This is a genomic window from Brevibacterium sp. 2SA (genome assembly GCF_005502845.1).
Lineage (GTDB): Bacteria > Actinomycetota > Actinomycetes > Actinomycetales > Brevibacteriaceae > Brevibacterium.
Genome location: NZ_SCMW01000016.1, coordinates 1 through 55,531 on the forward strand (window position 1 = coordinate 1; position 55,531 = coordinate 55,531).

Below are 55,531 nucleotides of genomic sequence, written 5' to 3' on the forward strand. Positions count from 1 at the left end.
GGGCTCGGAGATGGTTATAAGCGACAGCCGCTGCCGTCACCGGGCGAGCTCGCCGAGGCGGACTGGATCCTGCCGCCGGCGACCGATCTCTTCGGTCGGGCGATGCGGCTGGCCACCTCGGCGATGGGGATTCAGGCGAAGGAGAGCCACATCGTCACCGACACCGCCGTCGCCCTCGCGCTCGCCGGCACCGGACTCGGCCTCACGCTCGCGACCCCGATCATGATGTCCCTCGGCGGACCGGGCGTCGATCTCCACCCCGTCACCGGGGCCGGCGGTCGGGACATCATCGTCCTCACCGTCCCCGCCCCGAGTGCGCCGGTGGCCGCCGTCGCCGAGGTGGTCGCCGAGGTCTTCGCATGAGCGGGCGGGAGTGATCGCGCCGCGCAACGGGCGGGCCGCTGCCGGGTGACCGCTACAGTGAGGAGCCATGGACAGTTCTCCCCGCGACCCGCACGGCAGAATCGATGTGCACGGCGCCGGCGGCTCGTCTCACGGCACCGACGGTGACGCGCTCGACCCCTTGCTCGAAGCGATCGGCCCGCGGCTGCGGGAGACCCGGACCGCGCGGGGACTGACCCTCGCCGAGGTGGCCGAGCAGATGGGTGCGTCCGTGAGCACGCTCTCCCGCCTCGAATCGGGACGGCGGCGGCCCACCCTCGACCTGCTCATCGCGCTCGCCCGCATCTATCGGGTCGCCCTCGACGACCTCGTCGGAGCGCCGTCGACGGGCGACCCGCGGATCCGCCCGACGCCGATCCGCGCCCACGGGATGGTGTTCCTGCCATTGACCAATCGGAACGCGCCGGTCGAGGCTGTCAAGATCGTCCTGCCCGGGCACCGGCCGGGGGAGCCGATCACGCAGCGAGCGCACGGCGGGTACGAATGGCTCTACGTGCTCAGCGGAACCGTCGACCTCAGACTCGGGGCCACGGTGACCACTCTGGCCACGGGGGAGGCCGCCGAATTCGACACCCGGGAACCGCATGGGATCGCCAGCGCGACCACCTCGGCGGCGGAGGTGCTCGCCCTCTTCTCTGCCGAAGGAGAGCGCATCCACGTGGGCCTACACTGAGCCCATGAGCTTCGACCACCAGTGGAACCGCATCCGCGCGAACAACCCCGACCATTCGGCGAACTACGCCCAGCGCTGGCGCAATCTCGTCGACGCCGGCCATGACATCGGGGGAGAGGCGCGCTTCGTCGATGCGATGGCACCCCGCGGCGGGCGCATCCTCGATGCCGGGTGCGGCACCGGTCGTGTCGGCGGTCTGCTCCTCGGCGCCGGGCACACGGTCTACGGCGTCGACCTCGACGAGTTCCTCATCGCTGTCGCCGAGGAGGACTTCCCGAGCGGCGAGTGGCACACCGGCGACCTCGCCGACTTCGACTTCGCGGCCGCCGGGATCACGGACATCGACGTCACTGTGTGCGCCGGCAACGTGCTCGCCTTCCTCGACCCGGCATCGCGGCGCCAGACTCTCGCCAACATCAAGTCGACGCTCAAGCACGGCGGGCGCTTCGTCGCCGGGTTCGGGGCCGGACGCGGCTACGACTTCGCCGACTTCGTCGCCGACATCGAGTCGACGGGCATGATCGTCAGCCTCAAGCTCTCGACGTGGGAGATCCACCCCTTCGAGCCCGACAGCGGCTTCCTCGTGCTCATCGCCGAGCGCCCATAGGTTTCGGTGCTGGATTCTGCACCATTGCCGGACCGCGTGTCGGCCTGCTGCTCCGCGATCGCTCGACGCGCTCTGCGCGACTGAGCGCCCCAGCGAGGTGGATTCCGCTCGATTCTTCGGCGCTTCTCGAATCGGATCCACCTCGCGGGGAAGCACACCGCTGTGCGCTAGCGCCAGTCTCGGCCACTGCGCTTCGCTGATGCTGTGTCGTCAACCGTCGAGCCGCCTCCGTACCCCGGCGTGTTGACCACAGGCGACGTTGCTCGATAGCGTCGACGAGGAGAGGAGAATCCATGACCCGAGTGCTGATGGTGATCTTGCCGGTGCTGGCCGGTCTGTGCTTCGTCCCCGCGATAGTGCCGGCCGGTTCCGGGTTTGCGCTCTGGCTGTGGGCTCTGGGCTTCCTTCTGCTCATCGCCGCCCTCGTCATCGCCGTTCGGCGCGCCCGGCGCGACTGAGCGCGGCTGGCCCAAATCCGGGTCTGACAGGGCCTCATTCTCTGTGCTGCCGCCTCAGAGCCGCGCGACCGGGAACGGCGAACGCGACGATGAGACCGAGGACGATGATCGCTGCGATCCCTGTCATCGCGACCGTGAGCGTCGGCCCTGCTGCTGCGGTCGTGAGGTTGATGAGCACGGCGAGTCCGATGGCCCCGCCGATCTGCTGACCGGCCGTCGCGACGCCTCCGGCGTATCCCTGCCCTGACTCGTCGATGCCCGTCGTCGCGGTCGCGAACATCGTCGTGAACACGACACCCTGGCCGAGGCTGAACAGCAGGGCGAGGCCGAACACCAGCGGCCACGGCGAACCGTCGTCGACGAGCGCGGCGAAGCCGGCGACCCCGAACAGCCCGATCACCTGCCCCGTGACCATCGTGGTCCGCAGGCCGGTCCGGGTCGCGAGGCGACCGCCGAGAGTCGTTCCGACGAGCACGCCCACGCAGGGCACGACGAAGGCGAGTCCCGTGGCGAGGGGGGGGTGAGGCCGCGCGTGTCCTGGAAGTAGAGCGTGAGGAAGTATGCGGTCGCTCCGAAGCCGGCCATGAAGAGGAACGTCGACGCAGTGCCGGCGGCCAGGGGCCGGTGGCGGAATTTCGCCGGATCGAGCAGGGGCTGCGCGGTTCGGCGCTCAACGATGAGCAGGGTGATGAGTCCGAGGAAGCCGGCACCGAGGCAGCTGAGCGTCGGTGCCGTCGCCCATCCGTCCTCGGCGGCGAAGGTGAGTCCCATGACGATGAGGATCGCCGAGGCGGTCGTGAGGATCGCCCCGGGAACGTCGAGTCGCCGCAGGCTCGGGTGGCCGGTATCGGACGGCACCGCGCGCACAGCGAGGACGACGATGACGAGGATGAGCGGAATGTTGATCGCGAACACCGACCGCCACCCCCAGGCGTCGGTGAGCACCCCGCCGAGGATGGATCCGAGGACCATTCCGGTCGACCCGGCGGCTCCCCAGATGCCCAGGGCGCGGTTGCGGTCCGACCCCTCACGGAAGCCGACGGTGAGCAGTGCGAGGGTCGAGGGAGCCAGTGCCGCACCCCCGAGTCCCTGGATGCCGCGTCCTGCGATGAGCATCCATTCGGCGACGGCGAATGTCCCCAGCAGGGAGCCGAGCGCGAAGAGTGTCAGCCCCGTGAAGAACATCCGCCTGCGGCCGAGGGCATCGGTGAGCCTGCCGCAGAGCAGGAGGAACCCGCCGAAGGCGATGGCATAGGCGCTGACGACCCATTGGAGCGTCGGCGCGGAGAATCCCAGAGACGCGATCTCGGGCAGGGCGACGAAGACGATGTTGTAATCGAGGCCGATGAGCAGCTGGGCGAGACCGAGAGCGGCGAGCAGGCTCGTCCTCGAGCGTGCGGGGGCGTGCGTCGTGGGCATTGGCAACCTCCATATAATCCGAGTTCGGATAATACGAAGTCTAAACACATAGTCCGAGTTTTGACTATATGAATTCGGATGAATTCTGCTATGATCGCCCCATGAGCGGAACCGAGAGCGATGTCGAACTCTGCGGCCTCGTGGCGCGCCTCAACCAGCGCCTCGATTCGCACATCCGCCGCGTCGCCGACACCCTGGGGATCACGGCCTCCCAGGCGATCGCGCTGCGCGAGCTGGGGGAGCCGATGCGCCTGACCGAGCTCGCCGAGCACATGAGCTGCGAGACCTCGAACGCGGGATACGTCGTCGATCGCATGGAGGACCAGGGGCTCGTCGAACGCCGGCCGCACCCCAGCGACCGACGGGCGAAGCTCCTCTCGCTCACCCCAGCAGGTCAGCGGTGCCGGGCCAATGTCCTCGACGCCCTGTCGGACCAGGCACCCGTCGACGCGCTCACCACCGAAGAGCGCGACAGCCTCGTCGCATTGCTGCGCCGCGCGACGGCCTGACCGCCGGCGCGGTGCCCCGCGCGACTGAGCCCACCCCGATGAGCGCTCGGACTCGTCAAACCTCTGTGATCGTGATTGGGTGGAGACATGGCCGACCGGCCCAGGCGACCGTGCCTGAGACCCGGTGCGGTCGGACCACCGTCACCACGCGCAGAGGAGAATCATGATCTTCATCGTCGTCAAGTTCGACGTCAAGCCCGAGAACGCGGAGTCCTTCCCCGAGGTGGTGCGCGACTTCACCGAGGCGACCCGCGCCGAACCCGGCAACCTCTGGTTCGAATGGTCGCGCAGCCTCGAGAAGCCCAACGAGTACGTTCTGCTCGAAGCGTTCACCGACGACGGTGCCGAGCCGCATGTCAACAGCGATCACTTCGCCGCCGGGCTCGAATCGATGCGCCCGCTGCTCGCCTCGACGCCGAAGATCGTCTCCCGCAAACTCGACGGCGACGGCTGGGACGAGATGGGCGAACTCGTCATCGACTGACGAGGTCAGCTCAGCGATCGAGTTCGCTCAGCGCCTCCTCGGCGCGGGCGAGCCGGTCGGCACGCGGCATCTCCCACCACTTCTCGCCCCGCTCGCCGAGGCCCCGCTTGGCGACGCCGACGCGCTCTCGAGCCGCCCGCAGGGCTGTGTCGTCGGCTGCCGTCTTCGCCGACCGCACCGCGTTGCGGGCCCGCCCGAGGTGGCTCTTCAGCTGCTCGACGAGAGCGTCGGGAAGTGCGGGATCGGTGCGCCGCCACCGTCGTCCGCGCACGACGAGCCACTTCTCGTCCTCGGTGTACCCATCCGCATCCGTCACGATCGCAGTCTAAGCCGCGCAGTCTGTGCCGCTCGGCCGAATCAGCGCGCCCTGGCTGGCTACACTGACACCATGGTGACGCGAGCACAGAACATCGAGTCCATCGAGAAGGCCCTCGGCGAGCCCTGGGCGCAGACCCGTCAGCGGCTTGAAAAGGCCGGGGGCAAGGACGCGAGCCACAAGGAACTCGCCGATGCGCTCTACCCGCAGTTCGACGGCGTCGTCGACAACCACGGCTGGTGGGTCCAGGGTGCCGTCGTCGCCTACGAGCAGGAGATCGGCCGACGGATTCCCGGTCAGCGCGCCGACGGCACCTTCGACGTCGCCGTCTCCCGCACCGTGACCGGACAGCGCGGAGACGTCATCGACCGCTTCGCCGCCCTCGTCGACGGCTCACTGGGCGGGGTCGCCCTTGACGGTGAACCCCGCCCGTCGACGACGGCGAAGCGCTCGTTCTGGCGCGCCGACCTCGCTGACGGGACGAAGATCGAAGCAGCCGCCGAACCGAAGGACGACGCGCGCACGCGCCTCACCCTCACCGCCTCGAAGCTGCCGAGCGCCGAGTCGCTCGAGGAGTGGCGGGCACACCTCAAGGACCTCATCGCCGAGGTCTGAGACCTCAGCCTGGAATGATCGGGTTCCACGTCCCGAGCACCAGCGCCGAGGCGACCGCGACGACTGCGACGACGACGGCGAGGACGAGGACGACCGCATCAGCGGTGCCGAACGTCGAGCGCCTGCGCCACGTCCTGCCCGGCCGCCCGAACGCCCGTCCCTCCATCGCCATCGCCAGGGTCGTGCCACGGCGGATCGATTGGACGAGGAGGACGAAGATGCCTGCGAAGAGACTGCGGGTGCGCCGCAGGATCGACCCGCCGGCGAGTCCTCTGGCCCGTCTGGCCATCGACAGGGTCTGCCATTCGAGGACGAGGAGGCCGAGGAGGCGACTGGCCGCGAGGATCGAGATGACGACGGTCTCGGGCAGGCGCAGGTGCTGGACGAGGGCATCCGAGAGGTCCCTGGGATCGATCGCCGAGGCGAGGACGACGAGCGGGATCGCCAGTGCCAGGGCGCGCACGAAGATCGCCGCAGCCGACTCCAACGACCCGGTCGTCATGAGGATCGGACCGACGTCGACGACGGTGGCTCCCGTCTTCTCGGCGAGGATCGCCGTGCCCCATGCGGCGAGGAGCGCCCCGACTGGCAGGAACCACAGCCGTGTGAGCGCCGCCTTGAGGTCGAGCCCGGTCAGCGGCAGGGCGAGGAGTGAGAACCCGAGGATGATCCCCGCGGAGACGACGTCGATGCTCAGCAGCGCTCCGACCATGAGGATGAGTGCGACGGCGATCTTCGTCAGCGGGTTGCAGCGCACGAGCGCCGTGCGGCGCACCACGGGGATGAGCTGACCCGGATCCTCGACGGTGACGCGCTCACGGGTCATTGCTGCACTCTCACTCAACGCGCTCACCCCGCAGAGTCTGGGCCGCCGTGCCGAGCGTGAAGCGGCGGGCCCCGATCGCGTCGAGGAAGTCGAGGTCGTGGCTGACGGCGACGACAGCGCTGCCGTGGTCGAGGACGTCGAGGAACAGGGCGACGAGTCCCGCCCACGTCAGCGCGTCCTGCCCGAACGTCGGCTCATCGACGATGAGGACCTGGGGGCGCGGAGCGATCATCGCCGCCACCGACAGGCGACGCTTCTCCCCGCCGGAGAGACCCTGCGGGTGGGCGTCGGCGATGTCGGCCAGTCCCAGGGTCTCGAGCAGCTCGGTTACCCGAGCGTCGACCTCGGCCGTCGACCAGCCGGCCAGTCGCGGACCGAGGGCGAGCTCATCGGCGACGCTGGACTTGAGGAACTGATGCTCGGGTTCCTGGAAGACCATGCCGATGCGCGGGGCGAGGAACTTCGAGGGCCACGTGAACGGCCGTGCCTCCTTCGCCCCGGCGGCAAGCGGCCCCGCCGCACGCACCACGCCGGAGAACTCGGGGATGAGGCCGGCCAGGGTCAGTGCCGTCGTCGACTTCCCGGCCCCGTTGGCGCCGACGATGCCGAGCGCCTCGCCCGCCCGCACCTCGAGGTCGAGATCGGTCGCCGCGGGCACGGTCGCCCGTGGTCGGGCGACGCTCAGGCGCTCACCGACGAGCACCGGGGACCCGAGCCGGTCCTGTGCTCCGGTTCGCGCGGGCACCGTCCAGCGGTCGGTCGCGGTGGGGGACCCGGATTCGGGCAGCCAGATCCCGGTGGCCTTGAGCACCTCGGTGAGTGCCGGATCACCGAAGACCTCATCAGGGGTGCCGTGGGCGACGATGCCGGCGCGGCCGAGGACGATGACGGTGTCGACGTCGTCGCTCCACAGGCCCACCCGGTGCTCGACGACGATCATCGTCGCCGCAGTGGACTCCTGGACCGTGAGCACGGCATCGCGGACGGCCCTCGCCGAGACGGGGTCGATGTTGGCCGTCGGCTCGTCGAGGACGATGACCTCGGGTGCCATCGCATGGATCCCGGCGAGCGCGAGCCGCTGCTTCTGGCCCCCGGACAGTGCCGCCGTGGGGTGGGACTGGGGAAGGTCGAGGCCCATGGCGGCCAGGGAGGCGTCGATCCGCGCGTCGACCACCTCGGCGGGCAGACCGAGGTTCTCCATTCCGAACGCGACATCGTCACCGATGCGGGAGAAGATCACCTGCGAATTCGGGTCCTGGAGGACGAGCCCGGTGACACCTCGGCGGGGGTCGGGCGCGGCCTCGCCGACGAGGAACTCACCGCCTGACTCCCCGGCCTCGGTGGGCAGGACCCCGGCGATCGCATGGAGGAGCGTCGACTTCCCCGCCCCCGACGGGCCCAGGAGGAGAACCTTCTCACCTGGGGCGATGTCGAGGTCGACGGGGCCGACGGCGAGGCTGTCCCGATCGGCGTGCCGCCACGAGTATCCGTGGGCGCGGATCGGCAGGCCCATCAGCGCACGCGGCCGGAGGCGAAGGAGCTCAGCGCCCCGGTCTTGGCGATCGCGCGGTAGGCGTACCAGGCGCCGATGCCGGAGATGACGACGCCGGAGATCATCGCGCACACCGCGTAGGCGAGCTGGAAGTCGAACTGCCACTCGGCGTTGTAGAGGATGTTCTCGCTCACGGCCATGAACGCCGCGGCGACGAGTCCGGACAGCGCGGTCACCCACAGGGTGAACTTCCGGTAGCCGAAGGCGGCGAAGACGAGTTCGGCACCGAGGCCCTGGAGGAAGCCCGAGAGCAGCACCGTCGCCCCGAAGTGGGAGCCGAGGACGCCTTCGACGGCGGCGGCGAGGAGTTCGCACAGCAGCGCGGCCCCGGGTTTGCGGATGATCGCCCCGGCGAGCGGTCCGGCGAGCACCCAGAGGCCGGCGATGAGGCCGATCGAGGGCGGGAACGCCTGGAAGGCGAGTTCGATGCCCTTCCAGCTGGCGGCGAGCACCCAGAAGATCAGGCCCACGGCGATGCCGAGGACCGCGGTGACGACGTAGTCGACGACCCGCCACTTCTTCGTCGGCGGGGCCTGGGTGAATGCCGGTGCCGTCGTCGAGCGGGAACCGGGCGTGGTGGTGTTCGGCATAGCGCCTCCTCGTGTCTCAAGGAGGGGTAGAAGAGTCTCGACTTCCTTCGGCGGTGCTAGCCGCATCAGGTTCGAGGGTCTGCAGCGTCATCTGCACTCTCAGCGCCCTTGGCGGCGCTCCCCTGTCGTGTGCGCTCCACTGTACAACACCTGACGATCCCCGGCACCGCGCGTCTGCGGGGCCGGGGATCGTCAGGTGCGGTGGGGGAGGGACTCAGGCCGGGACGACCATGACCGGGCCTTCGGCATGGTGGAGGACCCCGCGGGAGACCGATCCGAGCAGAGCGGACTTCACGGCTCCGCGACCCCGAGTGCCGAGGACGGTCAGCTGCGCGGTCTTCGTCGCCGCCGACAGCAGCACTGCGGCATCGCCGATGAGCGCCGAGGTGGACACCTGGAGTCCGGGGAACTGGCTGCGCAGCTCTTCGGCGTCCTTGTCGAGTTCGGCTTCGATCTGCCGCTGCCGGCGATCGGCGACGTCACCGCCGAGTTCGAGCTCCGGGTACCAGTAGAGCCATTCCTCCCCGGACGGCAGCACTGTGACGATCTCCAGATCGGCGTTGCGCGAAGCGGCCGCCTCGGCGGCGGTGAACATCGCGATCCGCGCGCCCTCGGACCCGTCGACGGCGACGACGACCGGGCCGCTCGTGTCCCCGCGGTGCGCCGAATGGCGGGGGACGACGATCGTCGGGCAGTGGGCGTGCGGTGGCAGGGCCGTCGAGACCGACCCGAGCATGCGGCCCATGAAGCCGCCGCGTCCGCGGGCGCCGACGATGATGACATCGGCGTTGGCGCTGAGGTTGACGAGGACACCGGCGGCGTCACCGGATTCGACGGCGTACGTCACCGGACCGGGATGGTCGGCAAGGAGTTCGGCCGCCTCGGCGAGCGTCTTCTCCGCTGCCCGCATCGCGGCTTCGTCCTCGGGCTCGGACGGGATCGAGGCCATGTTCGGGTAGATCATCAGGGGCATCGTGAAGGCCGTGACGACGGTGAGGGGAACACCGCGGTGCAGCGCCTCGGCGGCGCCGTAGCGCAGGGCAAGGGCTGCGAGCTCGGATCCGTCGAAGCCGACGAGGACGCCGAGGTTGTCGGTGAGTCCGGACTCGGAGGCGCGGGTGTCGGTCGGTCGGGCCTCGGCCGGGTTCGCGGCGGACGAGCGGGAGTCAGCAGTCATGGCAGTCCTTCCATCGGGGCCTGACCAACCCTGACGGGGACGACGGCCCCGAAAACCGTGTGCCGTCCTCGTCGCCCTCAGTGTACCCAAGTGTTTTCTACGCCGTGTAGAAGACCGCGAGGCGGACGGATTCCTCTCGCGTGCGGCGCGTGCCCGCGTCCGGGGTGACGCCGGGGGAGGGGTGCCTCAGACGGCGAAGCCGAGGTAGCTCAGGGCCGAGCGGATGATGTGCTCCTGGCCGTGGGAGAGCTCGGCGACGATGTCGGAGCGCAGCGCCTCGGCGGGGGTGAGCCAGTCGAGGCTGAGCGCATCGGCGCGCGGGGTGCACTCGCCGCGGACCTCCATGACGAAGCACATCGAGATCGCGTGCTGACGCGGGTCGTGGAGGAGCGAGGTGCCCTCGGTGGGGAAGTACTCGGCGATATGGAACGGGGCGATGGCCGGCGGGACGACGGGCAGCGCCATCGGGCCGAGGTCGTTCTCGGCATGACGGAGCAGGGCCTGGCGGATGCTCTCGTGGTAGCGGATGCGTCCGCCGACGACCTCGCGGCCCAGGGTGCCGTCGTCGAGGCGGCGCAGCAGGAGGCCGATCTGCTCGACGTCTCCGGCCTCGCCGACGCGGACCGGAATGGCATTGACATAGGGGATGGGGAGACGGCGGCGAAGCTGGGCGAACTCGTTGTCGTCGAACCAGTTCTCGTCGAAGTCGAGGGCAGTGCGGGTCATATCCCGATTGTGTCACAGTTCACCTCGCCCGGCGGCGGTCGCGGGCCTGCTCCGGCGGTGGTCGAAGGCCTGCTCGGGCAGCGTCGTCACCACTGGGTCGGACCTCCCGGCACAGCCCGCCCACCTCGGCGTTCGCCTGCCGGGTCACCCGGGGTGGTGTCGGGCGTCACCGCTCGGGTAAAGTATCTTGATGTCAAGATAAAACTCTGGCCGGGCCCGCGGACGCAGCAGTGACGTGGCCTACAGTTGAGACAACCACTCCCCAGGCCTGCAGCGGTCGCGACATGGCCAGCGGCGGTCAAGGACGATTGAAGGGATTGCTCATGATTGATCATGAAGTCCGTACCCACAAGAGCTCAGAGAACCTGGCTCGTGAAGACCAGCTCGCCTGGAAGATCGCAGAAGTCGCCTCCGACACCACCCCGGTCGATGCCGACGTCACCGAGATGGTCATCAACCGCGTCATCGACAACGCCGCCGTCGCCGCCGCCTCGGTGAACCGCTCGGCTCCCACCCACGCCCGCGAACAGGCGCAGGCGCACCCGCTGCGCCCCGGCGCCACGATCTTCGGTCTGCCGCTGGGCGACCGCTTCTCCCCGGAATGGGCGGCCTGGGCCAACGGCGTGGCCGTGCGCGAACTCGACTTCCACGACACCTTCCTCGCCGCCGAGTACTCCCACCCCGGCGACAACATCCCGCCGGTCCTCGCCGTCGCCCAGCACATGGGCATCGCCGGTCCCGACCTCATAGGCGGCATCGCCACCGGCTATGAGATCCAGGTCGACCTCGTCAAGGGCATGAGCCTGCACGAGCACAAGATCGACCACGTCGCCCACCTCGGGCCCTCGGCGGCCGCCGGCATCGGCGCGATGCTCCACCTGCCCACCGAGGTGACCTTCCAGGCGATCCAGCAGGCCCTGCACGTGACGACGGCGACCCGCCAGTCGCGCAAGGGCGAGATCTCCTCGTGGAAGGCCCACGCTCCGGCGTTCGCCGGCAAGATGGCCGTCGAAGCCATCGACCGCGCGATGCGCGGCGAGGGTGCGCCCAACCCCATCTACGAAGGCGAGGACGGCTTCATCGCCTGGATCCTCTCCGGCCCCGAGGCCCGCTACACGATCCCGCTGCCGGCCAAGGGCGAGGCCAAGCGCGCGATCCTCGACACGTACACGAAGGAGCACTCCGCCGAATACCAGGCGCAGGCGCTCATTGACCTCGCGCGCAAGCTCGGCGGGGAGATCGAGGATCTCACGAAGATCAAGCGGATCGTCATCCACACCTCCCACCACACCCACAACGTCATCGGCACCGGCGCCAACGATCCGCAGAAGATGGATCCGCAGGCCAGCCGTGAGACCCTCGACCACTCGATCATGTACATCTTCGCCGTCGCGCTCGAGGACCGCGGCTGGCACCACGAGGACTCCTACACGCCTGAGCGCGCCGCGCGCCCGGAGACGGTGAAGCTCTGGCACAAGATCGAGACGACCGAGGATCCCGAGTGGACCCGCCGCTACCACTCGACGGATCCGAACGAGAAGGCCTTCGGCGGTCGCGTGGAGATCGAGTTCGAGGACGGCTCGACGCTGACCGACGAGATCGCCGTCGCCGACGCGCACCCGCTCGGCGCCCGCCCGTTCGTCCGTGAGAACTACGTCGAGAAGTTCCGCACCCTCTCCGAGGGCATCCTCACCGACACCGAGCAGACCCGCTTCCTCGACCTCGCCGAGAACCTCGAGAACCTCGACGCCGCCGGCGTCGGACAGCTGAGCTTCACCGTCGAGGGCCTCACCCACAGCGGATCGAAGGGAATCTTCTGATGCTCGGCGCCACCGCCACTCCGGCCGAGCGCCGGAAGCAGTTCCGCGACCTCCTCGCCGGCAGCGAGATCGTCCAGTTCCCCGGCGCGATCAACCCGCTCAACGCCCAGATCATCGAGCAGACCGGGTTCGAGGGCGTCTACATCTCCGGGGGTGCGTTCTCCGCGGCGATGGGACTGCCCGACATCGGACTGACCACACTCACCGAGGTGGCCGACCACGGTCGGGCGATCGCGCGGGTGACGAACCTGCCGACGTTCATCGACGCCGACACCGGGTGGGGCGAGGCAATGAACGTCGCCCGCACCGTCCAGGAGTTCGAGGACGCCGGCCTCTCCGGCATGCATCTCGAGGATCAGGTCAACCCGAAGCGGTGCGGCCACCTCGACGGCAAGGAGGTCGTCACCACGGCCGAGATGAACCAGCGCATCGCCGCCGCGGTCCGGGGCCGCCGGGACGAGAACTTCGTCATCTGCGCCCGCACCGACTCCCGCGCCGGCGAGGGACTCGACCGGGCGATCGACCGGGCGAAGGCCTACGCCGATGCCGGCGCCGACATGATCTTCCCCGAGGCCATGCGGGACCTCAGCGAATTCGAGCGCTTCGCCGCGAGCGTCGACGTGCCGATCCTGGCGAACATGACGGAGTTCGGCAAGAGCGAGCTCTTCACGACCCAGCAGCTCGCCGACGTCGGGGTGAAGATGGTGATCTACCCGGTCACGACCCTGCGTCTGGCCATGGGTGCGATCAAGTCGGGGCTGCAGACGATTCGGGACGAGGGGACTCAGGTCAGCCTCGTCGAGCGGATGCAGACCCGCGCGGACCTCTACGACACCATCGACTACGCCGCGTACAACGAATTCGACTCGGCCGTATTCAACTTCTCACAGGAGGGTCACCAGTGACCGAAGAAATCAAGAAGGGACTCGCCGGCGTCGTCGTCGACACCACCGCGGTCTCGAAGGTAGTCCAGGAAACGAACTCGCTCACCTACCGGGGCTACCCGGTGCAGGAGCTGGCGGCCAAGCGCAACTTCGAGGATGTCGCCTACCTGATCTGGAACGGCGAACTGCCCACCGAGGAGCAGCTGGCGGAGTTCAAGGCCCGCGAGCACGCCCAGCGTGAGATCTCGCCCGAGCTCGTCGACATCATCCTCGGCCTGCCCAAGGACGCCCACCCCATGCACGTCGTCCAGACCGCGGTCGCCTACCTCGGCGCCGTCGACCCGGACGCGGACTCGGAGGGGGAAGAAGCCAATCTCGCGAAGGCCGAGCGCCTCTACGCGCAGCTGCCGACGATCGTCGCGATCGACCACCGGCGCCGGCACGGCCTCGACCCGGTCGCCCCGACCACTGACCTCGACTATGCCGCGAACTTCTTCAAGATGGTCTTCGACGAGATGCCCGCCGAGGAGGTCGTGCGCAGCTTCGACATCTCGATGATCCTCTACGCCGAGCACTCGTTCAACGCCTCGACGTTCACCGCCCGCGTCATCACCTCGACGACCTCCGACCTCTACTCCGCGGTCGCCGGAGCCGTCGGGGCGCTCAAGGGACCGCTGCACGGCGGGGCGAACGAAGCGGTCATGGCGATGCTCGAAGAGGTCGGCTCCGCCGACCGGGCGTCGGCGTGGATCGACGATGCGCTGGCGCGCAAGGCGAAGATCATGGGCTTCGGCCACCGCGTCTACAAGAACGGCGACTCGCGCGTGCCGACGATGCGCAAGGCGTTCGAGGAGATGGCGGCGGTCAAGGGCGCGAACGATCTGCTCGACCTCTACAACACGTTCGAAGAGGACTTCGTCTCCCGCAAGGGCATCTACCCCAACCTCGACTACCCCTCGGGGCCGGCGTACCACCTCATGGGCTTCGACACCGATCAGTTCACGCCGATCTTCGTCATGTCCCGCATCACCGGGTGGACGGCGCACATCCTCGAGCAGCAGGCGAACAACGCCCTCATCCGTCCGCTGAGCGCGTACGACGGCGAGCCGCAGCGCGAAGTCCCCGACGCCAGGGGCTGAGCATGAGCGCGGACGAGCCCTATCGTCCGACCGCACTCGAGGGTTTCGACTTCACCGTCACCGGTGGGGTCGGAACCCTCGTTCTGACTCGGACGGACAAGCGCAATGCGCTCTCGCGCGCGATGTGGCGGGCCCTGCCGGAGATCATCGCCGGGGTCGACGCCGATGACTCGATCGGCGCGCTCATCATCACCGGCGCCGGTGGTCACTTCTCCGCGGGCTCCGACATCGCCGACCTCGACGTGCCCATCGCCGATTTCTGGCAGCTCAACTCCGCCGCCGAAGCGGCGGTGGCGGGCTCCCGGACCGTGACGATCGCGGCGATCGAAGGCAACTGCGTGGGCGGGGGCACGGAGATCGCCGCGGCCTGCGACATCCGCATCGCCGCCCCCGGGTCGAAGTACGGGGTGACCGCGGCCAAGCTCGGCCTCGTCTACCCGCCCGGCCCCACCGAGAGTCTCGCCCGGGTCCTCGGGGACGCGTGGGCCAGGTATCTGCTGCTCACCGCCTCGATCGTCGACTTCGACCAGATGCACCGGCTCGGGTTCTTCCATGAGGTCGCCGAGGCGCCGCTGCGTGCCGCACAGGCGCTGGGGGAGCGGGTCGCCGGTCTCTCCCGGCTCAGTCAGCTCGGGGCGAAGTCCGTCCTCGGCGGCACGCTCTCCGACGACGTCGCGCCGCCTCGGTGGCTCGATGAGGCGTACCGGGCGGAGATCGCGCGCGGACAGGAGGCGTTCTTCGCCAAGCGGACACCCGAGTTCGGGTTCGGCGTCGGCGACTGGCAGGACTGAGGGCGCAGCCGCCGCGGGAGGTCAGTGCAGGCTGATCTGCGGGATACACTGAGCCAATGCGCCTCGCAGTCCTCGATATCGGTTCCAACAGCGTCCACCTCCTCGTCGTCGACGCTCATGTCGGGGCACCCCCGCTGCCGGCGACCTCGCACAAGGAGGTCCTGCGGCTCGCCGAATACCTCCGGCCCGACGGGTCGATCGACGAGGCCGGTCAGCAGCGGCTGCGGGACTTCGTCGCCGAGGCGGTCGAGATCGCCGAGGATCAGGGGGCCGAGCAGATCCTCGCGTTCGCCACCTCGGCGGTCCGCGACGCCCCCAACGGGGAGGCGCTCATCGCCTCGATCAGCGACCAGCTCGGGGTCACCCTCAACGTCATGTCCGGCAGGGACGAGGCACGCGTGACGTTCCTCGCCGCCCGCCGCTGGTTCGGGTGGTCGGCCGGCAAGATCCTCCTCCTCGACATCGGCGGCGGTTCGCTCGAGATCGCGGCCGGTCAGGACGAGTACCCGCAGGCGGCCGTGTCCGTGCCGCTCGGCGCCGGACGCACGTACGCCGACTTCATCCCCGACCCGATCCCGACGCCCGAGGACATCCACCGGCTGCGGAAGTACGCGCGCTCCCAGATCGGCCGGATCGCCGGAGACATCAACCGCGTCGGCACCCCCGACCACGTCGTCGGGTCCTCGAAGACGTTCCGCTCGCTCGCCCGGATCGCCGGCGCGGCCCCGAGCGGCGACGGCATCTACGTGCCCCGCAAGCTCTTCCGCCGCGACCTGCCCGGCATCATCGACACCCTCTCCAGCCGCACCCCCGAGCAGCGGGCGACGCTGCCCGGCGTCTCCGAGGCCCGTGCCGGCCAGGTGCTCGCCGGGGCCATCGTCGCCGAGGCGGCCTTCACGATCTTCGACGTCTCCGTCATGAGCATCTCCCCGTGGGCGCTGCGCGAGGGCATCATCATGCGCAAACTCGACTTGCTGGATTCGGCGGAGGCCACCTCGGCGATGCGCGCAGCCGCGGATTAGGTCACGGTTCGACTCCGGCTTTCGACAATGGCCGGAATCACCCTCTCTGCGGTTCCCATTTGTCTCCGCCGCCTGCTAGCTTGAGATTACCGGCCGGTCACCTCGGCCGTATCTCGAACGGGGCCTCGCGCCCCGAATCCTGGAGGCAAGACGGCAATGCGAAACGGCGAGCTATCCCCCTCGTTCCGTGAAGAGTCCCTGTCCGCGATGGCAGCCACGACGCCCGAGGATCCGCTCGACGTCTTCGTCGTCGGCGGCGGGGTCACCGGGGCCGGCGCCGCCTTCGACGCGGCCACCCGCGGACTCAAGGTCGGCGTCGTCGACGCCCACGACTGGGCCTCGGGCACGTCCTCCCGCTCGTCGAAGCTCATGCACGGCGGTCTGCGCTACCTCGAGATGCTCGACTTCAAACTCGTCGCCGAGGCGCTCAAGGAACGCGACCTGCTGCTCACGCACACCGCGCCCCACCTCGTCGAACCCGTCGCCTTCGTCTTCCCGTTCGAGCACCGCCTCATCGACCGGGCCTTCATCGGCTCCGGTGTCCTCCTCTACGACACGATGGCGACCCGGCCCGGCCGCAAACGCGCCGTGCCCATGCACCGCCACCTGGGCAAGAAGACGCTGAGCGCGCACTTCCCGGGCCTCGCCGACGACGCCGCGGTGGGAGCGCTCGAGTACTACGACGCGAAGGTCGACGACGCCCGCTTCGTCATGACCCTCGTGCGCTCGGCGGCGAGCTTCGGGGCCGCGGCGGCCAACCACGTCTCCGTCATCGACTACCTCCACGACGGCGACCGCGTCATCGGCGTGCGCGCCCGCGACGGCATCTCCGGCCGCGAATTCGACGTCTACGCCCGCCGCACCATCCTCGCCGGGGGAGTGTGGACCGAACAGCAGCAGGACCTCGCGAAGGCCGACGCCGGGCTCAAGGTGCTCGCCTCGAAGGGCGTCCACATCACCGTCGACCAGGACAAGATCAAGGCCGACCCGGACACCGGCATCATCTCGAAGACGGAGAAGTCCGTCCTCTTCGTCATCCCCTGGGACGGCTACTGGGTCATCGGCACCACCGACACCCCGTGGAAGGAGGACGTCGCAGCCCCCGTGGCGACGTCCGACGACATCGACTACCTCCTCGAACACGCCAACGCGATCCTCGAGAACAAGCTCACCCGTGACGACGTCATCGGCGTGTACTCGGGTCTGCGTCCGCTCCTGCAACCGGTGCAGAAGGACGGCGAGGCCTCGACGAAGGTCTCCCGCGAGCATACCGTCATGGAGGTCGAGCCCGGGCTCTCGGCGATCGCCGGCGGCAAATTCACGACTTACCGGGTGATGGCCGAGGACGTCGTCGACTTCGCCCTCGGCGAGGACGCGAAGGACCGGACGTCCCTGACCGAATCCGTGCCGCTCATCGGCGCCCAGGGCGTCGGTGCGGTGCGCCGCGGCCAGGCGAGCATCGCCGAGCGCTACGGCTGGGACGAGACCCGGGTCAAGCGGCTCATCCGCCGCTACGGCACCCTGGTCGAAGACCTCCTCGACCTCATCGACGACAACCCCGAACTCGGGCAGCCGCTGCCGGGAGCCGACCGCTACCTCGGCGCCGAAGCCCACTACGCCGCCACCTGCGAAGGCGTCGTCCACCTCGACGACGTCCTCGAACGTCGGATGCGGCTCAACTACGAGGTCCGCGACCGGGGGCGGGCCGCCGCCGCACCGGTGGCCGAGATCGTCGCCGCGGTCCTCGGCTGGGACGCCGACCGGGTCGCGGCCGAGATCGCCGCCTTCAACGCCCACGTCGACGCCCAGGTCGCCGCCGAATCGACGCACGACGACGCCGCGGCCGCAGCGCTGGTCGAAGCCAGCTGGGGGACCCGCTAGCCCGTTCCATCCCCATCTCAACAAAGGAGTTCACACACCATGGGACAGATAGGCACAATCCTCCTCCATGAGACGGCGGGCACGGCCATGCTGCTGCTGCTCGGCGTCGGTGTCGTCGCCAACGCCATCCTCGCGAAGACGAAGGGCAACGGCGGCGGCTGGCTGATGATCTCGTTCGGCTGGGGCCTCGCGGTCTTCGCCGGCGTCTACGTCGCCTACAAGTCCGGCGCGCACCTCAACCCGGCAGTGACGCTGGGCATCCTCGCCAGCGGCGCCGATCAGTACGCCCCGGGCATCGACATCACGGTCGGCACGACGTTCGCGTACCTCATCGCACAGCTCGTCGGCGCCACCATCGGTGCGATCCTCGCCTGGCTCGTCTACAAGAAGCACTACGACGCAGAAGGCGAACCGGGCAATATCCTCGGCACCTTCTCCACCGGCCCCGAGGTCCGCAGCTACGGCTGGAACGTCCTCGCCGAGGTGATCGGCACCTTCGTCCTCGTCTTCATCATCCTCCTCTTCGGCGGCACACCGAGCGGCCTGGGACCCCTCGCCGTGGCCCTCGTCGTCGTCGTCATCGGCGCCTCCCTCGGCGGTCCCACCGGCTACGCGATCAACCCCGCCCGCGACCTCGGACCGCGCATCGCGCACACGATCCTGCCGATCCCGAACAAGGGCAGCTCCGACTGGAGCTACGCGTGGGTGCCGATCGTCGGCCCCATCCTCGGCGGTGTCATCGCGGGCCTCGTCTCCCAGGCTTTCATCTGAAGCCGTGCCCAACCGCGCCAGGCCGTGACATGCTAGAGGGCAACTGGTGCACCCACCCACTCAAGAACGGTGCCCACCGGCACTGATCGGACACAGGAGTCTCCATGAGCCAGGACAAGTACATCCTCGCGATCGACCAGGGAACCACCTCGTCCCGGGCGATCGTCTTCAACCACGACGGGCAGATCGTCTCGAGCGGCCAGCTCGAGCACGAGCAGATCTTCCCCCGCGCGGGCTGGGTCGAGCACGACCCGAAAGAGATCATCCGCAACACCACCGAGGCGATCGGCCAGGCGCTCTCGCGGGCCAACATCAACCGCCACCAGCTCGAAGGCGTCGGCATCACCAACCAGCGTGAGACGACCCTGGTGTGGAACAAGAACACCGGCGAGCCCGTCTACAACGCGATCGTCTGGCAGGACACGCGCACCCAGAAGATCGCCGATGAACTCGGCGGTGAGGAGGGTGCCGACAAGTACAAGGACCGCGTGGGCCTGCCGCTCGCGACGTACTTCGCGGGACCGAAGGCGAAGTGGATCCTCGACAACGTCGACGGCGCCCGGGAGGCCGCCGAGGCCGGTGACCTCCTCTTCGGCACGATGGACACGTGGGTGCTGTGGAACCTCACCGGCGGAGTCAACGGCGGCGTCCACGTCACCGACGTCACGAACGCCTCGCGGACGATGCTGATGAACATCGACACCCTCGACTGGAATGCCGACATCGCCGCGGACATGGGCATCCCGCTGTCGATGCTGCCGGAGATCAAGTCGTGCTCGGAGATCTACGGCTACGGCGCGAAGAACACCCTGCTCATCGACACCCCGATCTGCGGCATCCTCGGAGACCAGCAGGCGGCGACGTTCGGGCAGGCCTGCTTCGAGAAGGGGCAGGCGAAGAACACGTACGGCACCGGCAACTTCATGCTCATCAACACCGGCACCGAGCCGGTGGCGAGCAAGAACGGCCTGCTCACGACCGTGGCCTACAAGATCGGCGAGGACGACGCCGTCTACGCCCTCGAGGGATCGGTGGCCGTGACTGGTTCGCTCGTCCAGTGGATCCGCGACAACCTCGGACTCATCAAGGACGCCCCCGAGGTCGAGGTGCTCGCGAAGCAGGTCGAGGACAACGGCGGCTGCTACATCGTGCCCGCGTTCTCCGGTCTCTTCGCCCCGCACTGGGAATCCGACGCCCGCGGCGTCATCGTCGGCCTCACCCGGTACGTCAACAAGAACCACATCGCCCGGGCCGCGCTCGAGTCGGTGGCGTTCCAGTCCCGTGAGGTCCTCGATGCGATGAACCTCGATTCCGGGGTCGAGCTCACCGAGCTCAAGGTCGACGGCGGCATGGTCGCGAACGAGACGCTCATGCAGTTCCAGGCCGACCTCCTCGGCGTGCCCGTCATCCGTCCCGAGGTCATCGAGACCACGGCGCTGGGAGCCGCCTACGCGGCGGGCATCGCCGTGAAGTTCTGGAACGGCGAGGAGGACGTGAAGAAGAACTGGCACGAGGACAAGCGCTGGGTGCCGGAGATGGACGACGAGACCGTCGCCCGCGTCTACCGCCTGTGGAACAAGGCCGTCGACAAGTCGAAGGGCTGGGTCGACGAGGACGTCGAAGAGCTCTACGGCTGACTCAGTCGCCTGTCGGGCGCTCAGCCACCCTGCGCCGGGTGGCTGAGCGCCCTTCGCGTTGCTGAGCCACGATGGTCGGGCTCAGAGGTCGGCGATGAAGACCCGTTCGGGGATCGGGGGAGCGTCGTAGGTGTGCGTGATGTCCGTGCGCTGCCAGCCCTGCTTGGCGTAGAAGCGCATGGCCCGGTCATTGCCCTCGGCGACCATGAGGTAGGCCCGGACGCAGCCGTCAGCCCGCAGCTCGTCCTCGAGTCGGCGGAAGAGCACCGCGGCGACCCCGGTGCCGAAGGCCGCCGGGTCGAGATTGATGTGGGCGAGCTGGCCGAGGCCTTCGGTGCTCGGGAGCCGATCGAGCACCTCGGCGGGGTCACGCGGCGCACTGACACCGCCGAACCCGAGGACCCGCCCCGCGACGTCGACGACGAAGTTCCGGACGCGGTTGTCGGGCGTGCTCAGCGCCCGCACCCAGTTCGCCGCGAAATCGTCCGGATCGAGCCCGGCGAGGAAGTCCGCTGACATGATCCCCGGATAGGCGGCGCGCCATGCGGCGACGTGGATCTCGCCGAGGCGGGGCGCATCGTCGAGATGCGCCGGGCGCACGATCGGTTCGCTCATGCGCTCACCCTAGTCGAACGGCGGGACGCGGACGAAGAAGGGCGCAACCGACTGTGAGGGAAACCGGAGCCGCAGCCGCGACAATGAGGACTAGACTGACGAGAGTGAGCAGGGCGAAGAAGACGAAATCGGGGCGCAAGGTCCTCACCGCGAAGAACTCTGCGCGGTCGAACTCTCGGCGGCACCGGGAGTACTTCGCGACGAACGCCGTCTACGACCACGACACCCACCACGTCTCCGACCACCCCATCCGGGTCGGCCTCTCGTCGTCCTCGGTCTCCCCGATGACGGTCGAGGAGACGTTCGCGCAGGCCGCTGCGATCGGCTACGACGGGGTCGAGATCATGGTCACCCACAACGCCGAGACCCGCGACGTCGATCTCATCAACGGCCTCGCCGCCGACACCGGGCTCGAGGTGATGTCGCTCCACGCCCCCACCCTGCTCTTCCTCCCGCGCGTGCTCCACAAGGACCACTGGGAGAAGCTGCGGATCACGGCGAACCTCGCCCGTGAGGTCGGCGCGACCACCGTCGTCCTCCACCCGCCGTTCCGCTGGCAGGGTGCCTATGCCCGCGGCTTCGTCGACGGCGTCCGCAAGGTCAGTGAGGAGACCGGAGTCGTCCTCGCCGTGGAGAACATGTACCCGTGGCGGGCCGGGGTTCGCGAGATCCTCGTCTACTACCCCGACTGGAACCCCCTCGACGAGGACTACGACGCTCTGACCTTCGACTTCTCCCATGCCTCGACGGCGGGCATGAACGCGCTCGACACCGTCGCCGAGATCTTCCCCCGCCTGCGCCACGTCCACCTCACCGACGGATCGGGATCGCTCAAGGACGAGCACCTCGTGCCCGGCGCCGGGACGATGCCCGTGGCCGAGACGCTCCAGTACCTCGCAAAGCACAACTGGTCCGGCGACGTCGTCCTCGAGGTCAACACCCGATTCGTCGCGAAGAAGTCGACGCGTGAGCAGATGCTCGCCGATTCGCTCGCTTTCGCCCGGCAGCACCTCGGCCTCAACGGGGCGAACGGGAAGAACCCGGCGGGCCCGACCGGCTCGGGGTCGGACTCAGCCCCCACCTCGGTGCCGGACTCTGCCGACGGCCACGTCCGCGAAGACGCCCGCTGACTCCTGCGGTTCTCCCTGCCGGGACCGTGCCCGGTACGATACTCAGCGGCACGAATGCCCGCACCAGCACCGCACGAAAGGCAGGTCCTCATGACCACGATCGCATCCATCGGCACGGGAAACATGGGCACGGCGCTCATCACCGGGATCCTCACCGCGGACCCGAGCATCGAGGTGCGGGCGACGACGCAGACGGCCGCCTCGGCGCAGACGCTCGCTGCGGCCCTGCCGGACGCTGTGGTCACCTCGGTCGAGGAGAACCCCGAGGCCAACCGGGATGCGGTCGCCGGCGCGGACTTCGTCTTCCTCGGCGTCAAGCCGTGGATGATGGCCGAGACCCTGCGTGAGCTCGCCCCCGCCCTCTCCTCGGACTCGGTGCTCGTGTCGATGGCCGCGGGCGTGGCCGCCGCCGACCTTGAGAAGCTCGCCCCGGGCAGCCCGATCGTGCGGATCATGCCGAACACTCCGAGCTCGATCGGGCACGGGGTCATCGCGCTCGCCCCTGCCCCCGGCGTCGACCCGACGGCCACGGCCACCCTGCGCACGCTGCTGTCGGGCGCGGGTCTCGTCGTGCCGCTGGCAGAAGCGGAAATCCCCGCGATGACCGGGATCTCCGGGTCCGGCGTCGCGTACTTCTTCCTTCTCGCCGAGGCGATGATCGAGGCCGGGGTCACGCTCGGACTCACCGCGGAGACGGCAGCGAAGATGGTCGTCGCCACCGCCGACGGCGCCGGACGGCTGCTTGCCGACAACCCGGACCCTGCCGCCCTGCGTCAGGCCGTGAGCAGCAAGGGCGGGACGACGCTCGCGGCGCTGACCACGTTCATCGACGCCGGGGTCTTCGACATCACCGAGGCGGCCGTGACCGCCGCCGCGGACCGGTCGCTCGAGATGGAGCGGGAGAACGCCGAGGCGATCGACGGCTGAAGCGCAGCGCACCGTTACGGCAGCGCACACTTACGGCAGCGCGCCTGCCGAGCGGGCGATCGACACCGCCTCGTGCCGGCTACGGGCTGAGAGCTTGACCATCGCCGTGTTGAGATAGGACTTCACGGTCGATTCGCGCAGGCCGAGCGCCTCGGCGATCCGCGCATTCGACCACCCGAGGGCGACGTGGGAGAGGATGTCGGTCTCCCGCGGGGCCAGCGTCACCGCGGGGGCCGGCGGCGGGGCGGACTCCGGACTGTGGCCGGAGAGGATGTCGGCCAGCCGGGCCTCGATCGTCGTCAGCCGCTCCCGCGTCACCTCGTCGGAGACATCCGAGCGGATCGCCCGCAACTCGGCGAACGTATGGCGCAGAGCCTCCCGGCTCGAGGCGTCGAGGTCGGCATACGGCGCCGGCGCGGGAGTCGCCGGGACGGCCGGTTCGGCGCGGAGCGTCCCATGGCCGATGCGCCCGAGGTCGACGGACAGCTGGCGCACCCGACGGACGAGGTCCCCGGTCTGCGGAGCCGCCTTGGCGAAGGCCTTGCGGTGTCCGCAGTAGACCATGCCCGTCACCTCACCGCCGAGCAGGGTCGGCACGGCGATGAGGACCTGGATGCCCTCGCCGAGGATGACCTCGTCGTAATGGTGGGTGATGAACGGATCGATCTCGTAGTCGCGGGTCAGCTGCGGTGTGCCCTCGGTCAGGGCACGTCCGCCGAGCCCCCGACCGGTGCTGACGATGAGCGAGGCGAGGCCGTTCTCGCCCGCCCCGGCGACCGCTTCGACGGTGACGGCGCCCTCCTCGACGAGCCCGCCGAACACGACGTCGCCGGTGCCGTTCGCGTGGAGGGAGTCGACCGCCTCGGCGAAGAGACGGCGGGATTCGGATCTGCGCGCCCGAGCTTCCTTGGCCATGACGTTCATGGGAATAAGCTACCAACTTTCGGTGGTATTACCCAGGACCGAGCGGACGATAGGTTGGCGATGTGTGATTCAGACCACTGACGCTCGAACCACATCTGAAATGGAGAAACGATGTCCGATCCGACGCCGACTCGGGTGGATTTCCTCGCTGAAGAGGAGAACCCCGAATTCAAGGCCCTCAAGCGCAAACGATTCTCAGTGGTGATCCCGCTGTCGATCGCCTTCCTCGCGTGGTATTTCCTCTACGTCATCCTCAGCACGTACGCGCACGACTTCATGTCGACGAAGGTGATCGGGGAGATCAACATCGGACTCGTGCTCGGTCTGCTGCAGTTCGTCACGACCTTCGCGATCACGATGTTCTACGTCTCGTTCGCCAACAACAAGCTCGACCCACCGGCCGCTGCGATCCGTGAGCGCCTCGAGCAGGAATCGGAAGGAGCGACCCGATGATCGACTTCCTCGCCCAAGCGACCACCGAGGTGGAGAACAACCCCGTCCTCAACATCACGATCTTCGCCGCGTTCGTCGCGGTCACGCTCTTCATCGTGCTGCGGGCCAGCCGCAACAACAAGACCGCCTCGGACTACTACGCCGGCGGCCGATCCTTCAGCGGCCCGCAGAACGGCTTCGCGATCTCCGGGGACTACCTCTCGGCGGCGTCGTTCCTCGGCATCTGCGGGGCGATCGCCGTCAACGGCTACGACGGGTTCCTCTACTCGATCGGCTTCCTCGTCGCGTGGCTCGTCGCCCTCCTCCTCGTCGCCGAGCTCATGCGCAACACCGGCAAGTTCACGATGGCCGACGTGCTCTCGTTCCGCCTCAAGCAGCGCCCGGTGCGGATGGCCGCGGCGATCTCGACCCTCGCCGTGTGCTTCTTCTACCTGCTCGCGCAGATGGCCGGCGCCGGCGGACTCGTCTCCCTGCTCATGGGCATCGACGGGAAGCTCGGACAGTCCCTCGTCATCGCCGTCGTCGGCGCGCTGATGATCCTCTACGTCCTCGTCGGCGGCATGAAGGGCACGACGTGGGTGCAGATCGTCAAGGCGGTCCTCCTCATCGCCGGTGCCGGAGCGATGACGATCTGGGTGCTCGCGCTCAACGGGTTCAACCTCTCGACGCTGCTGTCGAACGCCGTCGACAATGCCGCGGCCGGCGTGGGGGAGGGGATCCTCAACCCCGGGCTGCAGTACGGGGCGAACCCGCTCGACTTCATCTCGCTCGCGCTCGCCCTCGTCCTCGGCACCGCGGGTCTGCCGCACGTGCTCATGCGCTTCTACACCGTGCCCACCGCGAAGGAGGCCCGCCGGTCCGTGGTCTGGGCGATCTGGCTCATCGGTGCGTTCTACCTCTTCACGCTCGTCCTCGGCTACGGGGCAGCGGCCCTCGTCGGCGCCGATGCGATCCAGAACGCACCCGGCGGCGTGAACTCCGCCGCACCGCTGCTCGCCCTCCAGCTCGGCGGACCCCTGCTCATGGGCTTCATCTCCGCGGTGGCCTTCGCGACGATCCTCGCCGTCGTCGCCGGTCTCGCGATCACCGCTGCGGCCTCGTTCGCCCATGACATCTACGCGAGCGTCATCAAGAAGGGCAAGGTCGAGGACCCCGACGCCGAGGTGAAGATCGCCCGCCGCACCGTCGTCGTCATCGGCGCGGTCGCCATCCTCGGCGGCATCGGGGTGCAGGGGCAGAACATCGCGTTCCTCGTCGCCCTCGCCTTCGCCGTGGCCGCAAGTGCGAACCTGCCGACGATCATCTACTCGCTGTTCTGGCGTCGGTTCACCACCCGCGGTGCCGTGTGGTCGATCTACGGCGGGCTCGGTTCGGCGATCATCCTCATCGCATTCTCGCCCGTCGTCTCCGGGTCCGAGACCGCGATGATCCCGGGCGCCGACTTCGCGATCTTCCCCCTGTCGAATCCCGGCATCATCTCGATCCCGCTCGGGTTCATCCTCGGATGGCTCGGCTCGATCACCGACAAGACAGTGGAGAGTCCGGAGCTGGCAGCGGAGATGGACGTCCGCGCCCACACCGGGTTCGGCGCCGAGGCGGCCGTCGAGCACTGACGGTCCCTCCGCTGGGCGCGTGGTCAGTCCGGAACGCAGTGCGCCGCCCCACAACTGGGGCGGCGCACGTGCATGAGCGGGGGTTGGACTCGACGCTGCGTGGGGTCAGTGATTGCCGAGCCCGTTGAGAATGAGCTCGCCGAGCTGGGAGAACGCGTGCCCGGTCTCCGCATCAGACCCTGACTGCAATCGTCCAGATTGGATGCCCTCGATCGCCCAGGCGATGAGGTGTCCGGCGAAGTGCGGATCGATCTCCCTGAAGCGGCCGCTGCGAACACCTTCCTCGATGATCTCTCGCACTCGCCCTGCCGCTGCTGCCGAGTTGAGTTCGTAGATCTCGGAAGTCGGCTGGAAACTCACCATGTCGCGGTAGAACGCGGCTGATTGCGTCGACATCGCCGCTCCGACGCACTTGAGATAGACCGCGATGCGCTCGGCCGGGTCACTGACGCCGCGAATCCTGTCCTCGATCTCAGTCGTCGCGTTCTTGAAGAATCGTCGAGTCACTGTGAGAACGAGCTGTTCTTTGGTCGGGGCGAGGGCGTACAGCGTGGATTTAGAGCACTGCAGACGTCGAGTCAGCTCGTCAACGCTCATCGAGGTGAACCCCTCGGCGAGGAAGAGCTTGCTCACGCTCTCCAGCAGGTCATCGCGACGGGACGAGTCGACCGTGCGGCGACGGGCCGTGCGCACGCCTGACGAAGCTCGCGGATGGCTCATCACACCAGTATCACATGCCGTGGGAGCGCCCCTGCACGCAGTGGACCCGAAGTGGAAGTCTCCATTGAGGAAACGTGTAAGGGTACGTTAGTATCATGAAACGTACCCACAACGAACTGCCGAGGAGCTCCAGTGATCACCGACAATGACGTCCTGACCGCACGTGTGCAGGAGATCAATGCAGAATTCGACGATCCGGTCCTGACGGCCGCGTGGCAGATGTGCGATCGCCACGCCCCGCAGTCCGTGGCCTTCACCGTCGTCGACGACGACCTCGTCGGCACAGACCTGACCTATGGGGAGCTGGCCGAGCGGTCACGGCGAATAGCCTCGGTGCTCGCGGATCACGGGGTGGTGCCTGGTTCGCGAGTGGCGAGTCTGATGGGGAAGAGTGCGGATCTTCCCGCGGTGATGCTCGCGATCTGGCGCCTCGGAGCGGTCTACGTCCCGCTCTTCACCGCTTTCGCCTCCGGCGCCGTCTCCGACAGACTGACACGCGCCGAAGCGGTCGTCGTGATCACCGACACGGCCCAGCGGAACAAAGTGCCCGACGGAGGGTGGGTGACGATCGTCGCCGGCGAATGCGACGCATCCGATGGCGCGCTTGTACTCGACGAACTTCTGGACACGGCTGAGGCGCATGCGGATGACGGTCCCGGCGGTCCGCACACGCCGATCGTGCACATGTTCACATCGGGTACGACAGGAAAGCCGAAATCAGTCGTCCATCCCAAATCCTATGCCGCCGGGTGGCAGGGATATCTCGAGTTCGCCCTCGACGCGCATGGCCGTGACCGAGTCCTCTGGTGCGGGGCGGATCCGGGGTGGGCATACGGGCTCTACTGTTCGATCATCGCGCCGCTGATCGCCGGTGTTCGGAGTCTGATGACGGTCGGCCCATTCGACCCTGCGAAGACGTGGGAGGTCTTGGCGGAATTCGGTGTCACGGACTTCGCCACCGCGCCGACCGCCTTGCGGGCGATGCGGATGTCCGATGCCGCGCGACCTCTGCCGCTGCTGCGTCGAGTGTCGAGTGCCGGCGAGCCGCTCACACCTGAGGTATTCGAGTGGACCAGGTCTCTGGGCGCTCCGGTCCACGATCATTTCGGGCAGACGGAACTCGGAATGTGCGCCGGCTTCGCACACCATCCCGCTCTCGCCGTCGATCCTGTGCCTGCCTCGATGGGGCGCAGCCTCCCTGGGTGGTCGCTGACTGTGCTCGGGCTCGATGACGAGGCGCCCGCTGAGGTCGGGGAGACGGGACGTCTGGCGGTCGTCGTCGACTCGAGCGCGTTCTTCTCGTTCACCGGATACGGGGTCGACCGCGATGTCCATTCCGATCGGTTCTCGACCGACGGGAGCCACTATCTCACTGGTGACCTCGCACGGATCGATGACAGGGGTTTGCTCCATTTCTCCTCTCGGGATGACGACGTCATCCTCATGGCCGGATATCGCATCGGACCGTTCGAAGTGGAGCCCGCGCTGCTCTCCCACGAAGCAGTCCTCGAAGCCGCCGTTGTCGCGTCCCCCGATGAAGTTCGCGGGGAGGTTGCGCACGCGTTCATCGTTCTCCAGCCGGGTTACTCTGCCGAGGCACAGCTGGTCAGAGATCTTCAGCTCTGGGTCAAGGCCGAATATGCCGCGCACGCATACCCTCGGCGGATCGATTTCATCGACGCTCTTCCGAAGACGGAGAGCGGCAAGGTCAAGCGGGCGGCACTCCGGGAGCGCCTGCGAGACGACGATAGGTCAGATCTTACTGCGAAGAACCAGGAGGAGCAGTGACCGACCTCATCATTGAGCGGCTCGGGCGAACAGAGGTCTGGGAACTCAACCGACCCCGATCGCGCAACGCGCTCACTCCCGCACTTGTCAGCGATCTCGCAGCCGCTCTCGGCACGGCCGAAACGTCGGGCACCCGCGTCGTCGTCATCTCAGGCAGGGGACCGAGTTTCTGCGCGGGTGCGGATCTGGGGCACCTGCTCAGGTGCGCCGAGACCGGCGCATCGCCACGACCCTTCCTCCGTTCGATCTGCGACCTCACGCTGGCGATGGAGACGAGCCCGGTGGTCTTCGTCGCAGCCGTCCACGGTCATGCCGTTGCCGGGGGATTCGAGGCAGCGCTGGCCTGCGACATGGTGTTCGCCGCAACCGGCACCCTCATCGGCGACGGTCATGTGAAGCGCGACCTCGTGCCCGGAGGTGGGTCCAGTGTGCGCATGGAGAACCGTCTCGGTTGGGGAAGAGCGCGAATGCTTGCCCTGTCCGGGAAACTCGTTCCTGCTGAGGCGCTCGAATCGATTGGATGGATCACCGCTGTTGTACCCGCGGAGGATCTGCGGAGACAGGCGCTGGCTGCCGCAGAAGAACTCGGCGAGGTTCCTGCTGACGCCCAACGCCGTTTCAAAAGGCTTCTGACGCCCGATCGGTCAATCACAGAGACGGCGCTGACCCGGGAACTCGACATGTTCGATGAGCACTGGCGAAGCCGGGACGTCGCCGCCGCTCTGCGCCGGTTCCTCCATTGAGTGCCATCACAGCTGGCGTGCCTGCTATCGCAACTGTCGCTGGACCGCCCATGCTGCGTCATCAACAATCGGACCTCACTTCCACCAGGGGTGATGTCAGTGTGAAAGAGAGGACACCACTGTCATGAACCATCGCTATTACGGCCAGACCGTACTCGTCACCGGTGGAGCTCAGGGTTTGGGGCTGGCAATGGCTCGCCGCTTCGCCGCTGAAGGAGCGACGGTCCACGTTGCAGATCGCAACACGGAGGCGCTCGAGGAGATCGAGACCGAAATCACCCGCGGGGGCGGCCGTGTACAGTCGCATCGCCTTGACGTCGGCCGGTCTCGGGAGATCGACGCATGGGTCGGCGCAGTCGTCGACCGCGAGGGCCGCATCGACGTGCTGATCAACAATGCCGGCATCATCCGCGACGAGCGCATCGAGAGGATCGGTGACGAAGCTTGGGATGACGTTATCGCCGTCAATCTCACCGGCGCCTTCTACGGGATTCGGGCTGTCCTGCCGCACATGAAGGAGAGGGGGTACGGGCGCATCGTCTCCTTCTCCTCGATGAGCTGGCGTGGCAACTTCGGCCAGGCGAACTACGCTGCGGCGAAGGCGGGGATCGTCGGGTTGACGCGAACTGCAGCGCTCGAGGGTGCTCGCAGTGGGATCACGGCGAACGCGATAGCACCGGGTCTCATCGAAACTCCGATGCTCGCTTCGATGAATGCAGCTGCTCGCACGAAGCTGGTCGGCAGAGTTCCGCTGGGCCACATCGGTGACCCCGCCGACATCGCGAACGCGGCGGTGTTTCTCGCGTCGAGAGAAGCGGGCTACATCACCGGAGTGATACTCGACGTCGACGGCGGCATCGGAATCGGATCATCCGTCAGGTAGCGATCCTGCCTGAGTGCAGTCGGCATCCCACGGCACGGCCGTGGGGCGATGGCAGCACCCGCCCCTTACGGCCGCCCGGCGAAGCGGCTGAGGAGTTCGACGTTGCCGGCGACGATGAGGAGGTCCTGCTTGCCGACGCGGGTCGTCGGTTCGGCGTAGGTGAAGTCGCGGCCGGGGCTCTTGATGCCGACGATCGTCACGCCGTACTTCTCGCGGACCTTCGCCTCGGCGAGGGTGAAGCCCTGGATCTCCCGCGGGGGACGCATCTTCACGACCGCGAAGTGACCCTCGTCGAATTCGATGTACTCCATCATCCGGGAGCTCACGAGGTGCGCGACGCGGATGCCGGCATCGGACTCCGGGTAGAGCACATGGTGGGCGCCGATGCGGTGGAGGATCTTGCCGTGGGCGGGTGAGATCGCCTTCGCCCACACCTGTGAGACCCCGAGGTCGACGAGGTTCGCCGTCGTCAGCACGCTCGCCTCGATCGAGGTGCCGATGCCGACGACCGCGGTCTGGAAGTCAGCGGCACCGACCTGGCGGAGGGCGTCGATGTTCGTCGAATCGGCCTCGACGACGTGGGTGAGCTTCCCGCTCCAGTCCTTGACGAGCTCCGGGTTGTGCTCGATCGCCATGACCTCGCGCCCCAGACGGGTGAGCGTGACCGCTGTCGCCGATCCGAAGCGTCCGAGTCCGATGACGAGGATTGCGGAGTTCTCGTTAGCCAACGACAGGCCTTTCTTCGGGGTAGCGGTAGAGGCGCACGGAGTCCTGCATCGACAGGGCTGCGGCCAGTGTAATCGTACCGAGGCGTCCGATGAGCATGAGCACGGACAGACAGTACAGGGCCGGTTCCGACGCCGAGGCGGACACTCCGGCGCTCAGGCCCACGGTGCCGAACGCGGAGATCACCTCGAAGAGCACCCGGTCGAGCGGCTCATCGGTGATCTGGAGCATGACGAGCGTGCCGACGAAGACGATCGCGGCGCCGGTGAGGAGGACGGAGATCGAGAGTTTGATCGTCGAGGCGGTCAGCCGGCGGTTGAAGACGTTGACCTCGGCGAGACCGCGCGCCTCGGCGAAGGCGGCGAGGAAGAGGACGGCGACGGTCGTGACCTTGATGCCGCCGGCCGTCGACGACGACCCGCCGCCGATGAACATCATGACGTCCATGAGCAGGTGCGAGGCCTGGCTCATGTCGGCGATCTCCATCGTCGCGAACCCGCCCGAGCGCGGCATCACCGCCATGAAGAGGACCTCGACGAAGGTGTGGCCGGCGTTCTTGTCCCCGAGCGTCGCCGGATTCGCCGACTCGAAGAGGAGGAGGAAGAGGAACCCGACGGCGAGGACGATCGTCGTCGTCGTCAGCGTGAGCTTCGTGTGCAGGTCCCATTTGCTCGGCTTGTTCCAGTTCATCGCGATCATCAGCACGACGGGGAACCCGAGCGCCCCGACGAACACGCCGATCATGATGAGCGAGAGGATCCACGGGTCCTCCGCGAAGTAGGCGGCCCCGCCCGGGTGGATCGTGAAGCCGGCGTTGTTGAACGCCGAGATCGCGTAGAACACGGAGTACCACAGCGAGTCCCCGACGCTGTCGCCGCGCATGAGGAAGCGGGGGAAGAGGAGGACGGCGAGCACCGCCTCGGCGGTGAGGATGGTGATGAACACCGTCTTGAGGAGGGTGCCGACCTGACCCAGATTGAGCGCCGAGGTGGCCTGCTGGGCGATGAGGCGCTGCCGGACGCCCAGCCGCCGCGAGACCGCCATGCCCAGCAGCGAGGCGAGGGTGAGGATGCCGAGACCGCCGACCTGGATGCCGGCGGTGATGACGGAGATGCCGAAGTCCGACCAGTAGTCCTCGGTGACGACCGGGGTCAGTCCGGTCACGCAGACGGCGGAGACGGCGACGAAGATCGCGTTGGCGATGTGCTCCGAGGTCGAGACCGACCCGGGTTCGCGCATGCTCGCCGGGAGCATGAGGAGGAGGGCGAAGACTGCCACGACGGCGATGAACGAGACGATCGCCAGGCGGGCCGGCGAGGCGACGGCGATGTCATCGACGAAGTCGCGGACCCAGCGCCCCGGACGCAGAAATCGGTCGAGGCGCTGCGGAGAATTCATGGACACAACCTCCATGGTAGGACGGACCGGGGCGAATCTCCGGAAGTGAGCCGCGCCATATAGCATTGGCCCATGGCCGATAGCGATGTCTATGTCGTCTGGGACGAGGCGGTGACCGGGTACAACTTCGGTCCCAGCCATCCCATGCACCCCCTGAGGCTCGACCTCACCGCGAAGCTCGCGATCGACTTCGAGCTCTTCGACGCCCCCCGCGTCCACGTCAACCCGATCGGCGACCTCGACGAGGCGGCCCTGTCCCGCGTCCACGACGACGACTACATCGCCGCGGTCAAGGCCGCCGGCAGCCCCGCCGGCGCCGACCCCGAGGTCGCCGAGCGCCACGGCCTGGGGACCGACGACGTCCCCGTGTTCGAGAACATGCACGCCGCCTCGGCGATGCTCTTCCAGGGCTCCGTCGACGCCGCCCGCGCGATCGTCTCCGGCGACTACCGGCGCGCGGTGAACTTCTCCGGCGGCATGCACCACGCGATGGCCGACAAGGCCAGCGGGTTCTGCGTCTACAACGACGTCGCCGGGGCGATCAACGAATTCCTCGACGCGGGATACGAGCGCATCGCCTACATCGACCTCGACGCCCACCACGGCGACGGCGTCGAGCAGCTCTTCTGGGACGACCCGCGCGTGCTGACGATCTCCATCCACGAGTCCGGGAAGTACCTCTTCCCCGGCACCGGCTACCCGGCCGACATCGGGGGACTGCGGGCGGCCGCCTCGGCGGCGAACATCGCCCTGCCCCCGCGGACGACCGACGAGGACTGGCTGCGGGCGTTCGACGGCACCGTGCCCGCGCTCATCGCCGCGTTCTCCCCGCAGATCATCGTCTCCCAGCACGGATGCGACGGTCACCGGATGGACCCGCTCACCCACATGCGCCTGTCCGTCGACGGGATGCGGGTGGCGACCGAACGCGTCCGTGCCCTGGCCGAGGAGCACGCCGGGGGCCGCTGGCTCTCGACCGGGGGAGGGGGCTACGCGATCATCGACGTCGTCCCGCGCGCATGGACGAACCTCATCGCGATCGCGGCGAACGCCGACCTCGACCCGGCCGCCCGGATCCCCGGCCGCTGGGCCCACTACGCGCAGACGAAGACCGGACGCGAGGCCCCGCTGTCGATGACCGACGGCTTCGACGGGACGTTCACCCCGTGGTCGCACGGCTTCGACCCGGAATCCGAGCTCGACCGCGCGGTCATGGGCACCCGGAAGAACCTCTTCCCGTTCTTCGGACTCGACCCGTACTTCGACTGATCCGCGCCCTTCCGGGCGCAGTTGAGGCCCCGCTGTGGATCTCGACACAGTTTTGGGAAAGAACGGGCCGGGGCGATAGAATTGCACGGTTAGTTCAAAGGGTGGGCAGCTGACGTTCACCTCCACCGACGATCACAAGGGGTACCCGCGTGGGCTCAGTCATCAAGAAGCGCCGGAAGCGTATGTCGAAGAAGAAGCACCGCAAGCTGCTTCGCAAGACTCGTCACCAGCGTCGCAACAAGAAGTAAGACCGCACGGTCCTACGCCCCCGCTCGAATCCCATTTCGGCGGGGTTTGTTGTCACCTTCGACTCAGGAGTGTGCCGTGGTCGGACTGACCTTCCTCACGCGCGCCGGATGCCATCTGTGCGCGACCGCGCAGGCAACCATCGCCGAGGTGGTGGCCGGCCGGGACGTCACCGTCACCGAGATCGACATCGACACCGATGAGGATCTGGCCGCGCAGTATGGCTGGGATGTTCCCGTGGTGCTCCTCGAAGGACGACAGCACAGCTTCCACCGGGTCGACCGGGACAGGCTGTCGCAGGCCCTGACCGCGCTGGGCGCCTGAGGCGCCCAACCGGTTCGCAGGCCTGAGGCAGCACGAGCAGATTGAAGGAGTGACACGTTCACGTGAGCGAGATTCTCTCCGCCGGCAGCATCGAGGGTGTCGTTCGCAAGGACGTCCCCGAGCGCGTCATCTCTCGACTCCCGATCTACCTGCAGGCGGTCGAGACGATCGCCGCGACCGGCCAGACCACCGTCTCCTCGGAGACCCTGGCGGCCCAGAGCGGCGTGTCTCCCGCGATCCTGCGCAAGGATCTCTCCCAGCTCGGCCGCTCCGGACGCCGCGGGGTCGGCTACTCGGCGCAGGACCTCGCCGCGACCCTGCGATCGTTCCTCGGTCTCGACCGGGCGCAGAACGTCGCGATCATCGGCGCCGGCCGCCTCGGCTCGGCCCTGGCCGACTATGCCGGCTTCCAGCGGCGCGGTCTGCGCCTGACGGCGATCTTCGACAGCGACGAGGGCAAGGTCGGCACGACGATCGGCGACCTCACCGTCTCCGCGATCGCCGACCTCGCCACGTGGGCCGACCCCATCGACCTCGTCGTCATGGCCGTGCCCGCCTCCGCGGCGCCCGCGGCCGCCCGCATCGCCGCCGAGGCGGGAGTCCGCGGCATACTCAACTTCGCGCCCACCGTGCTCGACACCCCGGAGACCGTGCGGGTCCAGCAGGTCGACCTGGCCAGTGAGCTCCAGGTCCTCGCGTACTACTCGGCGCTCGAAACGGCTACAGCCACTCCAGTGGAGGAGCACAGCAATTGACTCTCTTGGTTCTCGGCATCTCCCACCAGTCGGCGCCGATCGACATGCTCGACGCGCTCGCGTTCGGGGCCGACGACGTCGACCGTCTGCGCACCGACGCCCTCGACGGGGCGAGCGTCGACGGACTCGCCGTCCTCTCGACGTGCAACCGGCTTGAGCTCATCGCCGACGTCTCCGCCTTCCACGGGGGACTCGCCGACCTCGGCAACGCGCTCGTGTCCTCGATCGGACGCGACTGGCAGGACATCGCCGGGCACTTCTACGCCCACTACGACAACCAGGCGCTCGGCCATCTCCTCAAGGTCGCGTGCGGGCTCGACTCGATGGCGATCGGCGAAGCCCAGATACTCGGCCAGCTGCGCTCGACGTTCACCGACTCGATGAGCGCCGGAGCGCTGACCTCCGACCTCTCCCACGCCCTGCAGCAGAGCCTGCGGGTGGGCAAGCGCGCCCATTCGGAGACCGGACTCGACGAGGTCGCCCGCTCCCTCTTCGGCGCCGCCCTCGAAGCCTCCCAGGCCCACATCGGGCCGCTGCACGCCGCGAACGCGCTCGTCATCGGCGCCGGCGCGATGTCAGGCCTCGTCGTCGCGACCCTCCACCGGGAGGGCGTCAACCACATCACGGTGCTCAACCGGACCCTGGAGAAGGCGGAGCGCCTCATCGCCGAGGTGGGCGGTCGGGCCCGCGAGCTCACCCCCCGGTCGCTCGCCGAGGAGATCGCCGACGCCGACCTCATCGTCTCCTCCACCGGCGCCCGCGGCGTCGTCGTCACCCGCGACGACATCGTCGCCGGTCTCTCGCAGAACTCCAAGAGCGCGGCGAACAAGGCGTTCGTCGACCTCGCCCTGCCGCACGACATCGATCCGAGCGTGCGCGAGTTCGAACACGTCGCCCTCTTCGGACTCGGCGACATCCGGAAGCTGCTGTCGACCTCGTCGAACCAGCGCGACGCGGCGGTCGTCGAGACCGTCGAAGCGGTGCGCGCGATCATCGCCGAGGAGACGGAGAAGCTCGAGTCCGGCGCCAAGGAGCGGGCGGTGGCCCCCACGGTCACCGCGCTGCGCACCCACGCCAAGGACGTGCTCGCCGCGGAGACCGAGCGCCTGCAGCGCAAGATCGGCGACCACGTCGACGACAAGGTCTTCGCCGAGGTCCGCAAGTCCCTCCACCGGGTCGCGGAGAAGCTCATCCACACCCCGACGGTCAAGGTCAAGGAGCTCGCGGTCTCCGACTCCGACGTCGACTACGCGCAGGCGCTCATCCAGCTCTTCGACCTGCCGACGATCAAGACCCCGCACGCCGTGCCGACCCCGGAGGCGAAGGTCGCGAAGGCCGCGAGCCCCGACCACATCGAGGCCGACGGTCTCCGGCCGGTCGCCGACCACACCCTCGACGTCGTCGAACCCGAGCATCCGACAGGCCGCACGGTGCGTCTGGGCACCCGGCGCTCCCAGCTCGCCCGCTCGCAGTCGACGGCGATCGCCCACCAGATCGCGGCCCTGACCGGCTGGCGCGTCGAGATCGTCGAGGTCGTCACCGAAGGCGACGTCAACATGTCCCCGCTCGCGGGCTTCGGCGGCACCGGCGTCTTCGTCTCCGCCGTCCGGCAGGCCCTGCACCAGGGCCAGATCGACATCGCCGTCCACTCGCTCAAGGACCTCCCGACGACCCCGGAGCCGGGCATCCAGCTCGCGGCCATTCCGCCGCGCGTCGATCCCGCCGACGTCCTCATCGGCCGTGACGGCCTCAGCCTCGCCCAGCTGCCCGCCGGCAGCGTCGTCGGCACCGGGTCGCCGCGCCGCGCCGTCCAGCTGCGGGCCGCCCGCCCCGACATCGAGGTGCGCGGGGTCCGCGGCAACGTCGACACCCGCATCGCCCACGTCCGCGACGGCCGCCTCGACGCCGTCGTCCTCGCCGCCGCCGGTGTCCGTCGGATCGGGCGGCTCGCCGAGGCGACCGACCTCCTCGACTTCGACACCATGCTTCCCGCTCCCGGTCAGGGGGCGCTCGCGGTGGAGACGCGCGGAGCCGACAGCCCGTACACGCAGGACGAGGCCCTCATGGCCGGCGACGTCGAGATCCGCGCAGCTCTGCGCCGGCTCCACGACGAGGCGACCGACCTCGCCGTGACGTGCGAACGGGCGATCCTCTCCCGCGCCGAGGCCGGCTGCTCGGCTCCGATCGGAGCCCTGGCGACGATCACCGGGACGCAGCTCGTCGTCGCGGCGATGATGGCCGACGACGACGGGACCATCGCCCGCACCCACATGAGCGCGCCGCTGCCGCTCATCGACGACGCCGATCTCAGCTCCCGCGACGATCACGCCCTGCCGATCGCCGGCAAGGAGATCGCCCGGGTCGCCGACGAGCTCGGCACCGCCGCGGCCGAGGACCTGCTGCGCCGCCTCGACATCGATCCCGCGCGCTCCGCCGACCACCTCACCCCGGTCAAGGCCGCCGCCCGGTCCCGGTCCGAAGGACAGTCATGAGCGAGCAGCCCGAGACTCAGGGCACCGGCCAGGTCCAGCCCCGGCGGCTCCTGCCGGTGGGCCCGCGCGTCGTCTTCATCGGCTCCGGTCCCGGTGAGGCGGGACTGATGACCGCCCGCGGCGCCGACATCCTCGCCGACGCCGCGCTCGTCGTCTACGACGCCCACGTCCACTCCGAGATCGTCACCGCCTACGTCCCGCAGGCCGCCGAGGTCATCGACGCCGCCGAACTCGGCCAGTCGCCCTCGACCCGCGGCCGCCGGCTCGCCGAGCTCGCCCGCCCCGACAAGACCGTGGTGCGGCTGAGCTCCGACGACGGTCTGCTCTTCACGACGACGACCACCGAGGCGGCGGTGTGCCGCAAGGCGGGCATCGACGTCGAGATCGTGCCCGGGGTCGGACTCTCCGCGGCGACCGCCGCCTACACCGGCACCGCGCTGACGACGAACCGGGTCCGCTCGGTGCGCTTCATCGAAGCCGGCCCGCAGACCCACGTCGACGTCTCCAAGCACCGCAACACCACGCACGTGCTCACCGGCACCGCCGCGCAGGTCGAGGAGGCCTTCCGGGCCCTGCTCGACGACGGCTGGGACGCGGAGACGAAGGTGCTGCTGGGCTGGGGCATCTCGACGACCGAGCAGACGAGCGTCGAGACCACCCTCGGGCAGGCCCCGGGGCTGTGCCGCAATGCCGGGGACCGCCTCGTCGTCATCATGGGCCAGGGCGTCGACTCCCGCGGCGAGCTCGCGTGGTTCGAGACGAAGCCGCTCTTCGGCTGGCAGGTGCTCATCCCCCGGACGAAGGAGCAGGGCACGTCGACGGCCGAGGCGCTCGCCGAACTCGGCGCCGTCGGCACCGTCGTCCCGACGATCGCCGTGCAGCCTCCGCGCACGCCGACGCAGATGGAGAAGGCGATCCGCGGACTCGTCGACGGCTCCTACGAATGGGTGGGCTTCACCTCCGTCAACGCGGTGCGCGCCGTGCGCATGTGGTTCGAGGACTTCGGCCTCGACGCGCGGTCCCTGTCCGGGGTCAAGGTCGCCGCGGTCGGCGGTCGCACCGCCGCGGCGCTGACCGACTGGGGCATCACCCCCGACCTCATCCCCGACGGCGAGCACTCGGCCCGGGGTCTGGCCGCGGCGTGGCCGGACTACGTCGACGACATCGACCCGATGAACACCGTCCTCCTGCCGCGTGCCGACATCGCCACCGAGGTGCTCGTGGCCGGGCTGCTCGAGAAGGGCTGGGACGTCGACGACGTCACCGCCTACCGCACCGTGCGCGCCTCCCCGCCGCCGGCGCCGATCCGCGAGGCGATCAAGGCCGGTGACTTCGACGCGTTCCTCTTCACCTCGTCCTCGACGGTGCGCAACCTCGTCGGGATCGCCGGGAAGCCGGCGGCCACCTCGGTGATCTGCTGCATCGGCCCGGCCACCGCGAACACCGCGGAGGAGCACGGCCTGCGGGTCGACGTCCTCGCGGAGGAAGCGAACCTCACCTCACTCATCGACGGTCTCGTCGCGTACGCCACGCGCATGCGCGAGGCAGACCTGACCGCCGGGGTCACCCCGGTGCGCCCCAGCCAGAAGCGTCGCAGAAAGAAGGCCTGACATGGCTCCCATCGTCCGTCCCCGTCGCCTGCGGTCGACCGCGGCCCTCCGCCGCCTCGTCTCCGAGGTCCACCTCACCCCCGCCGACCTCATCCTGCCGATGTTCGTCAAGGAGTCGCTGGAGGAGCCCGCGCCGCTGACCGGGATGCCCGGCGTCGTCCAGCACACGCTGACGTCGCTGCGGGAGGCCGCCCGCGAGGCCGTCGACGCCGGCGTCGGGGGACTCATGCTCTTCGGCATCCCCACCGTCCGCGACGAACGCGGCTCGGCCGCCGATGACCCCGAGGGCATCCTCAACCGGGCGCTGCGGATGCTGCGCGACGAGTTCGGCGACGACACCGTCATCATGGCCGACCTCTGCCTCGACGAGTTCACCTCGCACGGCCACTGCGGCGTGCTCGACGAGGCCGGCCGCGTCGACAACGATGCGACGCTCGAACGCTACGCTTCGATGGCCGTCGCGCAGGCCCGCGCCGGTGCCCACGTCCTCGGGCTCTCAGGCATGATGGACGGACAGGTCGGCGTGTGCCGGGAGGCGCTCGACGACCACGGCTTCACCGACGTCGTCGTCATGGGCTACACCGCGAAGTACGCCTCGGCGTTCTACGGACCTTTCCGCGAAGCCGTCGACTCCGAGCTCGTCGGGGACCGCAAGACCTACCAGCAGGATCCGGCGAACGGACGCGAGGCGATGCACGAGCTCGACCTCGACCTCGCCGAGGGCGCCGACATCGTCATGGTCAAACCCGGCCTGCCCTACCTCGACGTCCTCGCCGAGGTGGCCGCGGAGTCCCCGGTGCCCGTGTGGACGTACCAGGTGTCGGGGGAGTACGCGATGATCGAGTTCGCGGCCGCCGCCGGGGCCATCGACCGCGACCGCGCGATCGAGGAGTCCCTCATCGCGTTCAAGCGGGCCGGCGCCGATGCGATCCTCACGTACTGGGCGACCGAGGTCAGCCGGTGGCTGAGCGGAGGTCGGCGATGAGCGAGACCCGTTGGCTGTCCCCGCCGGACCAGCGCGCCTGGCGCTCCTACCTCACCGGCAGCTCCCTGCTCGGGGCGAAGCTCGAGGCCGATCTGCGGGAGAACTTCGGCATCGGCCTGCCCGAATACGAGATCCTCGTGAGGCTGAGCGAACACGAGGGACGATCGATGCGCATGGCCCTGCTTGCCTCGGACACGACGATGTCGCGTTCGCGCCTGACCCACAGCGTCGCCCGGATGGAGAAGAAGGGCCTGCTGTCGCGCTGCCCGATCCCCGAGGACGGCCGCGGCGTCAACTGTGCGATGACCGACGCCGGCTGGGACCTCCTCGTCGCCGCCGCCCCCACCCATGTCGAGAGCGTGCGCAGCAACCTCGTCGACCTCCTCACCCCTGAGGAGATGGCGACGCTCGGCGTCGCATTCGGCAAGGTCGCCCGCCACCTCACCGCGAAGGAGAACTCATGACCGACGCCTCACCCACCCAGAACTCGGCCGCCCTCTTCGCACGGGCGGAGCGCGTCATCCCCGGCGGAGTCAACTCCCCGGTCAGGGCGTTCCGGGCGGTCGGCGGAACCCCGCGCTTCATCACCTCGGCGACCGGAGCGTGGCTGCGCGACGCCGACGGCAACGACTACATCGACCTCATCGGGTCGTGGGGTCCGATGATCATGGGCCACTCCCGCCCCGAGGTCGTCGCCGCCGTCCAGGAGGCCGCGGTCAAGGGCTTCTCGTTCGGCACCCCGTCGGTCGGCGAGGTCGAACTCGCCGAGGAGATCGTCTCCCGCATCGACCCCGTCGACGAGGTGCGCCTCGTCTCGTCGGGCACCGAGGCGACGATGAGCGCGATCCGCCTCGCCCGCGGCTACACCGGCCGGAACAAGGTCGTGAAGTTCGCCGGGAACTACCACGGTCACGTCGACTCCCTGCTCGCCCAGGCCGGTTCGGGGCTCGCGACGTTCTCCCTGCCCGACACCCCGGGGGTCACCGGGGCGCAGGCCGAGGACACGATCGTCGTCGCCTACAACGACGCTGAGGCGCTGCGGGCGGTCTTCGCCGAGCACGGCGAGTCGATCGCCTGCGTCATCACCGAGGCGAGCCCCGGCAACATGGGGGTCGTGCCCCCGCGCAACGGCTTCACGAACACGATCCGCGAACTCACGAAGGCCCACGGGGCGCTGATGATCAGCGACGAGGTGATGACCGGCTTCCGCGTCTCCGCCGCCGGCTGGTACGGCTACGAGTCGGAGACCCTGGGCTACCCGCACGGGCCCGCCGATCTCTTCACCTTCGGCAAGGTCATGGGCGGCGGATTCCCGGCCGCGGCGTTCGGCGGTCGCGCCGATGTCATGGCCCACCTCGCCCCCGCCGGACCCGTCTACCAGGCGGGCACGCTCTCGGGCAATCCCGTCGCCACCGCCGCGGGACTCGCCACGCTCAAGCTCACGACCGAGCTCGACGTCTACTCGCACCTCGGTCGGGCAGCGGACATCCTCCGGCCCGCCGTCGCCTCGGCGCTCGAGGCCGAAGGGGTCGCGCACACGATCCAGTCGGCGAACTCGATGTTCTCCGTCTTCTTCACCGACGGCGAGGTCGTCGACTACGACGATGCCCGCGCGCAGAACGTCGACCGGTACTCCGCGTTCTTCAATTCGATGCTCGACTCAGGCATCCACATGCCGCCGAGCGCATTCGAGGCGTGGTTCCTCTCCTACGCCCACACCGATGAGATCCTCGAGCGGATCATCGCAGCGCTGCCGGCGGCTGCGAAGGCCGCTGCCGCCGTCCCCGATGCGAACGGAGAGCCGAGCCGATGACCACGATCCACCTCGTCCGCCACGGCGAAGTCGACAACCCCGAGGGCATCCTCTACGGTCGGATCCCCGGCTTCGGGCTGACCGAGCGCGGGCATGAGATGGCCCGCCGGGTCGGCGAGCACTTCGCGCAGGAGGACAATGCGCCCGACGCGCTCGTGGCCTCACCGCTGCTGCGCGCGCAGCAGACGATCGCGCCCCTGGCGGAGAACCTCGACATGCCCGTCTTCACCGACGACCGCGTCATCGAGGCGGCGAACTCCTTCGAAGGGCAGACGATGAACGCCCGCACGCTCGCGCAGCCGCGGAACCTCGTGCGCCTCTACAACCCGCTGGTGCCCTCGTGGGGTGAGCCGTACCGCCAGATCGCCCTGCGCACGCAGGCGGCGATGGCGAGCCTGCGCGCCCGCCTCGAGGGTCATGGGCCCGAGGCGAGCGGCGTCATCGTCTCCCACCAGCTGCCGATCTGGATGGCGCGCCTGGCCGGCGAAGGGCGACCGCTGGCCCATGACCCGCGCAAACGGGAGTGCGCGCTCGCGTCTGTCACGAGTTTCACATTTGAGAAGTCCACACTGGTGTCCGTGAGCTATGAGAATCTCTGCGCGGATCTGCAGCCGGGCCACGCGGTGGCGGGAGCATGATCGGCGGCAACGGACAGTACGGTCGCCGGGCGGTCCTCACGGGCATCATCGCCGGCACGGCAGTCGTCCTCAGCGCATGCACCCAGAACGATGAGCTCGCCGCACAGGCGGGCTCCGACCAGGGCTACGTCTCGGGTTCCGGCGTCGTCTCCCAGGTCGCGGTCAAGGATCGCGGCGAACCCCTCGACCTGACCTTCGAGACCCTCGACGGCTCGCAGCTCTCGCTCGCCGACATGCGACCGACCCCGGTCGTCATCAACCTCTGGTATGCGGCGTGCCCGCCGTGCCGCGTCGAGGCCCCCGACCTCAAGGAGGTCTCCGAGGAGTTCGGCGACTCCGCCCAGTTCATCGGCGTCAACGTCCGTGACCAGGCGGCGGAGGCCAACGCCTTCATCTCGAACTACCAGATCCCCTACCCGAACATGCTCGACACGAACGGCAACATGGTCGCCCTGCTCTCGGGCGTCCTGCCCCCGCAGGCGACGCCCTCGACCGTCATCCTCGACGCGCAGGGCCGGGCCGCGGCCCGTGTCGTCGGCGCCGTCGACAAGTCGACCCTGCAGGGACTCATCGAGGACGTGCAGGCGGAGTGAGCGGCATCGGGGCGGAGTTCGCCCAGGCGGTGCTCAGTGGTCCCCTCCTGCTCGCAGCCGGGGCCGCGGCACTCGCCGGGCTCGTCTCCTTCGTCTCCCCGTGCGTGCTGCCGCTCGTGCCCGGCTACGTCGGCTACGTCACGGGGCTGAGCGGCTCGTCGCTGCGTGACAAGGCGACGTGGCGGGTGATCACGGGCATCACGCTCTTCGTGCTCGGCTTCACCGTCGTCTTCGTCATCCTCGGCACGGGCTTCTCCGCCCTCGGGGCGATGTTCTCCCAGTTCCAGGACATCCTCATCCGCATCCTCGGTGTCGGGGTGATGATCGCCGGACTCGTGTTCATGGGCGCGTTCGGCTTCCTCCAGAAGGAACGGCGCATCCACGCCCGGCCCAAGGCGGGACTGTGGGGTGCTCCCGTGCTCGGGGCGACGTTCGCCATCGGCTGGGCCCCCTGCGTGGGCCCCACCCTGTCCGCGGTGCTGACGATGTCGCTGAGCTTCGGCTCCGACGGCACCCTGTGGCGGGGCGCGTTCCTCGCCTTCGTCTACTGCCTCGGACTCGGCATTCCCTTCATCCTCCTGGCGATCGCCATCCACAAGGGTGCCGGTCGGCTGAACTGGGTGCGCGAGCACCAGACGACGATCGTCCGCATCGGCGGAGTCATGCTCATCGCACTCGGCTTCGTCATGGCCATCGGACTGTGGAACCAGTGGATGAACTCGCTGCAGGGTCTCATCTCCGGATTTGAAGTGGTGATCTAGTGGCAGACAAGACTGCTGGCAACACGACGGACGCGGCCCCGGAGTCCGTCACCGACACCTCGGGCGCAGCCGAGGAGCAGCCGCGCCGGGAGCAGCCGGCCACGGGCCGCGCGAAGGCCGGGGCCGCCTCGGCGAAGGGATCGGGCAAGGCCGACCGGTCGGAGGTGACGCAGCCGCAGCTCGGGTTCCTCGGCATGTGCCGGTGGGCGTGGCGGCAGCTGACGACGATGCGGGTGGCCCTCATCCTCCTCCTCGTCCTCGCGCTCGCCTCGATCCCCGGCTCCCTGCTGCCGCAGCGGATCCAGGATCCGGCCCGCGTCAACACGTTCCTCGAGGAGAACGGCGCGTGGGGATCCTTCCTCGACGCGATCGGGATGTTCGACGTGTACTCGTCGATCTGGTTCTCCGCGGTCTACCTCCTCCTCATGATCTCGCTCGTCGGGTGCATCGTCCCGCGCACCGCTCAGCATTGGAAGGCGATGCGCTCGGCCCCGCCCAAGGCGCCGAGGCGGCTGGGGCGGATGCCCGGCTACGTGGCGTTCACCTCGGCGGAGGTCAAGGACGGGGTGCTAGACGATGAGGAGTTCCTCGACGCCGCGCAGGCCCGCCTGAAGAAGCTCGGGTACCGCACCTCGCGCCACGGCGACCATGTCGCGGCCGAACGGGGCTACCTGCGCGAGACCGGCAACCTCGTCTTCCACATCGCGATCCTCATGACGACGCTGACGATCTCGATCGGCTCGCTCTTCGGCTACGAGGGGCAGCGCATCCTCGTCGAAGGGGACACGTTCACGAACTCGCTCGTCGCCTACGATTCGTTCGACCCGGGCACGTACTACAACCCGGACAACCTGCCGGAGTTCCGCCTCACCCTCGACCAGTTCACCTCGAGCTTCGACGATGCCGCGCCGGGCAACCAGTTCGGTCAGCCGCGGACCTTCGAAGCCACGGTGACGACCACGGCCGACGGGGTGGAGAAGACCGAGCAGCTCAAGGTCAACGAGCCCATCCGCGTCGCCGACACCGGCGTCTACCTCACCGGCAACGGGTACGCCCCCGAGGTGACGGTGCGGGATGCGACGGGCAAGGTCGTCAGGTCGGGGCCGCAGGTCTTCATCCCCGCGAACGGGGACCCCGGCTACACGTCCGAGGGCGCCATCAAGGTGCCCGACGCCGCGGGCACGCAGATGGGCTTCGTCGGGGTGCTGCTGCCGACGGCCACGCAGAACGAGCAGGGCGACCTCGTGTCGAACTTCGCCGAGCTGCGCAACCCCTACCTCGTGATGAGCGGGTACACCGGTGACCTCGGACTCGACTCGGGGGAGCCGCAGTCGGTCTACACCCTCGACGCCTCGAACATGACGGAGATGACGGATGCCGCAGGCAACCCGCTCGTCATCCAGCTCGTGCCGGGGGAGACCCAGGAGCTGCCCAACGGCGGTTCGGTGACCTTCGACGGGGTCAAGCGGTTCATCGCCGTCGACATCTCGCAGGATCCCACGCAGCTGCTCATGTTCGTCAGCTCCGTGCTCGTCCTCCTCGGACTCGGCCTGTCCCTGTTCATCCCGCGCCGGCGCGTGTGGGTGCGGGTCAAGGACGGCGAGGTCGAGGTGGCGGCCCTCGCCCGCGGTGAGGATCCGATGGTCGAGCGCGCGGCGAGGGAACTCGCGAAGGATCTCGGCAGTGAGAACGCCGAGGACACGGACAAGAAGGATTGAGCGACCGCAGTGCAGAGGCGTCCGGCCCGCTTGGTCTCGGTGGCTTCAAACTGGGGTACTACACGGAGTAGAATCGGGGACGTGCGCCTGAGACGGGCCCGCAGATTCACTGACGCAAGGAATTGAGCACCCTCACGGTGCGGAGGATACATGGACGTCAACACCGACCTGGCGATGTGGTCGAATCAGCTCATCGTCTCCGCGATGATCGTCTACGCGGTCGCGATGATCTTCTCGGCCTTCGACCTCTTCGGGGGTCGGGAGCTGAAGAAGTCGAAGTCCGATGCGGTGGCGGCCGGCGCGAAGCCGAGCACGGTGCGCCGCACCAACCGGAAGACCGCGACGGCGCTCCTCGACCGTCCCGGTGCCGGCGATGAGGCCGGAGACAGCGGAGTCGGCGGAGAATTGTCGGCCTCGGATGCCAAGAGGCGCCGCGCGGCGCGCATCGGCACGGCGCTCATCGTGCTCGCCGTCGTCCTCCACATCGGCTCGGTCATCACCCGCACTCTGTCGGTGATGCGCGTGCCGTGGGGCAACATGATGGAGTACGTCCTCACCGCCACGGCGATCACCGTCCTCGTCTACCTCATCGTGCTCACCCGCAAGGACATCCGCTACCTCGGCACGTTCGTCTCCGGCGGCGTCCTGCTGTGCCTGGGTCTGGCGATCACGGTCTTCTACACTCCGGCCGCCCAGCTCATTCCCGCCCTCGATTCGTACTGGATCGCCATCCATGTGCCGATCGCGATCCTCTCGACGGCGCTGCTGTCGATCTCGGCGATCCTCGCGGTGTTCCAGATCCTCAAGACCGTCAGCGAGTCGAAGGACCCGAAGTGGCTGCGGTTCATGCGCCGTCTGCCCTCGAGCACCGAGCTCGAGCGGTTCTCCTACACGATCGCGGCCGTCGGCTTCATCACGTGGACGTTCACCCTCATCGCCGGCGCGATCTGGGCCGAGGTGGCCTGGAGCCGCTACTGGGGCTGGGACACGAAGGAGATCTGGACGTTCGTCGTCTGGGTCGTCTACGCCGCGTACCTCCACGCGCGGGCGACCCGCGGGTGGGGCCCGACGAAGGTGGCCGTGCTCAACCTCATCGGCATCGCGACGGTGTTCTTCAACTTCACCGTCGTCAACGTCTACTTCAACGGCCTGCACTCCTACTCCGGCCTCGGCTGACGGGTGCCCTGCCCGGGGGTCAGCGCGTCGGCTGCTCGCCGCCGTTGACGGCGAACGTCTGCCCGGTGATCTGGCCGGCGCCGGGAGAGGCGAGGAACCACACGGTCTCTGCGATGTCCGCTGGGGCGCCGGCACGCTTCGTCATCGCCGCATCGATGAGTGAGCGCCGCCGCTCGTCGGTCAGGGCGTCACCGAAGAAATCGGTCTCGGCGATGTAACCGGGAGCGACGACGTTGGCCGTCATCCCGCGGGCGCCGACGTCGCGGGCCAGGCCGATGTTCCACGACGCGATTCCGGCTTTGGCGGCGCCGTAGGATCCGGAACCCTTGTCGGCGGCGATCGATCCGAGCGAGGCGATGCGGCCGTGGTCGCGGAACTTCGGCAGCAGGGCGGTCGTCATGAGGACCGCACTGAGGAGATTGGCGTCGAGGTTGGCGCGCCATGCCGCTGCGATCTCGGTGAGATCCGCCGGTGCGGTGCGGCCGAAGTCGATGTTCCCACCGGCATTGTTGGCGAGCACGTCGACGGAGCTGATCTGTTCGGCGAATCGTTCGACCTGGTGGGGATCCACAGCGTCGACCGACACGGGCGTGACGTCGCCGCCGATGTCATGCGCGGTCGACTTGAGAACGCTGAGGCGCCGACCGGATCGCCGGCGCTTGTGCACGTGAACGCCCCGATCTTCCAGTCGACTCGATCGGCATCGTCACGCGGATCTGGCATGCGTCGAAACTGCTCGGCGACGACAGGAATCGGCTGCTGCGCCGCCACGGGGCGGATCCGGCGACCCTGGATCTGCTCTCGACGCTGCGGCGCGGCGGAGAGCCGTATCGGATGTCGAGCGGTGACCTGGCGAAGGCGTCGCTCATCACGAAAGGGGCGATCACCCAGAGAGTCGACAGGGCAGTGGCGCAGGGACTCGTGCGGCGGGTGACTCCACCGGGGAGGAAGGTGGCGGAGATCGAGCTCACCGACCGCGGCTTGCAGATCAGCGACGAACTCGTCGAGGCGGTGCTCCGACATGAGGATGCGCTGCTCGCCGGGTTGCCGCAGCGGGAGCGCACTGAACTCTCACGGTCGCTGCGGCATCTGCTCGGCCATCTCCATGAGGTCCTCGGCACCGAGGGTGAGAGTGCTTCCGGGCAGGTCGGATACCGGGACTGACGCAGTGGTCGTGGGTCTGACGATGCTCAGTTCGAGTGGCCGCGGCCCTCGCCCTTGGTGCCTTCCGATCCGTGCTCGTCGCCGGATTCCTGGTCATTGGGGCGGTCCTCGGGATCGAGGGTGTCACCCGGAGGAGGGGTCTCGGCGTCCGTGGGCTCATCGTCCCGGGGGCGATGCTTGCCGAGCTTGACCTCACGGTCGACCTGGCGGAGGTAGTCCTCGTCGTCGTCGGGAGCGGTCGGGCCGCTGCGCCTCGGTGACGGGTCGGGCTTGGCCTCGGAACCGCGGCCGAAGATGTACCAGAGGACGAATCCGATGATCGGAATGAGGAGGATGATGAGCGCCCAGACGGGCTTGGGCAGGACTCGGACGAGACTCCGATCGCGCAGCAGACAGTCGAAGAGTCCGTACAGTGTGATCGCTGCCGCTAGGACTATCCCGGCAATGAGTACTCGAGCCATGGATCAAGGATAGTCGACTAACCTGAAGACCAGCTCAGTCGGAGGGCGACCGGTTTCGACAGGCGGTGTTGCCCTTTCGTCGCGTCTCGCCCGTGTCGCCGATGCCGGCCCGAGTTCTGAGAATCCATGCAGGCAGACCGGACTAGAATAGGTGCAATGCGCAGCTTCTGGATCTACACCCTCGCCCGGCTGGGAATCATCGTCGCCGTCGGGCTCGTTCTCCAACCCTTCCTCGGGTTCACGCTCGTCATGGCCGTCGCGGCGATCTTCATCGGCGCGCTCATCAGCTACCTTGTGCTCGGCGGAATGCGGGCGAAGGTCGCAGGCGACATCGAGAACCGGCTGGCCAAGCGCGCCAAGACCAAGAAGCGCAAGGGCCAGGACGAGTCGTTCGAGGACACACTCGTCGACGAGAACGTCTCCGCCCAGGACGCTGTCTCCGCCCAGGACGCCGAGGCTGCCGGACCGGCGACGAAGCCGGACTCGGCGAAGAAGCCCGACTCGGCGACGAAGCCCGCAGCTGACTCCCCGGCTGAGACCGCCGAGGCGACGGCTGAGACGCAGGGCTCTAAGAAGGCCCAGCGTCCCGCCGCGTCGGAGGCCTCCAGTGGCTCCCAGGCTTCCACTGATTCAGGGGATTCCTCAGAATCCACGAGTGCCGCAGAGCCGTCCGATGCCGAGGCTCCCGACACGAAACGGCGCTGATCCTCCTCCAACAACGCAGTCGGCCGGTGTCCCCGCGGGGACACCGGCCGAAGTTTACCTCGATCTACAGCGCCAACCCGAGCGCCATGAGCGCGGCGAAGCACAGGGCCGTCAGACCCGTCGACTTGATCGTCGGAATGAGACCGGCACCCGTCGTTCCTCCCAGCACCGTCTTCAGCGGTGAGAGCGCAGGCACGAGTGCGAGGATCGCCAGTGCCGCAGCGGGATGTCCGTCGAGGATCGCGAGCGCCAGCAGCGCGAACGGGGCGAGGACGAGCACGGCGTAGGCGACACGCGCCCGCTGGTCGCCGAGGCGCACGGCCAGGGTGATCTTGCCCGCCTCGGTGTCGGTGGGGATGTCTCGGAGGTTGTTGACCATGAGCACCGCCGAGGCGAGCAGCCCCATCGACACGGCACCGGCCCATCCGCTCAGGCTGAGCGTCCCCACCTGCATCCACATCGTCCCGAGGGTGGCGACGAGCCCGAAGAAGATGAAGACGAACACTTCGCCGAGGCCCATGTACCCGTACGGGCGCTTCCCGCCGGTGTAGAACCACGCGGCGGCCACCGCGGCGGCGCCGACGATGAGGAACCACCACGCTTGGGAGATGAGCACGAGGGCGATGCCGACGACCGCGGCGATGCCGAAGCAGAGGAACGCGGCCCGCTTGACCGTTGCCGGCTCCGCCAGTCCGGTCGCGGTCAGCCGTACAGGACCGACGCGCACATCGTCGGTGCCGCGGATCCCATCGGAGTAGTCGTTGGCGAAGTTCGACCCGATCTGCAGGCAGAGCGAGACGATGAGGGCGAGGAGGCCCTTGAAGAGGATCGAGGACAGCGACACCTCGGGTCCGTTCGCCGAGTAATCGCCGATGATGAAGGAGGTGAAGCCCCCGACCGAGCCGATCGCCGCTCCGGTGCCGATGAGCACGGGGGCGACAGCGAGCGGCAGCGTCCGCAGTCGCGCTCCGGAGATCCATTGCGCGGCAGTTGCCATAGGGGTCGAGTGCCTTCCTTGCGATTCGGTGAACCGTCTCATATTACCGAGAGATCATTTGATGCGAAATCTCAACCAGAGGGTCGGGCAAGCAGGCTTTCCGCCACCTCGGCGGCCTTCCGGCGGTCGGGTTTGCCGATCGAGCGGGCCGGGATCTCGTCGACGACGATGACCTCGCGGGGAAGCATCGTCCCCGCCTCGGCCGGTGCCAGCGCACGCAGCTGCCGGCCGCGGTCGCTCGCGGACAGATCGCGCAGCTGCCTGCCAGCGGCGTTGCTGTCGTCGAGGCGGACGAGGGCGACGATGCGCCGTCCCCATTCTGCGTCCGCAACAGCGGTGACGAGCACCTCGGCGACACCGTGGGGCTGCCACACCGGCAGCAGTGCCGTCTCGAGCGCGTGCGGGGAGACGTTCTCCCCACCGGAGACGATGACGTCGTCGACGCGGCCGAGGACGCTGAGGACACCGTCGGCGAGGTGCCCGAGATCACTCGTGTGGATCGTCCGAGTGCCCACCGGGCCGGTCAGGGCGGGGGAGTCACGGGGGACGATGGTCCCATCCGCAGTGACGTCGACGTAGGCGTCGGCAACGACCGGACCCGTGAGGTCGATCGTGCCGGCCTCGGTGATCGTCACGGTGACCCCGTCGAAGGCGACGCCGTCGTAGACGCAGCCGCCCGCGGTCTCCGACATCCCGTACGTCCGCACGATCCTCAGGTTCGCGGCCGCCGCCGCGTCGAGGAGGGCCGGCGAGATCGCCGACCCGCCGAGGAGGATGGCCGTGAACGTCGCCGCCGCCGAGGTGGCCGCCGGGTCGGCGAGGACCCGGTGCAGCTGGGTGGGCACGAGGGAGGTGTAGCGGGGACGGTCATCGCCGCGGGCGACGAGCTCGGCGACCTCCTCGGCGAAGGACTGCGCCGTGAACGGGCCCGCAGCCGCGCGGACGGGATCCTCCCCGGCCAGTCGGGCGCGGAGTTCGACCTGGAAACCAGCGATGTGGTTGACCGGCAGGGTGAGGTGCCAGCGGCCGGGCCCGGAGAGGAATCGTTCGGTGGCCCGCGCCGAGGCGGTCAGGGCGTGAGCGGAGAGCGCGACGGCCTTCGCCGCCCCCGTCGACCCCGAGGTGAAGAGGACGAGCGCGGGGGCGTCGCCGGCGTCCTCCCAGCGGTCGGGGGCCACCTCGGTGACGGCACCGGACCGGGTCTGCGGGAGGTTGAGGATCGACTCCCCGGCGAGGGCACGGTCGATCGCGTCCGGAAGGTCGAGCGCGGTCATCGGCAGCGGCTCAGTAGTACCACGGGTAGGGCGACCAGTCGGGGTCGCGCTTCTCGAGGAACGCGTCCCGGCCTTCGACGGCTTCGTCGGTCATGTAGCCGAGCCGCGTGGCCTCCCCGGCGAAGACCTGCTGGCCCATGAGGCCGTCGTCGACGAGGTTGAAGGCGAACTTGAGCATCCGCTGCGCGTTGGGGGATTTGCCGAGGATCTCGTTGGCCATGTCCAGCGCCGCGGTCTCGAGGTCGGCGTGGTCGACGACCTCGTTGACTGCGCCCATGTCGGCCATCTCCTGGGCCGTGTAGGTGCGGCCGAGGAAGAAGATCTCACGGGCTTTCTTCTGTCCGACCATCTTCGCGAGGTAGGCCGAGCCGTAGCCGGCGTCGTAGGATCCGACGTCGGCGTCGGTCTGCTTGAACTTCGCATGCTCGCGCGAGGCGATCGTCATATCGCACACGACGTGGAGGCTGTGCCCGCCGCCGGCGGCCCAGCCCGGGACGACGGCGATGACGACCTTGGGCATCGTGCGGATGAGGCGCTGGACCTCGAGGATGTGAAGGCGTCCGGCGCGGGCCGGGTCGACGGTCTCGCGGGTCTCGCCCTCGGCGTACTGGTAGCCGGAGCGGCCGCGGATGCGCTGGTCGCCACCGGAGCAGAACGCCCAGCCGCCGTCCTTCTGACTCGGGCCGTTGCCGGTGAGGAGGACGGCACCGACGTCGGGGGTCTGGCGGGCGTGGTCGAGGGCCCGGTAGAGCTCGTCGACGGTGTGGGGGCGGAAGGCGTTGCGCACCTCGGGCCGGTCGAAGGCGATGCGGACGGCCCCGATGTCCGTGCCGTCCGCGTCGATCGCCCGATGGTAGGTGATGTCGGTGAAGTCGAAGCCGGAGACCTCGCGCCACCGGGTGGGATCGAAGATGTCAGAGACGGTCATGACCTCAAGCCTAACGCGGCGGCGGGCACCGCTCGGAGCTGCCGTCCGGGTAGGGTGTGCCCATGGTCGTCTCCGCCCGTGATCTCCCCGTCTCCTTCGCCGACCTCGTGCCCCGGGTCCATGTCCTGCGGCTGCCGATGGTCACGCGCTTCCGGGGCATCACCGAGCGCGAGATCCTTCTCTTCGAAGGCCCTGCGGGTTGGGCGGAGTTCTCCCCGTTCGTCGAATACGACGCTCGCGAATCCTCCCGCTGGTTGCAGGCGGCCCTCGAGTTCGCCGGACTCCCGGTGCCGGGGCGGGAACCGATTCACGGTGCTCGCGGCGATGTTCCCGATAGCCCTGCCGATGAGCCTGCGTTCGTCGAGGTCAATGCCACCCTGCCGGCGGCCGGTGTCGATGAGGTCGAGGCGATCCTCGCCCGCTATGGGACCGTGAGCACGGTCAAGGCGAAGGTCGCCGAGCACGGTCTCGCCTCACTGCCGGAGGATCTCGCACGGCTGCGCGAGCTGCGACGTCTCTTCCCCGAGGTGGTGCTTCGGCTCGATGCGAATGCGAAGTACTCCCTCGCCGAGGCGGTCGAGGCGAGCGAGGCGTTCGCGGAGTTCGATCTTCAGTACTTCGAACAGCCCGTCCCCGGGGTCGAGGACCTCGCCCGGTTGCGGGAGCGGCTCGCCGACCGGGGACTGCCGGTGCGGTTGGCGGCCGACGAGTCGATCCGCAAAGCCGAGGACCCGCTGCGGGTCGCGGCACTCGGGGCGGCCGAGATCGTCATCGTCAAGGTCCAACCGCTCGGCGGGGTCGCCGCGGCTGCGGAGATCGTCGAACGGTCGGGGCTGCCGGCCGTCGTGTCGTCGGCGCTCGAATCCTCGGTCGGATTGGCCGCCGGGGCCGAACTCGCCGCCCGGCTGCCGCGCACGCAGACGAGCAGGAGCATCCTCGGTGAGCATCCCGCCTGCGGGCTGGGGACAGCGCGCCTCTTCGCCACCGATGTCGTCGCAGGCGGGCTGGTACCCGTCGACGGGCGGATCCCGGTGACGCGAATCGCCCCGGATCCGCAGCGCCTTGAGGCGTTGGCTGCGGATCCGGGGCGATCGGCGTGGTGGGCGGCCCGAGCTCAGGAGTGCTGGGACGTCCTGCGTGCGGTCATTGACTAGCACTCAGGCACTGGCAGAGTCACTGACCCTGGGCACTGGCGAATGGCCTCCGCGTTGAAACGGCACGTCGATCAGCTGGTGAATATGACAGCCGTGGAATGACTGTGCCGACGTGGAAGCACTTTCATTGCGGTGGGATGAATGTTTGATTTGAAGGGCGACGGAGTAGCTAATTGTAACAATTTCATTACATCAGTTTTCAGTGGTGTGACTCTGAATCGGCGGTCCGGAAGACTAAAGAAGTAATGAATGCGATCGTCGTCGCAGGTCATCCCGACTGTACTTAGGATTCTTGAATGCATAGAGCACTTCTCTGCGCTGTTGCCGCTCTCTCGTTGACCCTCTCAGCTTGCGCTGAACCAAGTGCCCCTCCAGAACAGATGCAGTCACCTTCGCAAAAGGATGAGCTGGTGCCGCAGTCTGTCGTGAAGTCCGTTGAATCCTGGCCACTTCTCAACGAGGCGACGATTGAGCCGTTTGCTGAGAATATCGGGCCATTCAGCGGAGATCTGGTGTCGTTGGTGAGTAGTGACGTCAAGGATCTGATGAACGTGCAACTCGCCGCTCAGCAGGCGGGTTCCAAAGAAGAATTTGAAGGCCAGGCAGAAGAGCTCGTGTCTGAGGCCCCCGGGAAACTGAGCGGTTACATGACTGATCAGATGGAACTGGACAAAAAGGACGAAAGCAAAACATTCGCTTGGCCATTGGCATTCGTGCAGCCGATCGACAAAGCGTTCGTTATCGGGGACGACTCCCGGTTTGCATACGGGTGGAACGCAGATATCGAACCAGTTGCCGATGGTATGGGAGTGACTGTCACATTGTTCACCCGGACCGCCTACTGGGTAAAGGACGACAGGGATCGGGAGACACTGATCGTCATCGGACGATGGATCTCGCTGAGCACTGTTGATCCTGCCTATGCGGCGACTTCCGGCGACTATGCATGGAGTATGAGAACTAAGGTCTACAACGCAACTGTATGTCCGTCGGTCAAGGGTGATCCGATAGCGCCTGACTTCAGCGAGGGTGACCATTCCGAAGGCTTCAAGATGCTTGTCGGGCTTGATGAGCGAGATTATGCGCCGGTTGAGGATTTCAGACGTGATGATGATGATAAAGAACTTGAGGAATACATTGCTCGATGTGACGCTTAAAGATGTATATCTAGGCGCGACGGGTCTCTGTCAAGATAGTCCTCGTGGGGATAGCTGACCGACGAGTTGATTGTCGGCAGTTGCATGAGAATTCAATTGACCGCGAGCTCTTCTCCTCGAATGTGGAGTGATGAAACATTTCGACTTTGAAAGGAAGAATTGCGCAAATGTCCAACGAGTACTTCAAGGCTATGAAGAACGTCGAGCGGTTGTCGGAGGAGAGCGCCGAACAGCTGGCAGAGATCAACCGCGTCAACAAGATCAATACTGTGGCAAACGTCGCCGCGGCGGTGAACTCGTCCCGACAGGTGGCGATGCAGGCTGAGCAGCTCGAACTCGAGCGTCAGCGGGCGGAGGCTGAGAGACACTATCAGCTGTCTATGTGGCGCCAGACGGCCGATGGTCGCGCTTACTTTCAATGGAAGGCCGACGCCGAACGGTTGCTGCACGTCTTTCAGGTCAGGCAAGAGATGTGGGTTTCCGCGTGGTCCATGGAAGTCGAAAGGGCGCGCCAGGCTGTCCCTCCGGAAGAAGTGAAACGATTCAAGTCGAGAGCTGGGCAGTTGAGGCAGATCCCTCTTCTCGTCGCCGCGCTCCTGGCACTGCTCATTGCATTCATATCGGTGTGGATATCTGTATACGCGTTCACCGAGGTGAGCTCGAACAATGGATGGGGTGAAGGCACGATTGCGGATGTCATTCTCTTCGTCATCCTGTTCACCCTGCCGACGATGTTTTTCGTCGCATTGGTGGTTTTCCTGGTTGCATATCGCCGCAGTCGTGTCCGAAGGTTCAAGGCCGACACGCGCTTCGACGACGAAAGAGCCAGGCGATATGCCCACTGGGGCTTTGACCCGCTTGCGGTGTCAGAGGACTATGTTGGCTTCACCTGGTTTGAGGACGAGCGAGTCCACGAGTATCTCGGCAGCATCCATAATCTGATTCTGGCGGAGGATACGTTGCCCGAACCGTCTCGCTTGATTGCATTGCGCCTGCCGAAGTCGAAGGAAGGCAACTCTGTCGTGGCACCCGGCCAGATCATCGATCTGATGCAGAGATTCCAGGAGGATCCGCGGGCCGCAAAGCGATCAG

59 protein-coding genes and 1 riboswitch (1 of these 60 cut by a window edge) are annotated in these 55,531 nt (G+C 68.1%); of the genes, 41 read left to right on the forward strand and 18 right to left on the reverse strand.

The genetic code is table 11. The features are described from left to right. The 4 genes from FFS20_RS07945 to FFS20_RS07960 all read left to right on the forward strand — a co-directional run. The coding region (locus tag FFS20_RS07945) for a LysR substrate-binding domain-containing protein (RefSeq protein WP_249356730.1) at positions 1-363 on the forward strand (363 nt) is incomplete at its 5' end. Positions 364-430: 67 nt separating this feature from the next. Next, positions 431-1,075, forward strand: a complete 645-nt coding sequence (locus tag FFS20_RS07950) for an XRE family transcriptional regulator (protein ID WP_137825327.1) — start codon at positions 431-433, stop codon at positions 1,073-1,075. Positions 1,076-1,079: 4 nt separating this feature from the next. Next, positions 1,080-1,682 carry a class I SAM-dependent methyltransferase gene (locus FFS20_RS07955; protein WP_137825328.1) on the forward strand — a complete coding sequence of 201 codons (603 nt, stop codon included), beginning with the start codon at positions 1,080-1,082 and terminating at the stop codon, positions 1,680-1,682. A 293-nt stretch (positions 1,683-1,975) separates the two neighbouring features. Beyond that, positions 1,976-2,140, forward strand: coding sequence for a cytochrome c-type biogenesis protein CcmH (locus FFS20_RS07960; RefSeq protein WP_137825329.1), 165 nt, complete (start codon positions 1,976-1,978; stop codon positions 2,138-2,140). Positions 2,141-2,174: 34 nt separating this feature from the next. Here the strand turns inward: FFS20_RS07960 and FFS20_RS18300 are convergent, their stop codons facing one another. Then, a complete protein-coding gene (locus tag FFS20_RS18300; protein WP_349290516.1) occupies positions 2,175-2,630 on the reverse strand; it encodes an MFS transporter in 456 nt (151 codons plus the stop codon). After that, positions 2,537-3,559: an MFS transporter gene (locus FFS20_RS07965; protein ID WP_249356732.1), complete on the reverse strand. Its 1,023-nt coding sequence runs from the start codon at positions 3,557-3,559 to the stop codon at positions 2,537-2,539. Before FFS20_RS07965 ends, FFS20_RS18300 begins: the two co-directional genes overlap by 94 nt. Before the next feature lie 101 nt (positions 3,560-3,660). Here FFS20_RS07965 and FFS20_RS07970 point away from each other — a divergent pair, with 101 nt between their 5' ends. Both FFS20_RS07970 and FFS20_RS07975 read left to right on the forward strand, forming a co-directional pair. Then, positions 3,661-4,068: a MarR family transcriptional regulator gene (locus FFS20_RS07970; RefSeq protein ID WP_137825330.1), complete on the forward strand. Its 408-nt coding sequence runs from the start codon at positions 3,661-3,663 to the stop codon at positions 4,066-4,068. Positions 4,069-4,231: 163 nt separating this feature from the next. Beyond that, on the forward strand, positions 4,232-4,552 hold the full coding sequence (locus FFS20_RS07975) for a putative quinol monooxygenase (RefSeq protein WP_137825331.1): 321 nt from the start codon (positions 4,232-4,234) through the stop codon (positions 4,550-4,552). Between the two features lie 10 nt (positions 4,553-4,562). Here FFS20_RS07975 and FFS20_RS07980 read toward each other — a convergent pair whose 3' ends face one another. Next, positions 4,563-4,871: a biopolymer transporter Tol gene (locus FFS20_RS07980; protein ID WP_137825332.1), complete on the reverse strand. Its 309-nt coding sequence runs from the start codon at positions 4,869-4,871 to the stop codon at positions 4,563-4,565. Positions 4,872-4,940: 69 nt separating this feature from the next. Here FFS20_RS07980 and FFS20_RS07985 point away from each other — a divergent pair, with 69 nt between their 5' ends. Further along, positions 4,941-5,483, forward strand: coding sequence for a hypothetical protein (locus tag FFS20_RS07985; protein ID WP_137825333.1), 543 nt, complete (start codon positions 4,941-4,943; stop codon positions 5,481-5,483). 4 nt (positions 5,484-5,487) lie between these two features. Here the strand turns inward: FFS20_RS07985 and FFS20_RS07990 are convergent, their stop codons facing one another. From FFS20_RS07990 to FFS20_RS08010, 5 genes are all read right to left on the reverse strand, one after another. Further along, positions 5,488-6,309: an energy-coupling factor transporter transmembrane component T gene (locus FFS20_RS07990; RefSeq protein ID WP_249356733.1), complete on the reverse strand. Its 822-nt coding sequence runs from the start codon at positions 6,307-6,309 to the stop codon at positions 5,488-5,490. Positions 6,310-6,319: 10 nt separating this feature from the next. Beyond that, positions 6,320-7,822 carry an ABC transporter ATP-binding protein gene (locus FFS20_RS07995; protein WP_137825334.1) on the reverse strand — a complete coding sequence of 501 codons (1,503 nt, stop codon included), beginning with the start codon at positions 7,820-7,822 and terminating at the stop codon, positions 6,320-6,322. Further along, positions 7,822-8,451, reverse strand: a complete 630-nt coding sequence (locus FFS20_RS08000) for an ECF transporter S component (RefSeq protein ID WP_137825335.1) — start codon at positions 8,449-8,451, stop codon at positions 7,822-7,824. The genes FFS20_RS07995 and FFS20_RS08000 overlap by 1 nt, the downstream gene beginning before the upstream one ends. Positions 8,452-8,476: 25 nt before the next feature. Further along, positions 8,477-8,585, reverse strand: a riboswitch (TPP riboswitch). An 80-nt stretch (positions 8,586-8,665) separates the two neighbouring features. Continuing rightward, complete coding sequence (locus FFS20_RS08005) at positions 8,666-9,628, reverse strand: universal stress protein (protein ID WP_137825336.1); 963 nt, start codon at positions 9,626-9,628, stop codon at positions 8,666-8,668. 186 nt (positions 9,629-9,814) lie between these two features. Next, positions 9,815-10,354 carry a DUF4916 domain-containing protein gene (locus tag FFS20_RS08010; RefSeq protein WP_137825337.1) on the reverse strand — a complete coding sequence of 180 codons (540 nt, stop codon included), beginning with the start codon at positions 10,352-10,354 and terminating at the stop codon, positions 9,815-9,817. A gap of 323 nt (positions 10,355-10,677) precedes the next feature. Here FFS20_RS08010 and FFS20_RS08015 point away from each other — a divergent pair, with 323 nt between their 5' ends. The 8 genes from FFS20_RS08015 (at position 10,678) to glpK (ending at position 20,299) form a co-directional block, all read left to right on the forward strand. Continuing rightward, entirely contained in the window at positions 10,678-12,174 is a 1,497-nt protein-coding gene (locus tag FFS20_RS08015; protein WP_137825338.1) for an MmgE/PrpD family protein, read from the forward strand. Then, entirely contained in the window at positions 12,174-13,079 is a 906-nt protein-coding gene (gene prpB / locus FFS20_RS08020; protein WP_137825339.1) for a methylisocitrate lyase, read from the forward strand. Before FFS20_RS08015 ends, prpB begins: the two co-directional genes overlap by 1 nt. Continuing rightward, positions 13,076-14,197 carry a bifunctional 2-methylcitrate synthase/citrate synthase gene (locus tag FFS20_RS08025; RefSeq protein ID WP_137825340.1) on the forward strand — a complete coding sequence of 374 codons (1,122 nt, stop codon included), beginning with the start codon at positions 13,076-13,078 and terminating at the stop codon, positions 14,195-14,197. The genes prpB and FFS20_RS08025 overlap by 4 nt, the downstream gene beginning before the upstream one ends. Positions 14,198-14,199: 2 nt before the next feature. Further along, on the forward strand, positions 14,200-14,988 hold the full coding sequence (locus FFS20_RS08030) for an enoyl-CoA hydratase/isomerase family protein (protein WP_137825341.1): 789 nt from the start codon (positions 14,200-14,202) through the stop codon (positions 14,986-14,988). A gap of 56 nt (positions 14,989-15,044) precedes the next feature. Continuing rightward, entirely contained in the window at positions 15,045-16,010 is a 966-nt protein-coding gene (locus tag FFS20_RS08035) for a Ppx/GppA phosphatase family protein (protein ID WP_137825342.1), read from the forward strand. Positions 16,011-16,217: 207 nt separating this feature from the next. Then, the gene (locus FFS20_RS08040; RefSeq protein ID WP_249356734.1) at positions 16,218-17,891 is read left to right on the forward strand and encodes a glycerol-3-phosphate dehydrogenase/oxidase; all 1,674 of its coding nucleotides are present in this window, start codon (positions 16,218-16,220) and stop codon (positions 17,889-17,891) included. A gap of 48 nt (positions 17,892-17,939) precedes the next feature. After that, on the forward strand, positions 17,940-18,662 hold the full coding sequence (locus FFS20_RS08045) for an MIP/aquaporin family protein (protein WP_171007028.1): 723 nt from the start codon (positions 17,940-17,942) through the stop codon (positions 18,660-18,662). A gap of 104 nt (positions 18,663-18,766) precedes the next feature. Further along, the gene (gene glpK / locus FFS20_RS08050; RefSeq protein WP_137825345.1) at positions 18,767-20,299 is read left to right on the forward strand and encodes a glycerol kinase GlpK; all 1,533 of its coding nucleotides are present in this window, start codon (positions 18,767-18,769) and stop codon (positions 20,297-20,299) included. An 81-nt stretch (positions 20,300-20,380) separates the two neighbouring features. Here glpK and FFS20_RS08055 read toward each other — a convergent pair whose 3' ends face one another. Beyond that, on the reverse strand, positions 20,381-20,914 hold the full coding sequence (locus tag FFS20_RS08055; protein ID WP_137825346.1) for a GNAT family N-acetyltransferase: 534 nt from the start codon (positions 20,912-20,914) through the stop codon (positions 20,381-20,383). Between the two features lie 104 nt (positions 20,915-21,018). On the opposite strand from FFS20_RS08055, the gene FFS20_RS08060 reads away from it, so the two are divergent. After that, entirely contained in the window at positions 21,019-22,044 is a 1,026-nt protein-coding gene (locus tag FFS20_RS08060) for a sugar phosphate isomerase/epimerase (protein WP_249356735.1), read from the forward strand. A gap of 90 nt (positions 22,045-22,134) precedes the next feature. Beyond that, positions 22,135-22,971 (forward strand): pyrroline-5-carboxylate reductase, encoded by an 837-nt coding sequence (gene proC, locus FFS20_RS08065; RefSeq protein WP_137825347.1) that lies wholly within the window; start codon positions 22,135-22,137, stop codon positions 22,969-22,971. 30 nt (positions 22,972-23,001) lie between these two features. On the opposite strand, the gene FFS20_RS08070 is transcribed toward proC, so the two are convergent. Beyond that, entirely contained in the window at positions 23,002-23,895 is an 894-nt protein-coding gene (locus tag FFS20_RS08070; RefSeq protein ID WP_137825348.1) for a LuxR C-terminal-related transcriptional regulator, read from the reverse strand. 111 nt (positions 23,896-24,006) lie between these two features. Between FFS20_RS08070 and FFS20_RS08075 the strand changes: the two genes are divergently transcribed. Both FFS20_RS08075 and FFS20_RS08080 read left to right on the forward strand, forming a co-directional pair. Next, a complete protein-coding gene (locus tag FFS20_RS08075; RefSeq protein ID WP_137825349.1) occupies positions 24,007-24,348 on the forward strand; it encodes a DUF485 domain-containing protein in 342 nt (113 codons plus the stop codon). Next, positions 24,345-25,961 (forward strand): cation acetate symporter, encoded by a 1,617-nt coding sequence (locus FFS20_RS08080; protein ID WP_137825350.1) that lies wholly within the window; start codon positions 24,345-24,347, stop codon positions 25,959-25,961. The genes FFS20_RS08075 and FFS20_RS08080 overlap by 4 nt, the downstream gene beginning before the upstream one ends. Before the next feature lie 105 nt (positions 25,962-26,066). On the opposite strand, the gene FFS20_RS08085 is transcribed toward FFS20_RS08080, so the two are convergent. Next, complete coding sequence (locus FFS20_RS08085; RefSeq protein ID WP_137825351.1) at positions 26,067-26,681, reverse strand: TetR/AcrR family transcriptional regulator; 615 nt, start codon at positions 26,679-26,681, stop codon at positions 26,067-26,069. 132 nt (positions 26,682-26,813) lie between these two features. Here FFS20_RS08085 and FFS20_RS08090 point away from each other — a divergent pair, with 132 nt between their 5' ends. The 3 genes from FFS20_RS08090 to FFS20_RS08100 all read left to right on the forward strand — a co-directional run bounded on the left by FFS20_RS08090 (position 26,814) and on the right by FFS20_RS08100 (position 30,095). Then, entirely contained in the window at positions 26,814-28,469 is a 1,656-nt protein-coding gene (locus FFS20_RS08090; RefSeq protein ID WP_212743304.1) for an AMP-binding protein, read from the forward strand. Then, a complete protein-coding gene (locus tag FFS20_RS08095) occupies positions 28,466-29,212 on the forward strand; it encodes an enoyl-CoA hydratase/isomerase family protein (RefSeq protein ID WP_137825352.1) in 747 nt (248 codons plus the stop codon). The genes FFS20_RS08090 and FFS20_RS08095 overlap by 4 nt, the downstream gene beginning before the upstream one ends. 124 nt (positions 29,213-29,336) lie before the next feature. Then, complete coding sequence (locus FFS20_RS08100) at positions 29,337-30,095, forward strand: SDR family NAD(P)-dependent oxidoreductase (RefSeq protein ID WP_137825353.1); 759 nt, start codon at positions 29,337-29,339, stop codon at positions 30,093-30,095. 65 nt (positions 30,096-30,160) lie between these two features. Here FFS20_RS08100 and FFS20_RS08105 read toward each other — a convergent pair whose 3' ends face one another. Then, positions 30,161-30,823 (reverse strand): TrkA family potassium uptake protein, encoded by a 663-nt coding sequence (locus tag FFS20_RS08105; protein WP_137825354.1) that lies wholly within the window; start codon positions 30,821-30,823, stop codon positions 30,161-30,163. Continuing rightward, positions 30,816-32,219 (reverse strand): potassium transporter TrkG, encoded by a 1,404-nt coding sequence (locus tag FFS20_RS08110; protein ID WP_232623861.1) that lies wholly within the window; start codon positions 32,217-32,219, stop codon positions 30,816-30,818. The genes FFS20_RS08105 and FFS20_RS08110 overlap by 8 nt, the downstream gene beginning before the upstream one ends. 72 nt (positions 32,220-32,291) lie before the next feature. On the opposite strand from FFS20_RS08110, the gene FFS20_RS08115 reads away from it, so the two are divergent. From FFS20_RS08115 to ccsB, 14 genes are all read left to right on the forward strand, one after another. Next, positions 32,292-33,488 carry an acetoin utilization protein AcuC gene (locus FFS20_RS08115; RefSeq protein WP_137825356.1) on the forward strand — a complete coding sequence of 399 codons (1,197 nt, stop codon included), beginning with the start codon at positions 32,292-32,294 and terminating at the stop codon, positions 33,486-33,488. 149 nt (positions 33,489-33,637) lie between these two features. Then, positions 33,638-33,736, forward strand: coding sequence for an AURKAIP1/COX24 domain-containing protein (locus FFS20_RS08120; RefSeq protein ID WP_005504750.1), 99 nt, complete (start codon positions 33,638-33,640; stop codon positions 33,734-33,736). A 76-nt stretch (positions 33,737-33,812) separates the two neighbouring features. Then, positions 33,813-34,058 carry a glutaredoxin family protein gene (locus FFS20_RS08125; RefSeq protein ID WP_137825357.1) on the forward strand — a complete coding sequence of 82 codons (246 nt, stop codon included), beginning with the start codon at positions 33,813-33,815 and terminating at the stop codon, positions 34,056-34,058. A 62-nt stretch (positions 34,059-34,120) separates the two neighbouring features. Further along, complete coding sequence (locus FFS20_RS08130; protein WP_137825358.1) at positions 34,121-34,813, forward strand: redox-sensing transcriptional repressor Rex; 693 nt, start codon at positions 34,121-34,123, stop codon at positions 34,811-34,813. Further along, on the forward strand, positions 34,810-37,305 hold the full coding sequence (hemA, locus tag FFS20_RS08135; RefSeq protein WP_249356736.1) for a glutamyl-tRNA reductase: 2,496 nt from the start codon (positions 34,810-34,812) through the stop codon (positions 37,303-37,305). The genes FFS20_RS08130 and hemA overlap by 4 nt, the downstream gene beginning before the upstream one ends. After that, positions 37,302-38,915, forward strand: a complete 1,614-nt coding sequence (locus tag FFS20_RS08140; RefSeq protein ID WP_137825359.1) for a uroporphyrinogen-III synthase — start codon at positions 37,302-37,304, stop codon at positions 38,913-38,915. Before hemA ends, FFS20_RS08140 begins: the two co-directional genes overlap by 4 nt. 1 nt (position 38,916) lies before the next feature. Then, entirely contained in the window at positions 38,917-39,900 is a 984-nt protein-coding gene (gene hemB, locus FFS20_RS08145) for a porphobilinogen synthase (RefSeq protein ID WP_137825360.1), read from the forward strand. Further along, positions 39,897-40,364 (forward strand): MarR family transcriptional regulator, encoded by a 468-nt coding sequence (locus FFS20_RS08150; RefSeq protein ID WP_137825361.1) that lies wholly within the window; start codon positions 39,897-39,899, stop codon positions 40,362-40,364. The genes hemB and FFS20_RS08150 overlap by 4 nt, the downstream gene beginning before the upstream one ends. Then, positions 40,361-41,713, forward strand: coding sequence for a glutamate-1-semialdehyde 2,1-aminomutase (gene hemL, locus FFS20_RS08155; protein WP_137825362.1), 1,353 nt, complete (start codon positions 40,361-40,363; stop codon positions 41,711-41,713). The genes FFS20_RS08150 and hemL overlap by 4 nt, the downstream gene beginning before the upstream one ends. After that, positions 41,710-42,351 carry a histidine phosphatase family protein gene (locus FFS20_RS08160; RefSeq protein WP_137825363.1) on the forward strand — a complete coding sequence of 214 codons (642 nt, stop codon included), beginning with the start codon at positions 41,710-41,712 and terminating at the stop codon, positions 42,349-42,351. The genes hemL and FFS20_RS08160 overlap by 4 nt, the downstream gene beginning before the upstream one ends. Continuing rightward, positions 42,348-42,944: a TlpA disulfide reductase family protein gene (locus FFS20_RS08165; protein ID WP_137825364.1), complete on the forward strand. Its 597-nt coding sequence runs from the start codon at positions 42,348-42,350 to the stop codon at positions 42,942-42,944. Before FFS20_RS08160 ends, FFS20_RS08165 begins: the two co-directional genes overlap by 4 nt. 5 nt (positions 42,945-42,949) lie before the next feature. Continuing rightward, the gene (locus tag FFS20_RS08170) at positions 42,950-43,705 is read left to right on the forward strand and encodes a cytochrome c biogenesis protein CcdA (RefSeq protein ID WP_137825380.1); all 756 of its coding nucleotides are present in this window, start codon (positions 42,950-42,952) and stop codon (positions 43,703-43,705) included. Continuing rightward, positions 43,705-45,423, forward strand: a complete 1,719-nt coding sequence (locus tag FFS20_RS08175) for a cytochrome c biogenesis protein ResB (protein ID WP_249356737.1) — start codon at positions 43,705-43,707, stop codon at positions 45,421-45,423. The genes FFS20_RS08170 and FFS20_RS08175 overlap by 1 nt, the downstream gene beginning before the upstream one ends. Positions 45,424-45,573: 150 nt before the next feature. Beyond that, a complete protein-coding gene (gene ccsB / locus FFS20_RS08180; protein WP_137825365.1) occupies positions 45,574-46,599 on the forward strand; it encodes a c-type cytochrome biogenesis protein CcsB in 1,026 nt (341 codons plus the stop codon). A gap of 19 nt (positions 46,600-46,618) precedes the next feature. On the opposite strand, the gene FFS20_RS08185 is transcribed toward ccsB, so the two are convergent. Beyond that, complete coding sequence (locus FFS20_RS08185) at positions 46,619-47,287, reverse strand: SDR family oxidoreductase (protein WP_137825366.1); 669 nt, start codon at positions 47,285-47,287, stop codon at positions 46,619-46,621. A 101-nt stretch (positions 47,288-47,388) separates the two neighbouring features. Here FFS20_RS08185 and FFS20_RS08190 point away from each other — a divergent pair, with 101 nt between their 5' ends. Further along, a complete protein-coding gene (locus FFS20_RS08190) occupies positions 47,389-47,763 on the forward strand; it encodes a MarR family transcriptional regulator (RefSeq protein WP_349290517.1) in 375 nt (124 codons plus the stop codon). A gap of 26 nt (positions 47,764-47,789) precedes the next feature. On the opposite strand, the gene FFS20_RS08195 is transcribed toward FFS20_RS08190, so the two are convergent. Beyond that, on the reverse strand, positions 47,790-48,224 hold the full coding sequence (locus FFS20_RS08195; RefSeq protein WP_137825368.1) for a PLDc N-terminal domain-containing protein: 435 nt from the start codon (positions 48,222-48,224) through the stop codon (positions 47,790-47,792). A 156-nt stretch (positions 48,225-48,380) separates the two neighbouring features. Between FFS20_RS08195 and FFS20_RS18305 the strand changes: the two genes are divergently transcribed. Beyond that, the gene (locus FFS20_RS18305) at positions 48,381-48,929 is read left to right on the forward strand and encodes a DUF4229 domain-containing protein (RefSeq protein ID WP_249356739.1); all 549 of its coding nucleotides are present in this window, start codon (positions 48,381-48,383) and stop codon (positions 48,927-48,929) included. A gap of 64 nt (positions 48,930-48,993) precedes the next feature. Here FFS20_RS18305 and FFS20_RS08205 read toward each other — a convergent pair whose 3' ends face one another. From FFS20_RS08205 to FFS20_RS08215, 3 genes are all read right to left on the reverse strand, one after another. Further along, entirely contained in the window at positions 48,994-49,926 is a 933-nt protein-coding gene (locus FFS20_RS08205) for a 1,4-dihydroxy-2-naphthoate polyprenyltransferase (protein WP_137825369.1), read from the reverse strand. Positions 49,927-49,997: 71 nt separating this feature from the next. Then, complete coding sequence (locus tag FFS20_RS08210; protein WP_137825370.1) at positions 49,998-51,200, reverse strand: AMP-binding protein; 1,203 nt, start codon at positions 51,198-51,200, stop codon at positions 49,998-50,000. Between the two features lie 10 nt (positions 51,201-51,210). Continuing rightward, entirely contained in the window at positions 51,211-52,128 is a 918-nt protein-coding gene (locus FFS20_RS08215; protein ID WP_137825371.1) for a 1,4-dihydroxy-2-naphthoyl-CoA synthase, read from the reverse strand. A gap of 62 nt (positions 52,129-52,190) precedes the next feature. Here FFS20_RS08215 and FFS20_RS08220 point away from each other — a divergent pair, with 62 nt between their 5' ends. The 3 genes from FFS20_RS08220 to FFS20_RS08230 all read left to right on the forward strand — a co-directional run. Continuing rightward, on the forward strand, positions 52,191-53,282 hold the full coding sequence (locus FFS20_RS08220; RefSeq protein ID WP_137825372.1) for an o-succinylbenzoate synthase: 1,092 nt from the start codon (positions 52,191-52,193) through the stop codon (positions 53,280-53,282). A gap of 410 nt (positions 53,283-53,692) precedes the next feature. After that, on the forward strand, positions 53,693-54,439 hold the full coding sequence (locus FFS20_RS08225; protein ID WP_137825373.1) for a hypothetical protein: 747 nt from the start codon (positions 53,693-53,695) through the stop codon (positions 54,437-54,439). Between the two features lie 167 nt (positions 54,440-54,606). After that, positions 54,607-55,531: the 5' portion of a hypothetical protein gene (locus tag FFS20_RS08230; protein ID WP_137825374.1), read on the forward strand. It continues 44 nt past the right edge of the window; 925 of the gene's 969 nt are visible here — the first part of the coding sequence; its start codon is at positions 54,607-54,609; the stop codon falls past the right edge of the window.

Bases quoted from the DNA above. Each gene is read 5' to 3' on its own strand.
- FFS20_RS07950 (WP_137825327.1), top strand. From the start codon at position 431: ATGGACAGTTCTCCCCGCGACCCGCACGGCAGAATCGATGTGCACGGC.
- FFS20_RS07955 (WP_137825328.1), top strand. From the start codon at position 1,080: ATGAGCTTCGACCACCAGTGGAACCGCATCCGCGCGAACAACCCCGAC.
- FFS20_RS07960 (WP_137825329.1), top strand. From the start codon at position 1,976: ATGACCCGAGTGCTGATGGTGATCTTGCCGGTGCTGGCCGGTCTGTGC.
- FFS20_RS07965 (WP_249356732.1), bottom strand. From the start codon at position 3,559: ATGCCCACGACGCACGCCCCCGCACGCTCGAGGACGAGCCTGCTCGCC.
- FFS20_RS07970 (WP_137825330.1), top strand. From the start codon at position 3,661: ATGAGCGGAACCGAGAGCGATGTCGAACTCTGCGGCCTCGTGGCGCGC.
- FFS20_RS07975 (WP_137825331.1), top strand. From the start codon at position 4,232: ATGATCTTCATCGTCGTCAAGTTCGACGTCAAGCCCGAGAACGCGGAG.
- FFS20_RS07985 (WP_137825333.1), top strand. From the start codon at position 4,941: ATGGTGACGCGAGCACAGAACATCGAGTCCATCGAGAAGGCCCTCGGC.
- FFS20_RS07990 (WP_249356733.1), bottom strand. From the start codon at position 6,309: ATGACCCGTGAGCGCGTCACCGTCGAGGATCCGGGTCAGCTCATCCCC.
- FFS20_RS07995 (WP_137825334.1), bottom strand. From the start codon at position 7,822: ATGGGCCTGCCGATCCGCGCCCACGGATACTCGTGGCGGCACGCCGAT.
- FFS20_RS08000 (WP_137825335.1), bottom strand. From the start codon at position 8,451: ATGCCGAACACCACCACGCCCGGTTCCCGCTCGACGACGGCACCGGCA.
- FFS20_RS08005 (WP_137825336.1), bottom strand. From the start codon at position 9,628: ATGACTGCTGACTCCCGCTCGTCCGCCGCGAACCCGGCCGAGGCCCGA.
- FFS20_RS08010 (WP_137825337.1), bottom strand. From the start codon at position 10,354: ATGACCCGCACTGCCCTCGACTTCGACGAGAACTGGTTCGACGACAAC.
- FFS20_RS08015 (WP_137825338.1), top strand. From the start codon at position 10,678: ATGATTGATCATGAAGTCCGTACCCACAAGAGCTCAGAGAACCTGGCT.
- prpB (WP_137825339.1), top strand. From the start codon at position 12,174: ATGCTCGGCGCCACCGCCACTCCGGCCGAGCGCCGGAAGCAGTTCCGC.
- FFS20_RS08030 (WP_137825341.1), top strand. From the start codon at position 14,200: ATGAGCGCGGACGAGCCCTATCGTCCGACCGCACTCGAGGGTTTCGAC.
- FFS20_RS08035 (WP_137825342.1), top strand. From the start codon at position 15,045: ATGCGCCTCGCAGTCCTCGATATCGGTTCCAACAGCGTCCACCTCCTC.
- FFS20_RS08040 (WP_249356734.1), top strand. From the start codon at position 16,218: ATGGCAGCCACGACGCCCGAGGATCCGCTCGACGTCTTCGTCGTCGGC.
- glpK (WP_137825345.1), top strand. From the start codon at position 18,767: ATGAGCCAGGACAAGTACATCCTCGCGATCGACCAGGGAACCACCTCG.
- FFS20_RS08055 (WP_137825346.1), bottom strand. From the start codon at position 20,914: ATGAGCGAACCGATCGTGCGCCCGGCGCATCTCGACGATGCGCCCCGC.
- proC (WP_137825347.1), top strand. From the start codon at position 22,135: ATGACCACGATCGCATCCATCGGCACGGGAAACATGGGCACGGCGCTC.
- FFS20_RS08070 (WP_137825348.1), bottom strand. From the start codon at position 23,895: ATGAACGTCATGGCCAAGGAAGCTCGGGCGCGCAGATCCGAATCCCGC.
- FFS20_RS08075 (WP_137825349.1), top strand. From the start codon at position 24,007: ATGTCCGATCCGACGCCGACTCGGGTGGATTTCCTCGCTGAAGAGGAG.
- FFS20_RS08080 (WP_137825350.1), top strand. From the start codon at position 24,345: ATGATCGACTTCCTCGCCCAAGCGACCACCGAGGTGGAGAACAACCCC.
- FFS20_RS08085 (WP_137825351.1), bottom strand. From the start codon at position 26,681: ATGAGCCATCCGCGAGCTTCGTCAGGCGTGCGCACGGCCCGTCGCCGC.
- FFS20_RS08100 (WP_137825353.1), top strand. From the start codon at position 29,337: ATGAACCATCGCTATTACGGCCAGACCGTACTCGTCACCGGTGGAGCT.
- FFS20_RS08110 (WP_232623861.1), bottom strand. From the start codon at position 32,219: ATGAATTCTCCGCAGCGCCTCGACCGATTTCTGCGTCCGGGGCGCTGG.
- FFS20_RS08115 (WP_137825356.1), top strand. From the start codon at position 32,292: ATGGCCGATAGCGATGTCTATGTCGTCTGGGACGAGGCGGTGACCGGG.
- FFS20_RS08140 (WP_137825359.1), top strand. From the start codon at position 37,302: ATGAGCGAGCAGCCCGAGACTCAGGGCACCGGCCAGGTCCAGCCCCGG.
- hemB (WP_137825360.1), top strand. From the start codon at position 38,917: ATGGCTCCCATCGTCCGTCCCCGTCGCCTGCGGTCGACCGCGGCCCTC.
- FFS20_RS08150 (WP_137825361.1), top strand. From the start codon at position 39,897: ATGAGCGAGACCCGTTGGCTGTCCCCGCCGGACCAGCGCGCCTGGCGC.
- hemL (WP_137825362.1), top strand. From the start codon at position 40,361: ATGACCGACGCCTCACCCACCCAGAACTCGGCCGCCCTCTTCGCACGG.
- FFS20_RS08160 (WP_137825363.1), top strand. From the start codon at position 41,710: ATGACCACGATCCACCTCGTCCGCCACGGCGAAGTCGACAACCCCGAG.
- FFS20_RS08165 (WP_137825364.1), top strand. From the start codon at position 42,348: ATGATCGGCGGCAACGGACAGTACGGTCGCCGGGCGGTCCTCACGGGC.
- ccsB (WP_137825365.1), top strand. From the start codon at position 45,574: ATGGACGTCAACACCGACCTGGCGATGTGGTCGAATCAGCTCATCGTC.
- FFS20_RS08195 (WP_137825368.1), bottom strand. From the start codon at position 48,224: ATGGCTCGAGTACTCATTGCCGGGATAGTCCTAGCGGCAGCGATCACA.
- FFS20_RS18305 (WP_249356739.1), top strand. From the start codon at position 48,381: ATGCGCAGCTTCTGGATCTACACCCTCGCCCGGCTGGGAATCATCGTC.
- FFS20_RS08205 (WP_137825369.1), bottom strand. From the start codon at position 49,926: ATGGCAACTGCCGCGCAATGGATCTCCGGAGCGCGACTGCGGACGCTG.
- FFS20_RS08210 (WP_137825370.1), bottom strand. From the start codon at position 51,200: ATGACCGCGCTCGACCTTCCGGACGCGATCGACCGTGCCCTCGCCGGG.
- FFS20_RS08215 (WP_137825371.1), bottom strand. From the start codon at position 52,128: ATGACCGTCTCTGACATCTTCGATCCCACCCGGTGGCGCGAGGTCTCC.
- FFS20_RS08220 (WP_137825372.1), top strand. From the start codon at position 52,191: ATGGTCGTCTCCGCCCGTGATCTCCCCGTCTCCTTCGCCGACCTCGTG.